Annotated in this window: 48 protein-coding genes, 3 tRNA genes and 1 other RNA gene (1 of these 52 only partly in view); 26 read left to right on the top strand and 26 right to left on the bottom strand. The window is 65.9% G+C overall.

The window, feature by feature from the left end:
- The first annotated feature begins 104 nt into the window (after positions 1-104).
- The 22 genes from AC07NS_RS18105 (at position 105) to AC07NS_RS18210 (ending at position 30,752) form a co-directional block, all read left to right on the top strand.
- A complete protein-coding gene (locus AC07NS_RS18105) occupies positions 105-1,937 on the top strand; it encodes a phage tail tube protein (RefSeq protein WP_494605427.1) in 1,833 nt (610 codons plus the stop codon).
- Between the two features lie 239 nt (positions 1,938-2,176).
- Positions 2,177-2,590, top strand: coding sequence for a phage-derived protein YdaY family protein (locus AC07NS_RS18110; protein WP_494605429.1), 414 nt, complete (start codon positions 2,177-2,179; stop codon positions 2,588-2,590).
- Positions 2,591-2,682: 92 nt separating this feature from the next.
- Positions 2,683-2,985 carry a phage tail assembly chaperone gene (locus AC07NS_RS18115; RefSeq protein ID WP_494605752.1) on the top strand — a complete coding sequence of 101 codons (303 nt, stop codon included), beginning with the start codon at positions 2,683-2,685 and terminating at the stop codon, positions 2,983-2,985.
- Between the two features lie 6 nt (positions 2,986-2,991).
- Complete coding sequence (locus AC07NS_RS18120) at positions 2,992-9,060, top strand: tape measure protein (protein WP_494605431.1); 6,069 nt, start codon at positions 2,992-2,994, stop codon at positions 9,058-9,060.
- A 142-nt stretch (positions 9,061-9,202) separates the two neighbouring features.
- Entirely contained in the window at positions 9,203-9,871 is a 669-nt protein-coding gene (locus AC07NS_RS18125) for a DUF2460 domain-containing protein (protein ID WP_494605433.1), read from the top strand.
- Complete coding sequence (locus AC07NS_RS18130; protein ID WP_494605435.1) at positions 9,868-11,502, top strand: phage/gene transfer agent baseplate hub protein; 1,635 nt, start codon at positions 9,868-9,870, stop codon at positions 11,500-11,502. Before AC07NS_RS18125 ends, AC07NS_RS18130 begins: the two co-directional genes overlap by 4 nt.
- Positions 11,502-11,924, top strand: coding sequence for an NlpC/P60 family protein (locus tag AC07NS_RS18135; protein WP_494605438.1), 423 nt, complete (start codon positions 11,502-11,504; stop codon positions 11,922-11,924). Before AC07NS_RS18130 ends, AC07NS_RS18135 begins: the two co-directional genes overlap by 1 nt.
- Positions 11,925-11,926: 2 nt before the next feature.
- Complete coding sequence (locus AC07NS_RS18140) at positions 11,927-15,538, top strand: phage tail protein (RefSeq protein WP_494605440.1); 3,612 nt, start codon at positions 11,927-11,929, stop codon at positions 15,536-15,538.
- 100 nt (positions 15,539-15,638) lie between these two features.
- Complete coding sequence (locus AC07NS_RS18145; RefSeq protein WP_494605442.1) at positions 15,639-16,466, top strand: hypothetical protein; 828 nt, start codon at positions 15,639-15,641, stop codon at positions 16,464-16,466.
- Positions 16,466-21,820 carry a beta-xylosidase family glycoside hydrolase gene (locus AC07NS_RS18150; protein ID WP_494605444.1) on the top strand — a complete coding sequence of 1,785 codons (5,355 nt, stop codon included), beginning with the start codon at positions 16,466-16,468 and terminating at the stop codon, positions 21,818-21,820. Before AC07NS_RS18145 ends, AC07NS_RS18150 begins: the two co-directional genes overlap by 1 nt.
- Complete coding sequence (locus AC07NS_RS18155; RefSeq protein ID WP_494605446.1) at positions 21,820-22,944, top strand: discoidin domain-containing protein; 1,125 nt, start codon at positions 21,820-21,822, stop codon at positions 22,942-22,944. Before AC07NS_RS18150 ends, AC07NS_RS18155 begins: the two co-directional genes overlap by 1 nt.
- A 6-nt stretch (positions 22,945-22,950) precedes the next feature.
- A complete protein-coding gene (locus AC07NS_RS18160; protein ID WP_494605448.1) occupies positions 22,951-24,453 on the top strand; it encodes a hypothetical protein in 1,503 nt (500 codons plus the stop codon).
- Position 24,454: 1 nt separating this feature from the next.
- A complete protein-coding gene (locus AC07NS_RS18165) occupies positions 24,455-25,126 on the top strand; it encodes a hypothetical protein (protein ID WP_494605450.1) in 672 nt (223 codons plus the stop codon).
- Between the two features lie 32 nt (positions 25,127-25,158).
- Positions 25,159-25,980 (top strand): hypothetical protein, encoded by an 822-nt coding sequence (locus tag AC07NS_RS18170; RefSeq protein ID WP_494605452.1) that lies wholly within the window; start codon positions 25,159-25,161, stop codon positions 25,978-25,980.
- Positions 25,980-26,876 (top strand): hypothetical protein, encoded by an 897-nt coding sequence (locus AC07NS_RS18175; protein WP_494605454.1) that lies wholly within the window; start codon positions 25,980-25,982, stop codon positions 26,874-26,876. Before AC07NS_RS18170 ends, AC07NS_RS18175 begins: the two co-directional genes overlap by 1 nt.
- Positions 26,876-27,661, top strand: coding sequence for a hypothetical protein (locus tag AC07NS_RS18180; RefSeq protein ID WP_494605456.1), 786 nt, complete (start codon positions 26,876-26,878; stop codon positions 27,659-27,661). The genes AC07NS_RS18175 and AC07NS_RS18180 overlap by 1 nt, the downstream gene beginning before the upstream one ends.
- 3 nt (positions 27,662-27,664) lie before the next feature.
- Positions 27,665-28,543, top strand: a complete 879-nt coding sequence (locus AC07NS_RS18185) for a glycosyltransferase family 9 protein (protein ID WP_494605458.1) — start codon at positions 27,665-27,667, stop codon at positions 28,541-28,543.
- A 242-nt stretch (positions 28,544-28,785) separates the two neighbouring features.
- Positions 28,786-29,397 carry a lysozyme gene (locus tag AC07NS_RS18190; RefSeq protein WP_494605460.1) on the top strand — a complete coding sequence of 204 codons (612 nt, stop codon included), beginning with the start codon at positions 28,786-28,788 and terminating at the stop codon, positions 29,395-29,397.
- Between the two features lie 3 nt (positions 29,398-29,400).
- Positions 29,401-29,829 carry a hypothetical protein gene (locus AC07NS_RS18195; protein ID WP_494605462.1) on the top strand — a complete coding sequence of 143 codons (429 nt, stop codon included), beginning with the start codon at positions 29,401-29,403 and terminating at the stop codon, positions 29,827-29,829.
- Positions 29,829-30,287, top strand: coding sequence for a hypothetical protein (locus AC07NS_RS18200; protein WP_494605463.1), 459 nt, complete (start codon positions 29,829-29,831; stop codon positions 30,285-30,287). The genes AC07NS_RS18195 and AC07NS_RS18200 overlap by 1 nt, the downstream gene beginning before the upstream one ends.
- Positions 30,288-30,333: 46 nt before the next feature.
- The gene (locus AC07NS_RS18205) at positions 30,334-30,543 is read left to right on the top strand and encodes a hypothetical protein (protein ID WP_494605465.1); all 210 of its coding nucleotides are present in this window, start codon (positions 30,334-30,336) and stop codon (positions 30,541-30,543) included.
- A gap of 5 nt (positions 30,544-30,548) precedes the next feature.
- Entirely contained in the window at positions 30,549-30,752 is a 204-nt protein-coding gene (locus tag AC07NS_RS18210; RefSeq protein WP_494605466.1) for a hypothetical protein, read from the top strand.
- A gap of 72 nt (positions 30,753-30,824) precedes the next feature.
- Here the strand turns inward: AC07NS_RS18210 and AC07NS_RS18215 are convergent, their stop codons facing one another.
- The 23 genes from AC07NS_RS18215 to AC07NS_RS18325 all read right to left on the bottom strand — a co-directional run bounded on the left by AC07NS_RS18215 (position 30,825) and on the right by AC07NS_RS18325 (position 53,933).
- Positions 30,825-32,231: a TROVE domain-containing protein gene (locus AC07NS_RS18215; protein WP_494605468.1), complete on the bottom strand. Its 1,407-nt coding sequence runs from the start codon at positions 32,229-32,231 to the stop codon at positions 30,825-30,827.
- Between the two features lie 893 nt (positions 32,232-33,124).
- Positions 33,125-33,844: a helix-turn-helix domain-containing protein gene (locus tag AC07NS_RS18220; protein ID WP_494605470.1), complete on the bottom strand. Its 720-nt coding sequence runs from the start codon at positions 33,842-33,844 to the stop codon at positions 33,125-33,127.
- Positions 33,845-33,979: 135 nt separating this feature from the next.
- Positions 33,980-34,597 (bottom strand): dUTP diphosphatase, encoded by a 618-nt coding sequence (gene dut / locus AC07NS_RS18225; RefSeq protein WP_494605472.1) that lies wholly within the window; start codon positions 34,595-34,597, stop codon positions 33,980-33,982.
- Positions 34,594-34,848 carry a glutaredoxin family protein gene (locus tag AC07NS_RS18230; RefSeq protein WP_494605474.1) on the bottom strand — a complete coding sequence of 85 codons (255 nt, stop codon included), beginning with the start codon at positions 34,846-34,848 and terminating at the stop codon, positions 34,594-34,596. Before AC07NS_RS18230 ends, dut begins: the two co-directional genes overlap by 4 nt.
- Positions 34,849-34,854: 6 nt before the next feature.
- A complete protein-coding gene (locus tag AC07NS_RS18235) occupies positions 34,855-36,018 on the bottom strand; it encodes a ribonucleotide-diphosphate reductase subunit beta (protein WP_494605476.1) in 1,164 nt (387 codons plus the stop codon).
- A 71-nt stretch (positions 36,019-36,089) separates the two neighbouring features.
- Positions 36,090-38,972, bottom strand: a complete 2,883-nt coding sequence (locus AC07NS_RS18240) for a ribonucleotide reductase barrel domain-containing protein (protein WP_494605478.1) — start codon at positions 38,970-38,972, stop codon at positions 36,090-36,092.
- 207 nt (positions 38,973-39,179) lie between these two features.
- The gene (locus AC07NS_RS18245; protein WP_494605480.1) at positions 39,180-39,434 is read right to left on the bottom strand and encodes a hypothetical protein; all 255 of its coding nucleotides are present in this window, start codon (positions 39,432-39,434) and stop codon (positions 39,180-39,182) included.
- Positions 39,427-39,873, bottom strand: a complete 447-nt coding sequence (locus AC07NS_RS18250; RefSeq protein WP_494605482.1) for a hypothetical protein — start codon at positions 39,871-39,873, stop codon at positions 39,427-39,429. The genes AC07NS_RS18245 and AC07NS_RS18250 overlap by 8 nt, the downstream gene beginning before the upstream one ends.
- Positions 39,857-40,189 carry a hypothetical protein gene (locus AC07NS_RS18255; RefSeq protein WP_494605484.1) on the bottom strand — a complete coding sequence of 111 codons (333 nt, stop codon included), beginning with the start codon at positions 40,187-40,189 and terminating at the stop codon, positions 39,857-39,859. Before AC07NS_RS18255 ends, AC07NS_RS18250 begins: the two co-directional genes overlap by 17 nt.
- 91 nt (positions 40,190-40,280) lie before the next feature.
- The gene (locus AC07NS_RS18260; RefSeq protein WP_494605486.1) at positions 40,281-40,634 is read right to left on the bottom strand and encodes a hypothetical protein; all 354 of its coding nucleotides are present in this window, start codon (positions 40,632-40,634) and stop codon (positions 40,281-40,283) included.
- Entirely contained in the window at positions 40,634-41,602 is a 969-nt protein-coding gene (locus AC07NS_RS18265; RefSeq protein WP_494605488.1) for a hypothetical protein, read from the bottom strand. The genes AC07NS_RS18260 and AC07NS_RS18265 overlap by 1 nt, the downstream gene beginning before the upstream one ends.
- Before the next feature lie 187 nt (positions 41,603-41,789).
- Positions 41,790-42,386, bottom strand: a complete 597-nt coding sequence (locus AC07NS_RS18270) for a nucleoside/nucleotide kinase family protein (protein WP_494605490.1) — start codon at positions 42,384-42,386, stop codon at positions 41,790-41,792.
- A 13-nt stretch (positions 42,387-42,399) separates the two neighbouring features.
- On the bottom strand, positions 42,400-43,719 hold the full coding sequence (locus AC07NS_RS18275) for an ATP-dependent DNA helicase (RefSeq protein ID WP_494605492.1): 1,320 nt from the start codon (positions 43,717-43,719) through the stop codon (positions 42,400-42,402).
- Between the two features lie 76 nt (positions 43,720-43,795).
- Positions 43,796-44,815, bottom strand: a complete 1,020-nt coding sequence (locus AC07NS_RS18280) for a hypothetical protein (protein ID WP_494605494.1) — start codon at positions 44,813-44,815, stop codon at positions 43,796-43,798.
- A gap of 154 nt (positions 44,816-44,969) precedes the next feature.
- Positions 44,970-46,082: a hypothetical protein gene (locus tag AC07NS_RS18285; RefSeq protein ID WP_494605496.1), complete on the bottom strand. Its 1,113-nt coding sequence runs from the start codon at positions 46,080-46,082 to the stop codon at positions 44,970-44,972.
- Positions 46,082-46,297 (bottom strand): hypothetical protein, encoded by a 216-nt coding sequence (locus AC07NS_RS18290; protein ID WP_494605498.1) that lies wholly within the window; start codon positions 46,295-46,297, stop codon positions 46,082-46,084. The genes AC07NS_RS18285 and AC07NS_RS18290 overlap by 1 nt, the downstream gene beginning before the upstream one ends.
- Positions 46,298-46,405: 108 nt before the next feature.
- Complete coding sequence (locus AC07NS_RS18295) at positions 46,406-47,002, bottom strand: 3'-5' exonuclease (protein ID WP_494605500.1); 597 nt, start codon at positions 47,000-47,002, stop codon at positions 46,406-46,408.
- The gene (locus AC07NS_RS18300) at positions 47,002-47,424 is read right to left on the bottom strand and encodes a hypothetical protein (RefSeq protein WP_494605502.1); all 423 of its coding nucleotides are present in this window, start codon (positions 47,422-47,424) and stop codon (positions 47,002-47,004) included. Before AC07NS_RS18300 ends, AC07NS_RS18295 begins: the two co-directional genes overlap by 1 nt.
- Before the next feature lie 100 nt (positions 47,425-47,524).
- Positions 47,525-49,753: a DNA polymerase gene (locus AC07NS_RS18305; RefSeq protein WP_494605504.1), complete on the bottom strand. Its 2,229-nt coding sequence runs from the start codon at positions 49,751-49,753 to the stop codon at positions 47,525-47,527.
- A gap of 27 nt (positions 49,754-49,780) precedes the next feature.
- Positions 49,781-50,857, bottom strand: coding sequence for a DNA cytosine methyltransferase (locus tag AC07NS_RS18310; protein WP_494605506.1), 1,077 nt, complete (start codon positions 50,855-50,857; stop codon positions 49,781-49,783).
- On the bottom strand, positions 50,841-51,524 hold the full coding sequence (locus AC07NS_RS18315; protein ID WP_494605508.1) for a hypothetical protein: 684 nt from the start codon (positions 51,522-51,524) through the stop codon (positions 50,841-50,843). Before AC07NS_RS18315 ends, AC07NS_RS18310 begins: the two co-directional genes overlap by 17 nt.
- Positions 51,521-53,239 (bottom strand): hypothetical protein, encoded by a 1,719-nt coding sequence (locus AC07NS_RS18320; protein ID WP_494605510.1) that lies wholly within the window; start codon positions 53,237-53,239, stop codon positions 51,521-51,523. Before AC07NS_RS18320 ends, AC07NS_RS18315 begins: the two co-directional genes overlap by 4 nt.
- Positions 53,229-53,933, bottom strand: coding sequence for a hypothetical protein (locus tag AC07NS_RS18325; protein ID WP_494605512.1), 705 nt, complete (start codon positions 53,931-53,933; stop codon positions 53,229-53,231). Before AC07NS_RS18325 ends, AC07NS_RS18320 begins: the two co-directional genes overlap by 11 nt.
- A 582-nt stretch (positions 53,934-54,515) precedes the next feature.
- Here AC07NS_RS18325 and AC07NS_RS18330 point away from each other — a divergent pair.
- Positions 54,516-54,593: transfer RNA gene (locus AC07NS_RS18330), tRNA-Cys, on the top strand.
- Between the two features lie 2 nt (positions 54,594-54,595).
- Here AC07NS_RS18330 and AC07NS_RS18335 read toward each other — a convergent pair.
- On the bottom strand, positions 54,596-54,853 hold the full coding sequence (locus tag AC07NS_RS18335) for a helix-turn-helix domain-containing protein (RefSeq protein WP_494605514.1): 258 nt from the start codon (positions 54,851-54,853) through the stop codon (positions 54,596-54,598).
- 301 nt (positions 54,854-55,154) lie between these two features.
- On the opposite strand from AC07NS_RS18335, the gene ssrA reads away from it, so the two are divergent.
- The 3 genes from ssrA (at position 55,155) to AC07NS_RS18350 (ending at position 56,156) form a co-directional block, all read left to right on the top strand.
- Positions 55,155-55,538, top strand: a transfer-messenger RNA (tmRNA) gene (gene ssrA / locus AC07NS_RS18340).
- A gap of 302 nt (positions 55,539-55,840) precedes the next feature.
- Positions 55,841-55,917, top strand: a tRNA-Met gene (locus tag AC07NS_RS18345).
- Positions 55,918-56,081: 164 nt separating this feature from the next.
- A tRNA-Ile gene (locus AC07NS_RS18350) sits at positions 56,082-56,156 on the top strand.
- Between the two features lie 217 nt (positions 56,157-56,373).
- On the opposite strand, the gene AC07NS_RS18355 is transcribed toward AC07NS_RS18350, so the two are convergent.
- Together AC07NS_RS18355 and AC07NS_RS18360 are read right to left on the bottom strand one after the other, a co-directional pair.
- Entirely contained in the window at positions 56,374-56,556 is a 183-nt protein-coding gene (locus tag AC07NS_RS18355) for a hypothetical protein (RefSeq protein WP_494605516.1), read from the bottom strand.
- Between the two features lie 500 nt (positions 56,557-57,056).
- Positions 57,057-57,671, bottom strand: the 3' portion of a protein-coding gene (locus tag AC07NS_RS18360) for a DEAD/DEAH box helicase (RefSeq protein WP_494605517.1). It continues 1,227 nt past the right edge of the window; only the last 615 of its 1,842 coding nucleotides appear in the window; the start codon falls outside the window, past its right edge; its stop codon occupies positions 57,057-57,059.

Raw genomic sequence — 57,671 nt, forward strand, 5'->3', positions numbered from 1 at the left:
TCACGGCGTTTCGCGATAGTTAATGCTCATCGCGGCGCAGACCGGGTCGGTGCGCCCCACCCCTCCCCATCCCTGTCTGCCTCAAACCGTGGGTGCCCCCTCGCATGTCCATTTTCGCTGACGCTAATCGCGCGCGCCTGCGCTTCATCAAGGAAGCCAACACCGACTGGGGCTCGACCCCGGCGACCGGCCGCACGCGCGAAATCCGCTATACCGGCTCCTCCATCAACGCGAACAAGAACACCGTCACGTCGGACGAAATCCGCGCCGACCGCATGGTGTCCGACCACGTCGAAACCGGCGCGAACTCGGCCGGTGATCTGCAAGTCGAATTCTCGGCCGGCAGCCACGACGACTTCCTGGAAGCCTTCGTCTACGGCGAATGGTCGCGTCCGATGACGTTCGACAGCGTCAAGGGCTCCTACCTTCAGTTCGCCGACGCCGGCACGCTGTACGTGAACGGCCTGGACGTGACGGACTACTTCGTCGCCGGCCGCCGCGTGCGCACCCACGGCTTCGCCACGCCGGCCAACAACAACTACTGGCAGATCGACACGATCTCCTTCAGCGACAACGACAACCGCACCGTCATCACCCTGACGGACGCCACCGCCGTCGCCGAGAAGGGCACCAGCTACAGCTACCTCTTCGACGCCAACGACGTCATCGTCCTGAAGAACACCGCGATCCGCGCGGGCACCTCGGGCGAGAGCGCGTTCGACAGCGCCGGCACCAACGCCTTCGCCGCCGCGATCGCTGCGGGCCAGCTGCTGGTCGGTCAGAAGGTCTTCGTCGAGGGCCTGGGCTTCGAGCAGGGCTCGGTGGATTTCACCGCCCAGCCGGCCGCCGGCTCCAAGGTCTCGGTGAAGGACGGCGACAAGACCGTCACTTTCCAGTTCGGCGGTGAGTACGCCCAGACCGTGACCGGCGTTGACCTGGGCACTGATGAGGGCGCCACGGCCGACAACTTCGCCGCCGCCGTCAACAAGCTGCGCGTCCGTGACGAGCTGTCGGTCTCGGCCACCGTCAGCGGCTCGACCGTCGTTCTGAAGAACCTGAACGTCACCGGCGGCACGCTGAAGAAGACCGTCGACGCCTCGGGCGTCCTGACCGTGACCGGCTTCTCGGGCGGCAACGACAGCCTGCGCGGCGTCTTCACCATCCAGTCGATGACCGACGACAAGCTCGTGGTCAGCCCCCAGCCGGCGACCTTCGCCAACGGTGGCGCCCGCGCTGTCACGATCAAGGGCTCGATGCTGCGCAACCCGGCCGACCCGGACGAGATCACCCCCCAGTCGTTCTCGATCGAGACCGGCTTCGAGGACGTCAGCCAATACTTCCTGGTCGACGGCCTGCGCGTGGGCACCTTCAACTACGACGTGGCGTCCAACGCCATCCTGAAGGGCTCGTTCGGCTTCAACGGCCGCGCCTCGACCCGCTCGGGTGAGACCGTCCTGGGCGCCGATCCCTACACGGTCCTGGACACCACCTCGACCGTCGTGGCCAACGCCACCACCAACGTCGGATACCTGAAGGTCAACGACGAGACCCTCTCGACCGCCGTCCAGTCGATCTCGATCTCGGGCAACAACAGCCTGCGTGACCAGAACGCGGTTGGCTACAAGTACCCCGCCGGCATCGGTGCGGGCCGCTTCGAGCTGACGGGCAACCTCGTTGCCTACTTCGCCGACGGCACGATGTGGGACAAGTTCAACGAGCACAAGACCGTCTCGATCTCGTTCAACATCCAGGACGTCGAGGGTCACCGCTACGAGTGGACCGTGCCGGCCGCCGTCTTTGCGACCGACACCGCCAACCCCTCGGGCGGCAACCAGGACGTGATGGAGAACATGTCCTATCAGGCCAAGCGCGATCCGGTGACGGACTGCCAGCTCCAGATCGACCGCTACTCCAGCGTCCTGCCGACCACGGCCTAAGCGCCGATCCCGCCGGGAGCCACGCTCCCGGCAACTAGGGCCACGCCCTCTCCTCGAATTTCCGCCCTGGCCACGCCGGGCGAAGCCGGCCCCGCCGGAACCTATCGGCCAAGCGCGGCCGACCCCCACGCATCCCCGACACTTCGATCATCGAAGTCTTCAGCGCTGAAGCAGGGCGGCCCGGAGTCGGGGCCGGGCCGCCCACCCCTCCCCCTGACAACTAAAGGCTACCCCGACCCATGAGCGACGCTCTGGACCTGTTCGACCTGTTCTCGACCAACAAGACCAACGAAGAGCAAGGCATCTGGCTGAACCTCAACGAGACCACCGGCTTCAAGATTCGCGCGTTCGGCGCGAAGGCCGTGCTCGATCTCCGCGAACAGCTGATGCAGCCCTACACCGCCCTCCAGAAGGCCGGCGCCAAGGTGCCCGAGGAGAAGACCGAAGAGATCGGTCTGCGCGTCCTGGCCGGCGCCATCATCGCCGACTGGAAGGGCGTGAAGAACGCCGACGGCGAGCTGGTCGACTACTCGGCCAACGAGGCCTACGCCATCATCAAGGCCCTGCCCAAGCTGGGCGCGGCCATCATCCAGTTCTCGATCGAGACCCAGAACTTCAAGGATGAAGCCAAGGAAGCCGCCTCGGGAAACTGACCAGCGCGCTCGAACACGCGCTAGCTCACCCGCCTGACCCCACGCTTCCCTGGAAGAACCAAGTCCGCGCCGAGCAGGGGCTTCCGCTGCTCCTGCCGGCCGGCCCCCCTCCGGTCGAGGTCCTCGACCACCTGAAGTGGGTGATGACGGGCTTCTGGCGCCTGTCGAACGCGCGTCCCATCGGCTTTTCCGGCCCCCAGCGCATCCCCCTCTCTGAGATCGAAGCCTACTGCCGGCTTAAGAGCTTCGATTACCAGCACCGGCAAGACTTCCTCACCTACGTAGAGCGCCTGGACGGCGTCTACATGGACTTCGTCAAGAAGTGCCAGGAGGAAGAGCAACGAAAGCAAGAAATCGCCAACAAGAGAAACGCCGGCGCCGCACGTCGGCGCTAGAGGACAATGGACGTTCAGCCGCTAAAGCTTCAGGTCGACTCCAAGGCGGCGCAGGCTGATCTTAAGGGACTGGCGACCGCGCTGGATCAAGCCGGCGCGGCCGTTGGCCGTATGCAGTCGCAGTTCACGACCGGCATGTCCGGTACGGACGCGGCGCTCACCAAGTCCATGAAGTCCATGCAGGGGTTCGCGGAAATCGCGACCCTGCTGGGCAAGGTGAAGGTCACCGGCGAGCCGGCGGCCCACGTCAAGGCGTTCGCCCAAGCGCTGAGCGCGCTCGCTCGCGTCAAGCCGGTCGATCCGGCCCAAATCGTCAACATCCGTCTTCTGACGACCACCCTGAAGGACCTGCGCGTGCCGGCTGGCGCGGCGCAGCTTTCGGCGTTTCTGCAAGTCGTCGCGACTGCCAAGGCGCCCTCGTCGGCGACGATCGGTCGCCTGAACGACCTGATGAAGGCGCTCAACAACTTCCGCGCCACGCCTGCGACCAAGAACGTCGCCCAGCTCGCCAACCTCTTCAAGACCATCAGCGACATCCGCGCGCCGTCGGAGTCGACGATCAAGCGCATCGGCCAGCTGTTCGACACGCTGGCCCAGGCCAAGGCCGTGCCCGGCTCGGGCAAGATCGCCGCCGATCTGGACCGGATCGCGGGCGCAGCCGCACGCGCCGGCGCCAGCTTCAAGGAAATGCCCTCCCGCCTGACGGCCTTCAGCCCGGCGGCCGAGGGCGCTCGCAAGTCCACCGCCGCCCTGCACTCGGAAATCTCCAAGACGGCAGAACACGCCGAGCGCGCCAAGAAGGGCTACGGGTCCCTGGGCGGCGGCCTGAGCATCCTGGGCGATCGCTTCAAGCTGACCTATCAGGCTGGCACGATCTTCAGCTCGCTGTTCTCGTCGTTCACCGTCGGCCAGTTCCTCAAGGGCATCTACGCCACCGGCATCGAGCTGTCGAAGCTCCAGAAGGCGCTTCTCTTCTCCACCGGCACCATGGATGGCGCCGGCAAGGCCATGCAGCAGTACATCGGCATCGCCCAGGACCTGGGCCTGTCGATCGAGAAGACCTCCGAGAGCTACGGCCGCTTCACCATCTCGGCCAAGGCCGCCGGCATGGACACCGACGCCTCCAACAAGGTGTTCAAGTCCGTCGCCCAGACCCTCCAGATCGTCGGCGCGAACTCCGAGCAGACGGGCTACGCCTTCTACGGCCTGACCCAGATGATCCAGAAGGGCAAGGTCAGCGCCGAAGAGTTCAGCCGCCAGATCGGCGAGCAGATTCCGGGCAACGCCGTCGTCGGCGCTCGCGCGCTTTCCAAGCTCGAAGGCCGGTTCGTCTCGGTCGGTGAGTTCTTCAAGAAGATGAGCAAGGGCGAGATTCTCTCGGCCTCGTTCGTGCCTGCCTATGCCGAAGCGCTGGACGAGCAGTTCGGCGCGCTCAAGCCGCTCCTGGACAAGCGTCCCGACGTCGCGCTGAACCGCCTCGTCAACGCCTTCACCATGTTCAAGATGGCGATCGCCAACAGCGGCTTCATGGCCGCGCTTGGCAAGGAGTTTAAGCGGCTCGCCGACCACATCCTGGAAGGCGAAGGCGCCGCCGCGCACCTGAAGCCCCAGTTCCAGCAGCTGGCCACGACCATGGGCCGGGCGTTCGCCGACGGCATCCACAAGGCCGGCGACGCGCTGATCTACATCATCGACCACATCCCGCAGCTGATCACCCTGCTGAAGGCCCTGGCCGCCACCCTCGTCACCGTCAAGTTCGGCGAGATGGCGCAAGGCGCCTACGGCTTTGGCCGTGACGTCGTTGGCATGTCCGCCAACCTCCTTTCCAAGGCCAAGCCCGCCCAGGCCGCAAGCGCGGCCAAGGTGGCTGACGCCGTGGCTCCGGCCGTTGCTTCGCTGGGCCTGCTGGGCGGCGAGGCCACCCGCGACATCATCGCCCGCCGGCAGGCCGGCGCCTTCGCGACCTCGACGGCGCGAGGCTCGGCCCTGTCGCGCCTGTTCGGCCGCCGTGGCGTGAATGAGGGCGTCGCTTTCGCTTCTGAAGCCCTTGCTCCGGCCGCCGCTGCGCTGCCGACGCGTGGCTACATGGCTCAGGGCCAATTCGGCCGCCGCGATCCTTACAGCTGGACCAAGACCGGCGGCGCTGCGCAGCTGGCCGACTTTGGCCTGCGCAAGCCGGCCGCTGCGATCGAGACGTTCGACGCCACCGCCAGCAAGGCGTCCAAGGGCGGGATCGGGTCGTTCCTGGCTTCGCTGGTGGGCCTGCGCCCGGCGGGCGAGGTTGCAGCGACCGGCGTGGCCAAGGCTGAAGCCGGGGCGGTGAAGGCAGCTTCGGGCCTCTCCAAGGTGGGCGGCGTCATTGGCAAGGTTGTCCCGCTGCTGGGCATGGGCCTTGTAGGCGCCCTCGTGGCCGGCGGCGTTGCGCTCGCGGCCTTCTCCGACAAGACCACGACGGTCGGCGGCAAGACGATGCAGTTCGCCGACATCGTCGGCGGCGGCTTCAAGGTCGTCGCCGAACGCGTTGGCGCGTGGTGGAAGCAGATCGCCGCGCCGACGACGGGCTTTGGCAAGGTCCTGGGCAGCCTGGGCAAGAATGCCGGCGAGATCACCGCCTCGGTGGTCGCCGGCTTCATCACCATGGGCTCGATGATCGCCAACGTCCTGGGCGGCATCACCAAGGGCATCTACGAGCTGATCACCGGCCCGTTCAAGAACCTCGTGACCGTCTTCAACATGCTGCGGCAAGGCGACGTCAAGGGCGCTTTCAAGTTCGCAGTCGATGTCCGAAACATGCCGGCGGTCAAGGCCGCACTCGCCGTGGGCGAGGGTGTCGGCGGCGCGATCCAGGACGTCCGCAACTACGGCGCGACGCGAGATTCGATCATCTCGGCCGGCGCGGCCCAGGCGGCTGCACGCGGCTCCACGGCGGCGGCCGACCTTCATGACCAGTCCATGATGGAGGAAAGCGAAAAGCAGATCGCCAAGACCGCCGACACCCAGAAGGCGCTCGAAGCTGCGGCCGAAATGGCCGACCTGCAACGCCGCATCGCTCTGGGCGACGTCGGCACGCCCACCATCGAGCAGGCGATCAAGTCGTTCGCCGATAGCGCCAAGACCACCGCTGATGCGGCCAAGACCATGGCGGGCGCGGCGACGACCAGCGCGTCGACCATGAAGGTCTCGGGCCTGAAGACCCCGCCGGCCGAGATCGCGGCGGCCTTCAAGACCGCTCAGGCTGCGACCGGCGTGGACGCAAGCCTTCTGCAAGCCATCGCCCAGCGGGAGTCGGGCTACAACCCGAAGGCGGCCAACGGCACGACCAGTGCGCGTGGCCTCTTCCAGTTCACCTATGACACGGCAGTTCGCTACGGCCTGTACGCTGGTCCGCAGCAGCACAAGGGCATGACGCCCGCCGAATGGGCCGCCTGGAATAAGTCCCGCTCGGCCTACATGAAGGAGCCCGGCGAGGCCGGAGACGCCACCTCGTCGGCGATTGCGGCAGGCAAGCTGGCGCGCGACAACGCCGCCGATATCAAGCGCATCACCGGTCGCGACGCCACTGGCGGCGAAATTTACGCTGCCCACTTCCTGGGCTCTGGCGATGCGGGGCGTCTGGCCAAGATGGTCGGGATGAGCCCGGACGCCAGCTTCGCCGAGCACTTCAAGTCGGCGGCGGCGAACAACCCGTTCACGCGCGGCATGACGGTTAAGCAGGCCTACGACAACCTCACCAGCACGGTGAAGGGCGGCACGGCCGCGACCGTCCTGGGGCCGGCTAGCCTGCAAGGTCTGGACGACGTCGAAGGCGATAGCCTCACCAAGAAGTACGCGAACTTCAAGGCGCGGCTGGCCAACGTTGCCTCGGGCGACGATCCGGCTGCCCAGGCCGAGGCTCAGGCCGCAACGTTCGTGAAGGACCTGGAGGCCGTCAGCCAGTTGAACAAGAAGTTCGTCGATGCGGGCTTCAAGGACAGCGCGACGGACGACACGATCAGCAAGCTGATGGCGCGCGCCAAGCGCGAACAGGAGAAGTACCAGGACGCGATCAATCCGCTTGGGAAGGAAAGCCGCCTTTCCGATCAGGACAACGCGGTCGCGGAGCTGCGCCTGCGCGGGATGAGCGAGGAAGCCGACTGGCAGGCCAAGCTCAACGGCCTGCGTGAAAGCGGCTACGACATCACCCGCAAGGAGATCACCGGCTCTCGCGACGCCTGGGAGGCGTCCAAGCGTCGCGCCGAGGGCCTGCAAGCTGAGCTGGACCTGACCGAAGCGCTCAACAACGCTCACGTCGCCAAGCTGGCGCGCGGCGGCAATGCCTACGACAACGAGCTGAACAGCCTGATAAACGGCGCGCGCAAGCAAGGCGAGACGCTGGAGCAGGCCAAGGCCCGCCTCAGCCAAGCCGACAGCAGCGGCAACGTCGTCATGGACACGATGATGCAGACGGCCGGCGTCAATGTTCAGGCGCGCTCGGACGCGGCGGTCTATCAGCGCGACCAGGACCTCGTCGAAGCCCAAGCGCAAGCGGGCCTGTCGGCCAGCGCGTCGTCCTGGCGTAACGACTACAAGGACTACCTGCGCGACGTCACCCAGTCGACCGCGACGGCCCTGAAGGACATCGAGGCTGAAGCCACGCCGGCCATGAAGGCGATGGCCAAGCAGTACGCCGACGCCATGAAGGCGATCGCCAACCCGCCGGGCTTCAAGCGCTGGGCCCAAGCGGTCAAGCCGCTGAAGGAGTCGATGGAGGACATCAAGGCCGCGTTCATGGACGATCTCTCCAGCGGCATCACCGACGCTCTCTCGGGCGACGGGAAGCTGTCGATGCGCGACATCGTCCACAAGGCGTCCAAGTCCGCCCTCAAGGCTCAGGTCGACAACGGCCTGAAGGGCGTCGTCGAGTGGATGACCGGCAAGAAGCAGGTGACGCCCGAGGAGGCCCAGGCCACCGCGACACAGAACCTGTCCAACGCCGGTGTCAGCCTGCAAGGCTCGGCGACGGCGCTGACCAGCGCGGCGGCCTCGATCGAGAAGGCCCTTGGCGGCTCGGGTTCGGCGGCCACGGCAGCGGCGACCGCCGGCGCCTCCGCTGCTCAGACGGCGGCGAACGACAACGGCGCGTCCGCCTCTTCGGCTCTGTCGACCCTGGCCTCGACCGTGAGCCCGACGGCCGCCACGGATGTCTCGGGAGTCGACGTGACCATGCCGACGGCCTCGTCCTCGGCGCTGGCGAGCCTTGCTTCGGCGCAGCCGATCACGACCACCTCGGTCGCCGATAGCGCGCTGCAAGCCATCACGCCTACCGACCCGGGTCAGCTGACCACGCTGGCCGACCTGGGGACGATCTCGATGGACAAGCAAGGCGGCCTGCTCAGCAAGCTGGGCGGCATGGGCAAGAGCCTGCTGCCGCTCGCCCTGTCGCAGCTGACCAAGAAGAAGAAGGCCTCCACGCCGTGGGTGCCCAAGTCGGTGACCGGCGTGATCGGTGAGAGCCGCAACGTCGACGTCTCGGGCACGGCGGTCGCCGGCCATTCCAACATCATCGGCGACCTGCTCTCGATGGGCGTCTCGGCGTTCTCGGGCGGCACCGGCGGCGGCCTTTCGGGCCTGACGGACATCCTGAGTGGCAAGGGGTCGGCCAGCGCCATGGGCGGCCTCAAGAGCCTGATCGGCGGCGGTGGCGGCCTCACCAGTGGAGGCGGCCTCTCCAGTCTGCTGTCGATGTTCGGCGGCTTCTTCCAGGAGGGCGGCTACTCCGATCGGCCGGTCGGCGGCCGGGTGATGAGCGGCCTGTCCTGGCATGACGCGCCGCACTACGCCGAGGGCACGCCCAACACCTCGGGCGGCATCCCGGCGGTGCTGCACCCGAACGAGGCGGTGATCCCGCTGTCGCGCGGCCGTTCGGTTCCGGTGGACCTGGGCGACGCCGTCGGCGGCAACACGACGTCCAACTTCAGCAGCAACATCACGATCGTCGCGCCTGATCCCAACAGCTTCCGCCAGTCGCAAGCTTCGATCACCCGCCAGACGAACCGCGACCTGCGCCGGACCGCCGTGCGCAACCTCGCCGCCTAAGTGCCGAAACCTAGAGAGCCGACACTCGCGAGTGTCGGCTTTTCTTGACACTCAGACGACGCCGTGACAGCTTGCCGGCCATGAAACGACCTGCGGCGCCTTAGCGCGGCGGGGCCCACATCCTCCAAAATCCGAAAATCCTTTGGCGACTTCGACCTTTCACGAGGTCCTGTTCCCGCCTGCCATTTCCTATGGCTCGCAGGGCGGACCCAAGTTCAAGACCTCGATCTTCGAGGCCGACAGCGGCTACGAGCAGCGAAACCAGGACTGGCAGACCACGCGCGCCGAATACGACGTCTCGCACGGCATCAAGAGCCAGGACCAGATGGACGAGCTGACGGCCTTCTTCATGGCCCGACGCGGCCGGGCCTACGGGTTCCGGTTCAAGGACTGGAACGACTACAAGATCAAGCAGCAGATCATCGGCGTCGGCGACGGCTACGAGACCCAGTTCCAGATCATCAAGACCTACACCTCGGCCCAGGACGAGAGCGGCGAGAGCTACTCGTTCTCGCGCACGATCACCAAGATCAACTGGGACACGATCTCCGGCCTGACCGTCGGCGTCGCGACCCTGTCCAGTCCTGGCCAGTACACGGTCGACCACGCCACCGGCGTCATCACCTTCGCCAATCCGCCGGCCGAGGAGGCCGTGATCAAGATCGGCTACGGCGAATTCCACGTGCCGGTGCGCTTCGACACCGACCACCTCGATCCGGCTCACGACTTCTGGAACACCCTGTCCTGGCCGAACATCCCGCTGAAGGAAGTCCGCGACTGGTCGGGCCTTGAGACCGCGATCAGCTCGTGAAGAACATCCCCGCCACCCTGAAGGCGCACCTTCAGCAGGAGGTGACGACCCTCTGCACCTGCATGTCGGTCAAGCGCCGGGACGGCAAGTCCTACCACTTCACCGACCACGACCTTCCCGTCACCTACGACGGCACTCCGCACATCCCCTACAACTCGTTCGCTCGGACCTCGATCTCGACCACCTCGGCGCTGGAGATCGACGAGGTGGAAATCCGAGGCGTGCTCAACAGCGACTACATCGCCCGGGACGATGTCGTCGGCGGCCTCTTCGACTACGCCGAGGTCGACGTCTACATCCTCAACTGGGCCCAGCCTGACATGGGCCGGGTCATCCTGCGCACCGGCTGGCTGGGCGAGGTGACCACGCGCGAGGACGGAACGTTCGACGCCGAGCTGCGCGGGCTCACCCAAGTGCTTTCCACGCGGATCGGCGAGCAGTATTCGCCCGAATGCCCGGCGCAACTGGGCGATGACCGCTGCGGCGTGCCGCTCGATCCGCCGCGCTGGGCCGCGCAGACTAAGTACGCCAAGGGCGACGCGGTCCTGGGCATCGTCGACGCCGCCACCGGCGTCTACAACCTGACCTTCGTCAACGGCTCGTTCGACGTCGACGGCAACATGCTCCAGCGCAATCCCACGGGCTGGACCGGCTACGGCGGCGACGAAGGCCGTTGGCGGACCGCTGCCAGCTTCTATGGGACCTCGGCCAAGAGCGGCGGCTACGCGGCCTTCAACACCGACAACCGCACCAACAACAACGTCAAGACCAACACGGCGATGGGCATGTACCAGGTTCTCGATCTGGTCGCCCAGGGCGTGCCGGAGGAGGACCTCGATACGGGCCTGTGCCGGGCCTACTCCACGCTCTACCGCGCCACGGTCAATTCCAAGGGAACCACGCGCTTTCGCATCTACGCCCTGGACGAAGACGGCGCTCAGGTCGGCGCCTCGGCCATCTACGACAGCGGCTCGTCGGGCGGCAACGAAGACAGCTGGATCAAGACCACCGTCAACAACGTCCTGATCCCGGCGACCACGCGCCAGCTCAAGTTCGACCTCTACGCCACCAAGGTGGCCAAGTACGAGGAAGGCGGCGGTTTCGACACCATCACCGCCGCCGTCAACAGCCCCAACGGCACCGGCGGCAACGTCGATCAATACGGCGGCGTCGTCTTCGTCGCGGCCAATGCCGGCGTCAGCGGTTCTGACGAGCCCGACTGGGACAACTCGGTCGGCGTGACGACCTCGGACGGCACGGTGACGTGGACGGCGGTTACGACCTGGAAGGCCGTCACCACGGTTCAGTCGGTGACCAGCTCCAAGGTGTTCACGCCCACGAGCCTCAATCAGGTCGAGGGCTATTTCGACGGCGGCTACCTGACCTGGGAGACCGGCTCGAACGCCGGCCGCAGCCAAGAGATCAAGACCTGGGCCGACGGCGTGCTCACGCTCTTCCAGCGCCCCTTCTACGCCATCGCGACGGCCGACCGCTTCGTGATCCACCCTGGCTGCGACCGCACGGTCAGCACCTGCCTGTCGAAGTTCAACAACGTCCAGAACTTCCGAGGCCACCCGCACGTGCCGGGCCAGGACACCTACTACGCCACCCCCAACGCCCCCAGCGACTAATGTTCCGCGCCGACATCATCACCGAGGCCCTCACCTACGTCGAAGGCCGCGTGCCCTGGCGCCACATGGGACGCAGCCGGCAGGGGGTCGACTGCATCGGCCTCGTCTGCGGGGTCATGACGCACTTCGGCATCGCCTACGAGGACCAGCCCAACTACCGGCGAACGCCGGACGGCCGGCTGGTCGAGGTCATCAAGCGCCACCTCATCTGGCGCGATCCCCAGACGCTAGGCCACGGCTCGATCGTGGTCCTGCGCGACAAGAACCAGCCTTGCCACGTGGGCTTCATCGCCCAACGCGCCGACGGCCCCAAGCTCATCCACGCCTGCGTCATGAAGCGCCGCGTCGTGGAGGAGGCCTACGACACCTTCTGGAGCAGCAAGTTCCGCTGCGTCCTCGATCTGCCTGGAGTTGAAGACTAGCCATGGCCTTTGCGGCTGCATTCGCCATCTCGACGATCGCCCAGATCGGGATCAGCTACCTGTTCCCGGCCGAGGGCCCTCGCATCAAGGACCTGAAGGTCACCGGGTCCACCTACGGCGCGGCGATCCCGCAGGCCTATGGCCAGTGCCGCGTCGCCGGCAACCTGATCTGGTCCAAGCCGATCGTCGAGCACAAGAAGAAGAAGTCCGGCAAGGGCGGCTACTATAACGAGTACACGTACAGCTGCACCTACGCGATGGCGATCTGCAAGGGTCCCATCGACGTCGTCCGCCGCATCTGGGCCGACGGCAAGCTGATCTACGACGTCACCGGCGAGAGCGAGACCAACAACTCCAAGTACCGCATCCGCCTCTACTACGGCACCGAGACCCAGACGGCCGACAGCTCGATCGCGGCCGACAAGGGCGATGAGGCGCCGGCCTACCGGGGTCTTGCCTACCTCGTGTTCGACACGATGTACCTGACCGACTTCGGCAACCGCATCCCGCAGATCACCGCCGAGGTCTACGTCGGCAATCGCGACACGGGCACCACCACCACCGCCGTCGTGACGGCGATGACGGCGAGCGACGGCGACTTCTCGACCACGATCCAGGCCAGCGAGATGATCGCCGACTTCGAGCGCGGCTACGCCTACATCCGGCAAGGCACCACCGTGCGCCGGGTGATCCTGTCGACGGGCGTGGAAGACCGCCAGATCGCCAATGGCGACTTCGACTTCCCCAAGACCTACTACCTGCTGCTGTCGGGCGACAACCAGACGCTGGCCAAGCTGCTGACCTGCACGTCGGACGGCTCGCTGATCGTTTCCCATTCGACGGGCGACGCCCTCCAGCCGATCGACCGGATCGACCCCTACAGCTACACGGTCACCTCGACCTTCGGCTATGCGGCCTCCTCGGGCACCGAGAACAGCAGCTACGCCTTTGTGCAGCCGACGGCCGCCTGCGTGGCCCTGGACAACGACGACAACGAGTACGTCCTCACCCTGGGCCGGGGCGGGCAAGTCGGGGTGCTGCTGGCCTCCGGCATGACCTACGTGCGCGGCTCGGGCCAGCGCCTGACCGGCGCCGACAGCACGATGAGCTTCTACTGCTGCGGCCGTGACGCCGACACCAGCGGCTATCCGAGCTTCTTCGCGCTCTGGGGCTGCTCGACTTCCAGCACGTCGGCCTACTACCAGAAGATGGTCCTGACCAAGCTGGACGGCGACGGCCAGAGCGTGGCCTTGACGATCAGCGGCGTGAAGTCGATCGGAGCGGTGATCTGGGACAGCTCCACGGCCGGCGTGCTCATGTTCTGGACCGACACCAGCGGGCAGGCCTACATCTCCAAGTACCTGGAGGACACCGGCGCCGAGCAGTTCCGCACGGCGATCGCCGGCTACCCCACGTTCTTCTCCAACCAGTCGCGGGTGCTGACGGGCGAGTTTGCCTGGGTCTACAGCGGCCGGCTCTACATCCTGGACACCACCAGCGGCGGCTTCGTCAATCACGACACCACGACCGACGACAGCGAAGTGGGCGACCCGGACTGGGACGCGTATGTGGCCCTCTACCCCGAGATCGAGACGGCCTATGAGGCCTCGGGCGACGAGATCGCCGACAGCCTCACCGAATACGCCCGCTGGTACTACTACAACTACGGGCAGGCGGCCGGGCAGACCCTGCCCCTGATCTCCGACACCTCGACCGACGGCCTGACGCTGGGCGACGACTACAGCTCGTCGATGGCCGCCATCCAAGCCTACGACAGCGAGCGCGGCCTCGTGGTCTGCTTCAAGGGCTTCAACGCGCTGATCAAGGTCGGCGCGGCGGCCGTTGACACCAACATCGGCAGCCTCGTGGAGGCCCTGCTGATCGAGGGCGGCCTGGAAACCACCCAGTTCGACCTCACCGACATCTACTCGATCGGCCTGACGGGTTACGGCTGGGCATCGGGCACGGACATCAAGTCGGTCCTGGAAGACCTCAAGCGCATCTTCCTCTTCGACCTCGTCGAGAGCGAAGGCGTGCTGACGGCCGTGGTGCGCGGCTCGGGGCCCAACGGCGACGGATCGGTCAACGCGACCATTCCCCAGGCTCTGCTCGGCTCGTCGGGCGAAGGCGCGTCGGATTTCTGGAACGAGACCCGTGTCCAGGAGGCCGAGCTGCCCGCCGCCGTCGCCCTGACCTACATGAACGTCAACGACGACTTCGAGGCCACGGTGGCGCGCAGCTCGCGCATCTCCAATCCGGTGAACACCATGTGGTCGCGCCAGCAGCTGGCGGTCGAAGCCAACGTCGTCATGACGCCGGCAGCCGCCAAGGTCCGCGCGCTGAACATGCTCTACGCCCAGTGGGGCGAGCGCACGAGCCACAAGACCAAGCTGCCCTGGATGTACCTCTACCTGGACCCTGCCGACCTCGTGTCGGTGTCCATGGACGATGGTCGGAGCTTCCTGGAGCGGATCGACAGCACCGAGGTCGGCGCTGACTTCTCCCTGGCGCTGGAGACCTATGGCCAGGACAGCGGCGCCTATGACTGGGACATCACCAAGATCAACGCCGACGGCGGCGGCAACGGATCGAGCCAGACGATCTCGGTGTCCAAGCCCGCCACGCCGATCGTCCTCAACACGCCCCTGCTGCGCGACAGCGACGACACCGGCGGCTCCTTCAGCCGCTACTATGCCGGCGTCGGCAACGGCGCGACCTCGACGTTCGAGGGCGCCTCCTTCCACCGCTCGACCGACAACAGCGAGTTCACACAGCTCTTCAGCAGCTACGAGGACGTCGAATGGGGGACGGTCAAGGGCGTGGTCGCCTCGCCGCGCCACGGACCCTTCGGCCTGGACTGGGAGACCAAGATCACCATCAGCCCGGCGGTCTCCTGGTTCGAGCTGGAATCCATCACCGAAGACCAGCTCTGGGATGGCCAGAACGCCTGCGTAGTCGGCGACGAGGTGATCCAGTTCATGGACTGCGTTGAGAACAGCGACGGCACCTGGACGATCTGGAATCTGCTGCGGGCCCGGCGCGGGACCGAGTACGCCATCTCCAGTCACACGGCCGGCGAGCGGTTCGTCTTCCTCAACAACAACACCATCGAGCTGCTGGGCGACACCCTCGACAGCCGGGCCAAGCCTCGCTTCTTCAAGGCGGTCGGCAGCGGCCGGACGCTTTCGAACTCCTCGGCCCTGTCGGTGACATACGAGCCGCGCGACCTGATGCCCTACGCGCCCGGCGATGTGCGCCGGACGATCTCCTCCTCGGGCGACATCTCCATCACCTGGGCGCGCCGCACGCGCCTGGGCGGCAACATGGAAGACGGCACCGGCGAGGTGACCCTGGGCGAGAGCACCGAGAAGTACGAGGTCTACATCCTCTCCTCGGCCTTCAGCGGCGACGAGTCGCGCGGCGCCGCGCCGGACAGCTACGTCCGTATGAGCACCGTGACCGAGCCAGTGCTGGTATACTCGGCACAGGAGCAGTCGGCGGACTCGTATGCCGGAAATCTTGACACCCTCCACGTGGTCATCTATCAGATCAGTGCAGCTGTCGGACGTGGCTTCCCCGCCGCACGCTCCATCGAATCCTGGCGGACCTTCTAAGGTCCGCCCCCTCCCCATCGACGGTCTCTAAGACGCGCGAGCCTTCGCGCGCTCCCTCGCGCCTTGCCGGCGCGCGGCCGTCGTCGCGTCCCAAGGCTCCATGACCGACACGACCACGATCCTGGGCATCACCCAGGTCTCGGCCTCCCAAAATCAGAAGGAGGCCACGATCAACACGGCGATCGCCGTGCTTGAGGCGGCCATGAACGACAGCGTCACCATCAGCCTCGCCTCCGGCGCGGTGACGCTGACGTCCACGCAGTTCACCCGCTACTTCCTCCACCGCTACAGCGGCCATACCAGCGCGACGGTGGTCACGATCCCGGCGACGGTGCGCCTGTTCGCCGTCCGCAACGAGGGCACGGCCTCGATCACGGTCAAGGTCCTGGGAACGACCACGGGCCTGACGGTCCCTGCGGCCAAGATCGTCCTGTGCATCTCCAACGGGGAGACGGTCCGGGCCCTCAGCTCGACGTCCGCCGACGGCACGGGCATCGCCTACCTCTACGACCTGTCGGACGTTTCGGGCGCCAGCTCGCCGAGCGCGGGCCAGCTGCTGGGCTACAACGCCACGTCCGCGCTCTGGGAACCCGTCGACAGCGTCGCCGACATCAGCGTCTACGCCTCGGCGGTCAGCGCTGGTGCCATCCACCGCCACATTTTCGCGCGCGCCGCGACCTTCTACGGCGACTTTAGCCAGTCGCAGGCGGTCCTCACCGAAGCGCCCGCCTCGGCGCTGGTCTTCACCGTCTACAAGGGCTCCAGCGCGGTAGGCACGATCAGCTTCGCCGCCGGCGCCACCTCTCCCACCTTCGCCACGACCGACAGCGACAGCATCAGCTTTGCTGCCGGCGACGTGCTGCGCATCGACGCCAGCGCCGCCAGCGCCGCCGGCCTCGTGCTGACCCTGAAGGGTCTTTTCGTCTGATGTCCGACACGACCTCTATCCTGGGCATCACCCAGGTCTCGTCCTCCCAAAACCAGAAGGAAGCCACCATCAACACGGCCATCGCCGTGCTTGAGGCGGCGATGAACGACAGCCTGTCGCTGGCGATGGACACGGACGTCACCCTGACGGCCCAGCAGTTCACGCGCTACTTCTACTTCCGGTGCGCTGGCGCCCCTTCGGCGCGCTCGCTGACCGTCCCCTCGACCGTGCGCTGGTTCGCCGTCGAGAACGGAAACACAGCGACCCTCACCGTTTCGATCCTGGGCTCGTCGGGCGCCAGCGTGACCCTGGCCGCAGGCAAGGTCGCCCTAATCGTTTCCGACGGCGCGAGCCTGCGCACCGTGGTTCCTGACGCGGGCGCTGGTCTTGGCGTGCTGCGCGACCTCTCCGATGTGGACGTGTCGGCCGCCGGTTCCAAGATGTTCCTGGGCTACGACACCTCCACGAACAAGTGGACCGCCCAGAAGATCGCGCCGGCCTTCACCGATCTGGCCGACGCGCCCAACAGCTACAGCGGCAAGGCCGGCTACATCCTCCAGGTCAACGAGGACGAGGACGGCCTGGAGCTGGTCATTTCCTCGGCCGCGATCAACGACCTGACCGATCTCGAAGACACGCCCGACAGCTACGCCGACCAGCGCTACAAGGTCCTGCGCGTCAACTACGACCAGGACGGCGTGGAATTCCACACGCCGCAGTTCACCGACCTGGGCGACACGCCCAGCACCTACGGGTCCAACGGCGGCAAGCTCCTGGCGATCAACTCCAGCGCCAACGGCGTGGAGTTCCGATCGGCCAAGATCGCCGACATCTCCGATGGCCCCGGCCTGCCTGGGACGACCAACGCCGGCAAGTTCGTGCGCGCCTCGGCCGATGGCCAAAGCTGGATTTACGCCGACGGCACCACCGGCCGGGACTCGTTCCTGGACCTGATCGACACGCCCGAGACCTTCGCAAACTCGGCCGGCAAGGTGCTGCGCGTGAACACGGCCGGCGACGCCGTGATCTTCGCGGGCCTGACGCTGGGCGAGCTGTCGGACGTCCCGGACACCTACGCCTCGCATGGCGGCCAGTTCCTGGCGATGACCTCGGCGGCGGACGGCTTCGAGTACCGCCTGCCCAAGATCGCTGACCTCAGCGACGGGCCCGGCTCGCCGGATGCGGCGACCGCCGCCCAGGTGGTGCGCGTCAACAGCGGCCGGACCGGACTCGAGTACCACACGCCCGCCCTGGTGGACGCCAGCGACTTCCCGTCGACCTACAAGGGCCAGGGCGGCAAGTACCTGATGGTCAAGGCCGACGCGTCGGGCATCCAGTTCACCACGGCGACCTACACCAGCAACTTCCTGGCCCTCACCGACACGCCCGACAGCTATGAGAGCCAGGGCGGCAAGCTGGTCGCCGTCGACAGCGCCGGAACGGGTCTGGTCTTCCTGGCCCAGCCCTTTATCCCCCACAAGCTCGGCCAACTGGACGACGTGGAAGATGGGACCGGCACGCCGGCCGACGGCGACATCCTGCGCTATCGCAACGGCGTATGGCAGGCCGAGCCGAGCACGGGCCTGGGCGGGTCGGGCAGCGGCGACGCCTCGGCGATCAAGACCTCCTCCTTGGGCGCGCACCTCTACTGGCGCCTGCTCTTCAAGGCGGTCGACGGCGGCTCCTACGTGGCGGTCCGCGAGATCGCAATGCTGGCCAACAACACCGGCAGCGATCTGGCTGAAGGCGGCGGCGTCTACGCTTCGTCGGCTCAGACCATCGCCCAGGCGCCCAACGCTTTCGACAACGGCGACAGTGCCTGGTACTCGGCCGCCAACGACGTGGTCGGCGCCTACATCGGCTACCAGTTCACCCAGGCCACCGAGGTCGGGTACATCAACATCACGGCAGGCTCCACGCCCGCCAACGCGCCGCTATCGTTCGACGTCCAGTACAGCGACGACAAGACTACCTGGACCACCGCATGGAAGGTGCGAGGCCTGTCGACTTGGACGGCCGGCGAGGTGCGCGGCTTTATGCCCGCAGCGCGCCCGGCCTTCACTAGCCTGCTGGACGCTCCCGACGCCTACACTGGCGCGGGCCTCTCCTACGTGCGCGTCAACTCCTCGGCCACGGGTCTTGAGTTCGAGGAATTCCCCGCGATTCCCGAGGCGATCAGCGACCTCTCCGACGTCGATGCGACGGGCGCTTCGGCCAACGACGTCCTGGCCTATGTCGACGGGGAGTGGCAGCCCAAGGCCGTCGCCGACATCTACGCACGCGACTTCGGCGCCCACGCCTACTGGCGCGCCCTCTTCCTCTCCAAGTCCTACCCGGCCTATGGCGTTGGTCTCGCTGCGATCGAATGGATGGCGACCTCCGGCAGCGCCGATCAGGCGACCGGCGGCGAAGCCATTGCCTCGTCGGAGGCCGGCTCGGGCTTCTTCGTCGAGAACCTCTACGACGGCGATCCGCTCTCGAACTGGATCAGCCTGCCGAAGGCTCAGGACGGCGCTGAAGGCGGCGTCGCCTGGGCAGGCTATCACTTCGCCTCGGCGGTGAACGTAGGCGCCGTGCGCATGACCGCGCCCAGCGTCGCTGCGGACGACTATCTGCACAGCCCGTCGTCCTTCCACGTCCAGTACAGCGACGACGGCGCAAACTGGTCGACCGCCTGGAAGCAGGCGTGCTCCTTCGACCCTGGCGAGGCCGTGCTCTTCGAGGCGCCGACGGCGGTGAACAACTTCACCGACCTGACCGATGTGCCCACCGCCTATGGCCAGCCGGGCCAAGTGGTTGCGGTAAACGCCGACCAGGACGGGCTCGAATACTACACCCCCGTCACCTCCCTGGAGATGCTCGACGACGTCGACATGCCCACCGGCGCTGCGGCCGAGGGTCAGGTCCTGACCTTCAAGAACGGCTTCTGGCAGCCGGAGGACCCCGTCGGGGAAGACGAGAGCGTCACCACGCCCCACGCCTTTTGGCGTGTGGTCATGAAGGAGTCCGTGGACGGGACCGGCGACCTCGCCCTTCTGGAAGTCGAGCTGCGTGACGCGGCAGGCGAAAACCTCGTCGGTCAAGGCACCGTCCTGGGCGACAGCACCGCCTCCTACGCCTTCAACGGCTCGACCGAGGTGTCCGGCGGCGTCTACCAGAAGTCCGCCAGCAACGCGAACTCCGGTGTGGTTGGCTATCAGCTGTCGACGGCCCAATCGGTCGCAGAAGTCGTCATCTGGCCCTACACAGTCGCGCGCGCTCCGGCCGCCTTCGACATCCAGTACAGCGATGACGGATCGGGCTGGATCACGATCAACTCCTTCAGCGGCCAGACCGACTGGGTAGCGGGCGCCAGCAAGGCCTTCACGGTCTCGTCCAACAAGAGCTTCCTGTCGTTCACCGACACGCCAAAGAGCTACACAAACCAGGGCGGCAAGTTCCTCAAGGTCAAGACCGACGACACCGGCATCGAGTTCGTCGAGGTCCTGGTTCCCTCGCGTCTTGGCCAGCTGGCGGACGTCGAAGACGGCACCGGCGGGCCCAACGACGGCGACGTCCTAGCCTACAAGAACGGCGCGTGGCAGGCCGAGGCTTTCCCGGATGTAGACCCCACCGAGGTGGTCTACGTCATTGAGCCGGGAAGCTTCGCCCCGCCGACGGCCGCCGACTTCACGGGGGTCGTGCTCAATCCCGACAGCGCCACGATCAGCTTTGCCAATGTCGAGGGCAAGGGCGCGATCTTCCACGGCGGCCAGGGCTCTGGTTCGTCGAGCACCCAGACCGTTCGCGCTTACCTCAAGCCGATCGCGACCACGACCACCTTCGAGGCAGTGGCGCGCCTGAAGCTGACGCTGCGAGGCCTTGCGGCCGAGAGCGCCGGCCTCGTGCTGCGCTATGACCAGAGCGACAAGCTGATCTGCTTTGGTCGTGGCTACACCAGCTCGGGCACGCACACCCTGCGCGTGGCCTACATGACCAACTCCGCGACCCTGTCGTCCACGCCGGTCGAAATTCCGACGACGGCAGACATGGAGTGGTTCAAGGTCACGATGGCAGACGGCGCCATCAGCTTCTACGGCTCGGCCGACGGCGAGGTCTGGACGCTGATCGGATCGGCGACCACAACCGCCTTCCTGACCAAGGCCCCCAACCAGATCGGGTTCTACGTCAACGCCGCCTCGACGGTCATCACCTCCGAGCTGGGCGTCTGCGTCCTCTACTACAAGGATACCGACTACGCCGCACAGAGCCTGGGCGTCTTCACCACCCTGACCCAGTACATCGTCGAGCCGGGCGGCTTTGCGCCGCCTGATCCCGCCGATTTCAACGTGACCGACACGCTGTCGGGCGGCACGACCTTCGCCTCCTATGACCAGGGTACGGTGCTGAACGCGGGCGCGGCCACCAATGGATCGCCGGCCCTGCGAGCGGCCTTGAAGACGGCGCCCACTGGCTCGTCCTGGGAGGTCAAGGCACGCTTGCGTGCAGGGCTTGCCGGCACCGCCGGCGCCATGGCGGGTCTTGTGGTTCGCAATGGCTCCAACAGTCGCTCCCTGACCCTGGGCATGACCACTTCGCCGGACGCCCAGCTGGAGGTGATCCGGCGGACCTCGGACACGGTTATCAGTTCGACGCTCTACTCGACCCCGCACCTGCCGGGCGTGGAATGGTATCGGATCGCGTTCGACGGGTCCTACCTGCGGTTCTCGATCAGCAGCAACGGTGTGACGTGGCTGGAGGTCGGCACAGACCTGCTGACTGACTTCCTGTCGGCTGTCGACACCTGTGGCGTCTTCGTCGATCCGCACGAAAGCAACACATTCGGCGATCACGGCCTGCTGGTGCTCTACTACGAGGATACGACCTACGCTGCTCAAGTCCCCAACGCTACGGCGGCGGACGAGGATGAAGACGCGGTCGAGGCCCTGACCGATCTGTCGGACGTCTCGATCTCCAGCACGCCTAGCAACAAGGACGTGCTGACCTACTCGACGGCATCTGGGAAGTGGATCGCCCAGGCGTCCGAGGCCAGCGGCAAGCTGGGCATCTCCACCCAGGTCGATCACTACACGCTCGCGATCGAGGACGCCGAGAGCGTCCTGATGATGAACACCTCCGCGCTGGCGACGGTGACGGTCCCGACCTACGCCTCGGTCGCGTTCCCGGTCGGCACGCAAGTCAACATCGTCCAATACGGCGCAGGTCAGTTCGCCCTCGCCGGCGCCACTGGCGTCACGCTGATCCTGCCGGCCGACATGAGCGCCAAGTCGCGCGCCCAGTACAGCACCCTCTCGATCGTGAAGCTTTCGCTGAACGTCTGGGTGGTGATGGGCGACACCGAGCCGGTGACCTGATGCGCCTTATCCCTGGCGTTGTGGCCGCCGGTCGTCACTACGAAGTCGACACCACCGCCGAGGCCGACAAGCCGCACCGGTACTGGCGCATCCTGATCGACAGCGTCAACCAGGGCGGCTCTTACGCCGCAGTTGGCCAAATGGAGTTCCTCACGGGCGATCAGACCGCCAACAAGGCCATCGGCGGCGCGGCGATGGAGAGTGAGCACAACAGCAGCTACGTCGCGGCCAACGCGTTTGATGGCTCGCTCACGACCTTCTGGCGCGGGTCCTCCTCCGGCTGGCTGGGCTACGACCTAGGCGCAGGTAACGAAATGGCGCTCAAGGTGGTCACCTTGGGCGCCCCTAACGACAGCACGGCGCTCACCCAAATGCCGTCCGTCTTCCGCGTTCAGTACAGCGACGACGCCGCGACCTGGACGACGCTGTGGACCCAGCAGGACGTGCAGGGCTGGATGATGGGCGAGCACCGCCTCTACTTCCGGCCTGATTTTGCTTGGGAGACGGCCCAGCACAGCCTCTTTGGGCCCCACCTCTACTGGCGCGTCGTCTGGACCGAGGTCCAGACCACGGTCTACAGCATCGCCGAGATCGAGATGCGCCCAACGCCGTCAGGGTCGGACGCGGCGACCGGCGGCACGCCGTTCGCCTCTTCGACGGCCACCAGCTACGGCGTGGCCAACGCCTTCGACAACAGCACGTCCACGGAGTGGCGCTCCAGCGCCTACGCCTGGGGTACGACGATCGGCTACCAGTTCGCCACGGCCACCCAGGTCGCCGAGGTGGTGCTGACCTCGGCCAGCGGTTCGACGTCGGCGGCCTACACATCCCAGTACGGACTCGTCCAGTTCAGCGACGACGCGACCAATTGGACGACGGCTTGGTACTTCAGTTCGCCATCGGCCTATTCCACCTCGACAGCCAAGACGTTCACCGACCCGAACTACTACGATCCGACAAGCGGAGCCGTGGCCGAGACTGCGAACTTCGTCGAAGTGCTCACCAGGACTAAGTCGTCGATCCAAAACTCCACATCATTTGTAGAAGTTATCACACGCGGCGCTGAGCAATGGCGCTTGACCAACTCCTACGCCGAAGTCATCTCCACCTATCAAGGCACTTAAGCGAATATGGCTCTCGTCTTCTGCGACGGTCTGGACATCTACACGCTGGCATCACAGCTCGCATACAAGTGGACGTCCGTAAGCACCAGCACCTCGGCCTACACCTACAACCTCTCAGGCGGCGTGTCTGGGGGAGGCTATCTGGCGCTTTCGAATGATTACACTACGTCGCCAGTCGTAACGTATGCAATGGGTCAACTGTCGAAGTATTATTTCTCCTGCTGGGTCAAGTTCACCGCGTCGACCAACCTGAGCACCACGCGCTTTGTTGGCTTCGGCAATACGGCGCCGACCTCGACTGCGTCCAACATCGGCTCCTATTCGACTAATACCGTCGCGCTGGGCCTCGACGCCAATATGCACGTGACGGCTGTGGTCAACGGCTCGGTAGTGGCGACGGGGACTGCCGTTCTTTCCTCCAACACTTGGTATCACGTCGAAGCGTACATCGAATGGGCAACCTCGGGCGGCGTTTTCAACGTCAGGGTCAATGGCGAGACGGACATCAGCTACACCGGCGCGACTTGGAACGGCTCTGGAGTGTCAGGCGCCACATATCTTCTGCTCGGGTCTCAGGGCACGACGAACGCTGGTCCTTGCTGGGACGACCCGATGCTCTGGACCCCCAGCGGTGATGCGCCCAACAGCTGGCTAGGGCCGTGCATCATCAACACCGTGCTGCCCCAGGCCGACGGCTCGCAGACTGCCGGCGTGGCTACGCCGGAGGTCACAACCGTGACGCCCAGCGCGCACAAGTATTGGCGGCTGTATGTCACCAACTCGAACTACAGCAGCAGCTGTTGGCTTTATGAGCTGCAAATGCGCGAAGTCTCTGGCGGAGACAATGTGATCGCCACGGGTACGATCTCGGGCACCTTTTCGGATAGCGGCAACGTGGGGGATAGCTCCCTCAGCACCTACGCATACGCGTCCACCACTAACAACGTCGTTGGCAAGTACATCCAGGTCGTGTTCAGCACCGCCAAGATTATTTCCGAGGTCGTGCTTTCGATGGGAGCCAACTCTATCTACGCGGGATGGGGACCCAAGGATTGGCAGATCGACTATTCCGACGATGGAACGACGTGGACCACCGCACTCAGCGCCACCACGAGCGACTTTTCTTCCGTCAGCAATATCCGCCGCTTTCTTGTTTGGACCTCGGACGCCCAGCGAGTGAGGACCTGCGACGGGGACACGAGCTACCTCACCCTCAGCACGGCGGGAGACGCTTCGACTTTCGACATGGAGGACCTGACCGACAGCGGCCAGACCATCATCGGCGTGGTTCCCAACGCCGTCGCCCGCGCAACTGGCGCTTCGGTCCGTAAGATCAAGCATGAGGCGATCAGCTCGGGCGTCACCGGACTGTCTTCGTCAGCCAACGTGCAGCCAAGCTCGTCCTATATGACTTCGCAGGGTTGCTTCACAACCGACCCGGCGACTGGCAACGCTTGGACGGTCGCTGGCCTCAACGCCGCCGAGTTCGGCGCCCAGCTCTACCTCTGACGTGAGCTATCACGTCGATCACTGGTGCGTTCCGGCCATGTGGGAGGACGAGACCGTCGCCATTGTCGGCGGCGGTCCTTCCCTGGCGGACGTCGCCCTCTCGGGCCTGGAGGGCGCTGTCCGCGTTATCGCGGTCAACTCCAGTTGGGAGAAGGTTCCGTTCGCCGACCTGCTCTTCTTCGGCGACGCCCAGTGGTGGCGCTGGTACGGCGATCGCGCTGGCAGCCGCTTCCAAGGCCAGATGGCGACGGCTTGCTCGGCGCTGATCCCCGACGGCCGGCTCAAGCGCCTGAAGAGGGCCTACACCGGCCCCTTGGCCCGGGCCCGCCATGAGGTCTTCGGCGCCGACAGCGCCCACATGGCGATGAATCTGGCCCTCCATGCCGGCGCCAGCCGCGTCCTCCTCCTGGGCGTGGACATGCGCTTCTCCGGCGGGCGCGCCCATCACCACGAAGAGCACCCCAAACCCTCTCGCGAGAAGCACTACCTCAAGGACTTTCCCCCGGTGTGGGCCCAAGGGGCGCCAGCCATGAACGCAGCGGGGATCGAGGTCCTGCGCTGCACGCCGTCGGCGCTCGATTTCATTCCTGAGCTTGAGCTGACGGAGGCCCTGGCGCTTCCGCCCCGCCGCAGAGGTCGCCATTCTATGACTCTGTGTGACGCGATTTCTTGACACCGGTGATTCATGGCCCTACCCATTGGGCCATGAGCACGGCATTCGTTCACATCCGAGACACTCCGCACTACCGACGCGACGCTTTCGTCGGCGGCCTGTCGCGGCTGGGCTACACGGTCGTCGCTAACCAGCCCTCAGGCCCGGTGAAGGCTGACGATGTCGTCGTCGTCTGGAACATGACCGCGCGCTCGCGCCGGGCGATCGATTACGCCGAGCAGGCCGGCGCGGCGCTCATCGTCGCCGAGAACGGCTACTACGGCGCCGACGAGTACGGCCGCCAGAACTACGCCTTGGCGCTTGGCGGCCACAACGGCTCGGGTCGTTGGCACGTGGGCGATCGCAGCCGGCTCGACGACCTCGCCATCGACTTCAAGCCCTTCGACCTAAACCGCGACGGCTGGACGCTCGTCGCCGACCAGCGCGGGATCGGTCATCCTCTCATGGCCTCGCCGCCGAGTTTCTCTGCCGACGCGGAGGCTTGGCTCAAGGCGCGCGGGATCATGCCGCGCCTGCGGCCTCATCCTGGCAGGCACCAGCCGGCCCTCAGCCTGACTGAAGAGCTGAAGGGGACCAAGCGCCTCTACGTCTGGTCCTCCAACAGCGCCACCGAGGCGCTGATCGCAGGCATCCCCACCTACTATTTCGCGCCGACCCTGGTCACCGCCGGCGCCGCCCAGCGCGTGGGACACTCCCCATACCTCTTCACCGATGAGCGCCGCGAGGCAGCCTTCATCCGCATGGCCTGGGCCCAGTGGAGCGTCTGGGAGATCAGCAGCGGGCTGGCCTTCCACACCCTCCTACAAGTCCATCGTGGCGAGTTGGCCGGCACCTCGAACCTGGAGCGCCGTTGATGAGCCTTCTCACGCCCGCGCACCTGCGCCATCCGCTGGACCTTCCGCCCCTGGCGATCATCCAGGAGGGCAAGCAGAAGTCTCGCGATCTGGCCGAGGCGATCGTCGAGGGCTTCGGCGGCGGCGCCATCGCCGTCGGCGCCACCCCCGCCGAGGTCAAGCCCAACTACATGCCCTGGTTTGTCGGGCTGCACCCTTCGACCGCGCCGACTCTCCACGCCATGCAGGCCGCCGGCCGGGCCTTCGCCTATGTCGATAACGGCTACTTCCGCCCCTACAAGCAGGGCGGCTACTTCCGCGTGACGATGAACGCCCTCCAGGCGATCGACGAGGAGCCCGACGAGGCCGTGGCGATGAAGCGCTACGCCGCGCTCGATCTGCCGCCCCTGGCCCCGATCGCGCCCGCCGACAAGGACGACGGGCATCTCCTGGTCGTCCTTCAGTCGCGCCCCTGGTACGAGATGGTCCTGGGCGAGAGCCGCGAGTGTTGGCTCGACCGCCAGCTGGCCAAGATCGCCGCCGCCGGCTTTACCCGTGAGGTCCGTATCCGCGACAAGCCGTCCAAGACGGTGACCGTGCCGCGCACCCTTGCGCAGGACCTGGACAACTGCTGGGCCGTGGCCTCCCTTAGCTCCAACGTCATGGTCGAGGCGGCCATGGCCGGCGTGCCGTCCGTCACGCTGGGCCGCTCCGCCGCATGGCACATGGGCTCGGACCTGCTGGCTTCGATCGAGCAAACCCGCCGCCGGGCCTTGATCCATCTCGACATCCAGCGCGAGGACCGGCTGACGGCCCTGGCTGGCTGCCAGTGGACCGCAAACGAATTCGCCAGCGGCCTGATGCGCCGCCAGCTCGCCGCCCATTCCCATCCCGACATCTTCCGTCCCTTGGCCTGATGACCACCCACGTTTTCGTCGGTTACGACACCCGTGAGCACGCCGCATGGCTGGTGTGCCGCGACAGCCTTATCGCTCCCGCTGGCGAACGCCTCGATGTCGAGGTCCACCCGCTGGTCACCCAGCGCCTTCGCCGCTCGGGCCACTTCGACCGGCCCTGGCGCATCGACGGCGGCGGCCAGACCTGGGACGAGCGCGACGGCCGCCCGTTCTCCACCGAGTTCAGCCATAGCCGCTTCCTCGTGCCCCAGCTGGCGCGCGAGATGGGGCTGTCGGGCAAGGTGGTGTTCGTCGACTGCGACTTCATGTTCTTCAGCCCGGTCGCTGATCTGGTGAAGCTGGCCAGCGACGAACACGCCTTCAGCGTCGTCCAGCACGACTTCGGCAAGATCGCCGAGGGCGTGAAGATGGATGGGCGCCTCCAGCAGCGCTACTTCCGCAAGCTCTGGTCCAGCCTGATCGTGTTCAACCTCGATCACCCGCATATCGATGCGTTCCAGACGCGCTACGCCAACGAATGGCCGGGCGCCGACCTTCATGCCTTCAAGGGCTTCGGCTTCGAGGAGATCGGCGCCCTGCCTGAGAGCTGGAACTGGATTCCCAGGCACAGCGATCCGACGACGCCGCCGGACGCGGTCCACTGGTCGTTCGGAGGCCCCTGGATGCCGGATGCGGTGGCGGCTGATCCGTCCAACTACGTCGGCGCATGGCGCAACCGCTACAAGGGGCTCGTCCATGAATTGGCCCGCACCGACCAGCTGGTCGAAACCTTCGCGCTGGTCTGAGCCATGGGATACGGCGACAAGCTGATGGCGATCGGCGACGCCTGGGCGATGCACCAGCGCGATCCGCTCAAGCGCAAGGTGGCGATCGGCGACGAGGAGAACCGGCGCCTGGACCTGACCGACGTGGACCTGCACTACGGCCTGGATCACTTCCTGGCGACGCCGGCCGACCTAGAAGCGGGTGCGTCCTTGACCTGGGTCCGTTCCTGGCCCGGCAACCGTCCGTACATCGACTACGGCTCGATGCGGAAGCGCTTGATCGAGGCCGGCGGCTCGCCGACCCTCAAGCAGCGCAAGCTCGTGTCCCGGCTGGGGCGCTACATCTTCGATCTCTCCTACCGCCCGACGCCGGCGCCGATCGTGCTGACGCCCGAAGAGGAAGCCCTCGCGGTCGAGTGGCGCACGCGCGAGCCCAAACTCATCCTGCTCGAACCCTACATCAAGGCCGACGCGCCTCCGGGCAAGCAGTGGCCAATCGAGCGCTACGAGGAGGTCGCAAAGCGCCTGTCGCCCTGGTTCTCCGTCTACCAGATAGGCGCCCCCGACCGGCCTACGATCGGCGGCCTGCCGCGCATCCGGCCCGAGAGCTTCCGCCAGTCGATGGCCTACCTCAAGGCCGCCAAGCTCTACATCGGTCCCGAGGGCGGGCTGCATCACGCCGCAGCGGCCATGGGAACGCGCGCCGTGGTTCTCTATGGCGGCTTCACCTCGCCGCTGATCACCGGCTATCCGGCGCTGCACACCAATCTGACCGGAGGGTCGCACGGCGCCTGCGGAAGCCGCTACGCCGGCTGCGCCCATTGCGTCGAGGCGATGAACGCCATCACCGTGGACGAGGTCTACCGCCATGCCTGTAACCGCCTCTACGTCCCTAGGACCTGAAGCGAGCGTGCGCGAGGCCGCCCTACCGCCGGCCGTTATCCGAGCGCTGCTTTGGGACCATGGCGAGGACCTCACCATCGGGCGTCTGAAGGCCCTCAGCGATGCCCAGCTGCTCCGATCTCCAGACATCGGCGCCAGAAGCCTGAGGCTCATCCGCGCCCTTGGGTGACGCCATTTCTTGACATCTGCGGTAAATTCACGTAGTCAATGTGGGAATTTCCCCACATTGAGAGCCCTACGCCGTGCGCGTTTCCGCCGCCGGTCTGAAGCTGATTCAGACCGCCGAGAGCCTTAAGCTCGCCCCCTATACCTGCGACGCCAATATTTGGACGGTCGGCTGGGGCCATGCCCTGACCACCCCCGCAGGACAAGTCATCGACGAAGACGTCTTCGGTGTCGCCAAGGCCAAGGCCCTGGCGGCTGAAGCCATGCAGCGCCTGTATGGTGCCCAGACCATCACCCGGGCCCAGGCCGACAAGCAGCTGGCCGCCGATTGCGCGCGCTTCGAGGCCGCCGTCAACAAGATCGTCGACGCCAAGACCGCCCAGTGCGAGTTCGACGCCATGGTCTCCTTCGCCTTCAACGTGGGCGAGGCCGCCTTCGCCACCTCGGCGATCGCGCGCCTGCACAAGGCCGGCGCCCGCAAGGTCGGCGACATCTCCCTGTCGGGTCTGGCGGCCAAGTCCAAGGCCAAGGCCGACCCCGTCAACATCCAGATCGCGTTCGCGCGCTGGTCCAACGTCAGCGGCGTTTGGACCAAGGGCCTCTTCCGCCGCCGCGCGGCCGAGCTGATGGTCTATGGCGGCTGGGACGCCGATGCGGCCATCAAGACGGCCTGGGCTTTCAACGGCTAGCCGATGTTCAGCTCGTTCAAGGAGCGCCTGCTCCAGTTCTTCCGCTGGGTCCGCGACACGCTCGACACCCTCTGCGACCGGCCCGATCATCTCCAGCGCCTCGCCGTCATCGGCGCGGGCTTCGTGCTTTATCCGACCCTGTGGGCCGTAATCCTGATCGCCTGGAAGGGCTACCCTTCGGAGCTGGCGTCTCAGAGCCTGGAGATCATCGGCTGGGCCCTCCTGGGCGTCCTGACGCTCTTTGGCCTCGTGATCATCGCGCTCCTGGGGATCATCAAGGGCGTCCATGTCCAGGCGCCCGGCGGCGTCGAGATCGACATCCAGACCACCTCGGCCTCGCCGGCCGAAGCGCCCTCTCCCTCCACGGCCGTCTCCGCGCCCGCAGCCAAGACCGTCGCGCTCGGCAAGACCCCGCCGAAGGTGTCCGACTGATGCTCAAGATCATCCTGGCGCTCCTGCTGAGCCCGTGGACCATCGGCGTCGCCGTGATCCTGGCCCTGGCCGCCTTGCTGGTCTGGCGCTTCCTGGGCGCTGCGAAGCTCGTGGCGATCTTCGGCAGCTGGCGTCTCTGGGCCGCCATCGCAGCAGCCTGCCTCGTCCTGGCCTTCGCCCATGGCGAGGAGCGCCAGACCAACCTCGAAGCTCAGGTCGCCACGGCCGCCCAACAGCACGTGGCTGATACCGACGCCACCGCCACCACCCAACTGCGCGTCGATCAGAAGACCGCACGCGCGGCCCAGTCCGCCCACTACGCCGATGTCATCTCCAATGCCCAACCCGACCAAGCGCAAGACGCTCTCCTGGATGCGATCGCTGCTGATTACGCTCGCAATCATCCCGGCGATGGCGCTGACCAGCTGCTCGACGACAGCGGGCCTGCCAACCCCTGACAGCCTGTATCCCCAGGCGATCCGCAGCTGCTCCGCCGAACCGGCCGTGCCCGCGCGCCCGGCGCCCGGCGTAGCCCGCCCTGACGAGACCAAGGCCGACTACACCAAGGCGCTGCACGACTGGGGCGCGGACTGCTCCGACACCGTCGCGGCGACCAACACCCGCGCGGTCGCCTACGAGGCCCAGTTCAAGGCCGCCAACACGCCGGCCTGGAAGAAGGCCCTGGCCAAGCTCACCCCCTCCAAGAAGGACTGACCGCGATGCTCCCCGAAGTCGCCGACGCCATCCGATCCGAGATCGCCGCCGCCAAGGCCGATCTGGCGGCCCTGCAAGCCATGAAGCCGCCGCCACCGGCAAAGCCCGCCCAAGCCGTTCCCGCCGGCTTCCAGGAGGTCGTGACGCAGAACGGGTTCTTCACCACCCTGGTCCCGCTGGCTGCCGGCGGCGTCACCGTGGCGCGCTAGGCTGCTGAGCCGCCAAACGAAAAGGCCCAGGACCTCGCGGTCCTGGGCCTTTCTTTTTGCCTGTCAGCCGGATCAGACGCGGTTGTCGTCCAGGGCCACGCCCAGGCCGGCACGCTCCAGCTCCTGGATGTAGCGAATGGTGTTCTCGCTGAAGCCGTCGATGTGGACCCACTTGTCGTAGCCGATGCCGTTCTTGGCGCTGGCGACGTTGAGCATGTAGTTGCGGGCGCCGAACGGGGTGACCTTGCGCGGATTGCCGCGCGAGCTGTCCTGCTCGTCGGTGATGACGATGATCCGATCGGCCGTCTTCTCGGCGTTGCGGACGGCCGCCATGGCCTGCTCCAGGAAGATGCCGCCGTAGCCCAGCTTCTCGTTGCCCTTCTTGAGGGCGTCGATCAGGGCAAAGCCCCGTCGGGCGGTCGGGATCAGACCCGTGGCGTGGAGACGGCGGCCGTCGCAGCCGGCCGTGGCGTAGACCACAGCCTGCTCGCATTGCTCGCGCAGCAGCGCGGTCATGGCGCAGGCGGCGTCGAGGCGCTGCATCTCGGACTTGGTCGCGAGGGGCTGCTGCATCGAGCCGGAGATGTCGACGATGACCACGGTCTTGCCCGGCAGCTTGGCGCCGCCCTCCAGCTGGGCCAGCAGGGCCGCCTCCAGGGCGTCCTCCAGGCGCGGCGCGTACTTTGCGGCGGTCAGGAAGCGGAACGGCAGGACCTTGCTGGCGCCCTTGCGGTCCAGGATCGCGGTACGGACCAAGGCTTCGTCGACGCCGGCCTCACGCATGCCGCGCAGGTTCCGCAGCAGGGCCATGTAGCCGAGCTTGCCCTCACGCAGGAGCCGCTCGAACTCGACGCGCTTGTCGCCGCCGGCCGAGAGCGCCACTTCCCAGGTGTCGGGGGCGGTCAGCGTCTGGTTGGTCAGGTCGGCGAAGAGCGCGGCTTGCTCGTCGTTGGCGGGCTTGGCGTGCGAGAGGAAAAGCACGTCGCGCAGGCGCACGGCGCGGGCGCGGTCGTACTTGGACAGCTGATAGCGGTCGAACTTGTTGAAGGCGCGCGCCAGCCCCTTCTTGAGCTGGCCCGAGAGCGGCGCGCCGGGCCCGTTGGCCTTCCAGTACAGGGCGACCAGCTCGCTCAGCTCGTCGGCGCGCGAGATCACGCGCTCGATGGTGTCGCTGACGAGCGAGGTGCCCGCGCCGGTCTTGCAGAGGGTGACCAGGAGCCAGAGCGGCACGTGGCGCAGCTTGCCTTGCTCGCGGGCCTCAATGGCCAGGGCGGCGAGGTCCTGGGGCGAGACCTGCGCCGCCAGGGCGCTGATGCGCGTGGCGATCGTCTGGCCGCTCTCGTAGAATTCGTCCTCCCACAGGAAGCAGGACATGACGCTGCGGCGCAGGGCCTGGAGCGTGCTCATGCGCGCTGCGGCCGAACCGCCGTGGGTGACTTCGTTGAAGGTGTGCTTGGTGGCGGCGTTGACGCTGGCCATGGATCGTTCCTGAGATCGAAAGCCGCAAGGCCGCAGGGGAATGGACGAGGACGGGACGCTAAGCGCTCTACCAGCTGAGCTACCGGGCCCTTTTGACTGCGCCCAGGCGGGACTCGAACCCGCGACCACTCGTTCCCAAAACGAAGGAACCGTCCTCTACGCCACCTGCGGCCTTGCGGCCGGGTCTGATCCGGCGCGTTGGGAGACGAACGGGGGAACCGGCGCCAACGGAGAGAGGCATCGAAGCCCCGAGGTACGGGCGCAACGCCCGCACGCTTTCATCCGCGAAGTAACCGTCGGCTTTCGCCACCCGCTCGTCTTCCGACGCGCCGGACTTCCAGACCTGGAACATTGGGGACCCGAGGGGATAATTCGGCGAGACCTTTTCAGTCTAACGCTCTATCCACTGAGCTACGCCCTCCGAGGAAGACGGCGGGACTTGAACCCGCGACCTTCAGATGTGCGAACGAAGTAAGTCTCGCCTACGCCACCCCGGGTCTCCGATGTTCCAGGCCGTCATTGACGACCTGACAGAGTAGTGGCGGTGGGGGAACGATCGTCCTCGACAGAGGCCTCCACGACGCAATGGCGCGAGTGCCGGTCTAGGCTTGGTTCTGATGGTAAGCGATGTAGTCGAAGACTGCACCACCCACCGCCTATAGCTCTGTGTCAGGGATTAAGCCGACGCGGGGGTTTGGTTCGAGTTATGCGTTCGATGAACCCGCGCCGTGTCGCCACTGACGATGAGAGGTGTAGCGGGGCACCTAGCGAGTGTCAACATATGGCGACACAAAAAATCGTGTATGACGCCATTTTTCTACATCCGTTAGGCCCAGGAATCAGAAAAGCCCCGGCATGCCGAGGCTTTCGGATCGAGCTGAGAGGGGCCCGGGCTACTTTACGGAGGTCACTTGGCCGATGACGCGCCCCAGGAAGGACAGGTCTTCGACGGGGACCTCGGAGAAGCTCTGCTGGTCGTTGGCGTAGACGCGGTAGAGGTTGGACTTGGAGGGACGCACCACCTGCTGCACCTCAGCGCGCTTTTCCTTGTCGGCGAAGACGTAGACGCCGCCGGCAGGACCAGGGAGGTCGCCGCGTTTGATGATCAGCACCGAACCGGGCGTGAAGCCGGCGGAGAAGTCGATCGCCTCGAACAGCACCATCTCGGCGCACGAGACGCCCAGGTGAACCGAGCACCATTCAGGGCTCATCGTCCAGAAGTTCTCGGACGCGAAGACGCCATCGCTGGTGTCGAAGATCACCTGCTCGACCACGTCGGGCGAGCCGATGCCGAAGGCGAGCCACTCGGGGGTGCAGTGCAGGATTTTGGCGAGCTGCTCGATCTTGGTCAGATCGGGGATGTTGGTGCCCAGCTCGTATTCGCCGTAGGTCTGACGAGAAAGCGGGCCGAACTTCTGCGCCTTCTCGCGGTAGATCAGGACCTTCTTGGCGACATCGTCCTGCTTGAGGCGCAGATCGAGACGGCGTTGCGCCAGTCGTTCACCGAAGGTCTTGGGTTGCTCGACTTTATACAGTTGCGAACCCACGCGGCGCTGGCCGACATTAGTACGCCGAGGAGCGGTATTGACGCTCCCTTCGTTCTCCTTCGTCATGCTGAGTCTCCTTTTTCCGACGCTGACCGTCCCTGGGTTGAGGAAATCCGGCGCCACCGGCATTCAGATATGCCAGTGTCGCCAAATCCGCAACCCGAAAACTTCACTAGACCTCAAATTGAGCAGACTTTGGGTTTATGCGCCGGTCGACCCAAACCCCTGATTGCCGCGTGCGGTCGCAGCAAGTTCAGCAATTTCCACGGGTTGCGCGGGGATGTACCTCTCGAAGATGAGCTGAGCGATCCGGTCCCCGGGGTAGATTTGCCTGGAGGCCTCCTCCGCGCCCAGATAGCAGAGCAGAACCTGGACCTCGCCGGTGAAATCAGCGTCGACGACACCGGCGTTGACGAAAAATCCCTTGGTAGACAAGCCGCTGCGAGGAGCGATGCGCGCGTAGGAGCCCTCCGGGCACCGCAGCGACCACCCCGTCGGGATCAGTCGGCTCTCGCCCGTAGCCAGGGCAATTGGCGCCTCCAGGCAAGCATAGAGGTCGAGCCCGGCTGCCCCGGAAGACCCAGACGAGGGCAAAATTGCATCCGCCCGCCGCCGGACGAACCCGACCTGTTGCCGCGCCTCCAGGCCCGCCGCTATCGAGCGGGCGTCTTCCCAGGAAATCGCCCGTCCCTCTACTTCAACGCGCGGCCGGCTGTCGTATTGGACGGTGGTCTCGCAGGCCCGGCGAGCGAATCGATCGGCCAAGTGATGGGCGGCCTCAATGTCGGCCGCCCTGGCGTAATAGACGACGACCTTCACCGCGCGTCCTGGTCGAGCGATTGCTTCAGGTTGTCGAAGCCGCCGACGAACTTGACCGGTCGGTATTCTTCGGTCGTCTCGAAGATGACCGGGAAGGTTCGCCAGCCATTCAAGGACGCCAACAGCTTCAGGCGCTCGTCCGGGTCTTCGATCAGGATAGCCTTGTAGGGGATGCCCTTCACGTCGAGCAGCGTCTTGGCCTTCGTGCAGTTGTCGCAGCGAGGCATGGTGTAGATGAGGTATTGGGGCATGTCGGCCTAGTGGAGAGCGGTGAGCGCCAGAGCATCGGCAATGGCCGGCGCGAGGAACGGGGCCGGCGCGGTGCTGGCCGAAAGCGGCGAGCGCTGGCCATTGGTGGCGTAAGGCAGGAAGTCCCAGGCCTGATCCCAGCCCTGCACGCCACCCTTGCCGTACTCGGTCGCGCGCTGCTCGAAGAAGTTGGTGTGGGTCGGGGCGTTCATGATCCAGTCGAGCCACGGGAACGGGTTCTCGGTGACCCCGTAGTTGGCCTTGAGGCCCAGCTGGAGCAGGCGCCGGTCGCAGATGTAGCGGATGTAGAGCTTGGCCTCCTCGGCCGTGACGCCTTCGATCTGCAACGCCTTGAAGGCGGCGCTGCGGCGCTCGGCGCGGTTCTCGGGCTGGGGCTTGGCCTTGTCCATGTCGACGCCGACGGTGAAGGCTTGGTCGATGAAGGCGTCCTCCAGATCAACCATCGCCCGGGCGGTATCGTAGAGGCGCAGCTTGGTCTTGTCGTTCCAGGCGCGCGGGTGCTCGCGCACCAGGGCGTGGAAGAGCTTGATCATGCTCTCGACGTGGTGGGTTTCGTCGCGGATCGACCACTCGACGATGGTGGTCATGCCCTTCATCAGGCCGCGACGCTGGAAGCTCATCAGCAGGGCGAACGAGCTGAAGAGCTGCATGCCCTCGCCGAAGGCGCTGAACACGCCGATGTCGACGATCAGGTCGGCGATGCTGTCGCCGGTCTCGCGCTCGAACATGTAGGCGTGCTTGGCCGACATGGCCTCGTACTGCTGGAAGGCCTTGTACTCGGCCTCGGGGATGCCCAGCGTGTCGATCAGCAGGCTGTAGGAGTGAATGTGGTTGGCTTCGGCCGCGCCGAATGCCAGCAGCATCATGCGCAGCTCGGGGTGCGGGAAGCGCGGCAGATACTTCTCGACGTAGCCGCGAGCGACGTCGACGTCGGCCTGGGTGAAGAAGCGGAAGAGCTGGGTCAGCAGCTCGCGCTCGGCGGCGCTGAGGCGGGTGTTCCAGTCCTTGACGTCGTCGGCCAGCACCACCTCGTGAGGCAGCCAGTGCATGGCCTGCATCTTTTCGTAGGCTTCGAAGGCGAAGGGATAGGCGAAGGGCTTGTAGTAGTCGCGCGGCTTCAGCAGCGACATGGTGGTGTCGTTGTGGGACATCGGGTCCGTGATCAGAGGGTCAGGAAGAAACGGGGCGCCCCGTTGGAGCGCCCCGCAAAGAGGACCGGGCGTCAGCCCTGGCAGTTGAAGCAGACCTCGTCCTCGATCGGCATGGCCGCAGCGGCCAGGGCCGCCAAATCGAGGATATCGAGACCGCCCAGCACGTCGTCGCTGGGGCCTTGGGCCTGGAGATCGACGGTCGCACGCTCGACGACGTCGTTGGTGTTCTCCGCCCGCTTGGGGGTGGTCGAGCGCAGGTAGTAGAGGCTCTTGATCCCCATCGCCCACGCCAGCCAGTGGACCTCGTTGACGTATTCAGCCGAGGCGTCGTGCGGGATGAAGACGTTGACCGACTGGGCCTGACAGATGTCGTCGGTGCGGTCGGCCGCCAGCTGGATGACCCAACGCTGGTCCACTTCCATCGCGGTCTTGAAGACCGCCATGACCAGTTCCCAGTGCTCGGCGGTGACCGTCACGCCCAGGACGTCGTAGGTCAGGCCGTCCTCGGACTTGACGCCCTGGGTCTGGATCGAGCCCTCGGCCGCGACGATCGCCTTCCAGACCTCCTCGGTGTCCAGGCCCAGGAAGGCCAGCTCACGCTTCAGGTACGGGTTCTTGACCGGGAAGGAGCCCGACAGGGTCTTGTGCAGGTAGGCGTTGGAACGCCACAGCTCTGTGGAGGGGCTGGTGTTGCGGCACAGGATCGAGCTGGAGGCGTTGGGCGCCAGGGCCAGCTTGTGAGCAAAGCGCTCGCCGGTGCCCTCCATGTCCGGCGCTTCGCCCCGCTCGGCGCCCAGCAGGAGGCTGGCCGCGTCGGCTTGGCTGCGCAGGTGGCGGAACAGCTGCTTGTTGATCGCCCGAGCCTCTTCGGACTCGAACGGGATCATGTTCTGCTGGAGGTAGGCGTGGAAGCCCAGCAGGCCCAGGCCCACGGAACGCTCGCGCATGGCGCTGTAGACCGCGTGCGCCAGCTCAGGCCCGGCCTTGGCGATGAAGTCGCTCAGGCAGTTGTCCAGCATCCGCATCAGGTCTTCGATGAAGTGCGGGTGGTCGCGCCATTCCAGGTACGTCTCGGCGTTAACCGACGACAGGCAGCAGACGGCGGTGCGCTTCATGCCCTCGTTGTCGATGCCCGTGGCCAGGGTGATCTCGGTGCAGTTGCCCGTGAGCACGCCGTTGAAGACCGCGCGTTCTCGGCCCGGCACGTGGAAGCAGAAGGTGGCGCTGGTCCAGGGCAGCTCATGGACGTCGGCGACGACCGGGCAGTAGAGGTGGGGCCAGCTTTCGGTGTGCTGGTCGCACGTCGGGACCGCCACCAGCAGATAGCCGTCCTTGGCCAGCAGATTGGCGTCGTCGACGCTCAGCATGAAGACGCTGCCGGCGTCGGTGATGCGGATCACCGGCTTGAGACCGGCCTCCAGCGCGACGCGGCGCATGTCCTGGATCAGGCCCACGTCCTCGGAGACGAGCGCCAGGGCGTCGCCATAGGCTTCGACCTTGGTCCAGGAGCCGGCCACATCGAGGGCGCCGCCGAGCCATGCGAGCTTGGAGCCGCGCGTCCAACCGTGCGGAGCATGGCCCGCCGGAATGGTCTTGGGCTCGTAGCGGATGAACATCCCGCCTTCGAGCGGATCGTCTTCGCCTTCCTGGGTGTGCGCCGAGGCGTCGACCGATTGGACCAGCAGGCGCTTGGTGGCCTCATTGCCGGCCGGCGTGGGCGCGAACACCGTCAGCCGGTTGGCGTCGGTGACGCCGCCGAAGGTGGCCCAGCCGGCGGTATAGGCTACCGACACCTGCGTCGGGCCGCAGGTGGTCTTCTCAATCAGCGGGTGGGACGGCGCCTCCAGCCGCTCGCCCGGCTTCAGCTCGCCGGCCCGGACCATCACGCCGTGGTTGGTGTAGAACTTGTGGTGCGGCGTGCAGTCGATGTGCGAGCCGTCCTCGAACCAGACCCGAACCAGGGCGGCGTCCTCGGCGGTCTTGCGCACCTGGGTGAACTGGAACTGCGTGCCGTCCCAGACATCGACAAAGGCTTCCTCGCCGCGCGCGGCGGCGGCGTCGAACAGGCCGCCGATCTGCTGATAGCCAGCCTTGGTCAGGATTTCGGTGTCGGGCGAAACGCAGAGGTTCGACTGATGGACCTTCAGGCCCATCTTGCGCTGGTTCTCCGGCAGGGCGCGGTTGGCCGCATCAACGAAGAACAGGTAGGGCTCGCCAGTTTGCAGGCGGGTGTCCAGGATCAGGCGCCACAGCTCACGGGCCTGGACCGTCTCGGTGACGGCGCCGGTCTTGGGATCGACCAGATCGAACGGCAGGTCGTGGGTGACCGCGACCATAAACGCGTCGCTGATCGAGATGGCGTTGTGGAGGTTGGTGCCCTTGCGGTTGGCGTCGCCACCAGTGGGCTTGCGCATCGTGATGAACTCACGAATTTCCGGGTGGCTGATGTCCAGATAGGCCGCGTAGCTGCCCCGGCGCGTGCCGCCCTGGCTGACGGCCAGGATCAGGCGGTCGACCACCGCCACGAACGGGATCACTCCCGTCGAGCTGGAGCCGCGCGATGTCTTGGCGCCATTGGAGCGCACATTGCCCCAGTAGCCGCCGACGCCGCCGCCGACGCTGGAGAGCCAGCCGGTCTCGACCCAGTGGTCGAAGATGCCAGAGCGGCTGTCCTCGGCGGTGGAAAGGAAGCAGGAGATGGGAAGGCCGCGATCGGTCCCGCCGTTGCTGAGCAGCGGCGTGGCGAACATGAACCAGCTCTTGGAGACGTAGTCGTAGAGACGCTGTGCGTGGGCTTCATCATCGGCAAAAGCCGCAGCCGCGCGAGCCAAGGCCTCCTGCGGGGAGGTCTCGGTGGGGAGCATGTAGCGCTCCTCCAGGGTCTGTAGGGCAAAGGTCTCGAAGGCGGCGTCGCGGGAGTAGTCGATAGAGATAGAGGAAGCGTCGACGCTCATGCGGTGTCCGAGAAAAAAGCCCCGCTGGAGCGAGGCTTTGGGGTCTGTGGGGAGTGCAGACACGAGGGGTCGAACGCGCGCCGTGGTAGGGCGCGCGTCGAACTGAAGTCCCTGTAAAATCAGGTACTTAGGCGTGTCAGAAGGGTGGGCAATATAGCCCGAAAACGGGCTGAATGTCAAGAATTCCCGACACTCAGCCGGGCGCGCTCAGTTCTCGTCGCGGAACTTCAGGCCGGCGACTGCCAGGATGTCCTTGATATTGCGGACCCTTCCGTCGAGCGTGAAGCCGTCGCGGGTCTCGCCCAGACGGGGACCCAGGATGAGCTTGGCCTGCTCCATCAGCGGCGGCCGGTCCAGGAACGGCACGATGATGGCGCCGTTTTCGCGGGGAAGTCGGTTGGACAGGTTGGGGTTGCCGGCTTCTTCGCCGTCGGCGTCGGCTTGGGGCTTGCGCTTAGCCAACGCCGTCTTCAGCCTCGATCTCGGCGGCTTCCAGGGCGGAGTCGACGTCCAGGCCGGCTTCGCCATAGGCCTTGGCGTAGTCTTCCACCGACGGCGCGCCGCCGTGGATGTCTTGCGAGGTTTCCATGCCCACCGCCATGGCGTCTTCGCCAGCGTCGATGCGGGCGGCGCCCTCGGTCAGGGTGCGGCTGATCATGGTGAAGGTCGCGCGCAGTTCTGGCGGCTGGCGGCGCAGGATGTTGGCCAGGGCCATGGCGACGCGGTCGACCAGGGCCTCGGGGGCGTCGGCTTGACCCTCGGCGGCCATGCGCATCGAGTGCAGGCCCAGGGCGACGGTGAAGCCCGGCGAGCCGCCGTCGGGGTTGGGAACTTCGACCAGCTGGATGATCGCGGTCGGGGTGATGGCGCCGGCGGGCGCGGCTTCAGGCAGGTCGGTCATTGGCGTCCGGTTGGAGAAGAAAGGTGATGCGGTTGACGGCGTCGATCTCGTTGACGGCGCCCTGAGCGAGCAGGGCGTCGACGGTGGCCTGGATCACGCCCTGCTGGTCGAGGGTCAGGATCGCGAGGCCGTAGAGGAGAGCCAGGGAGGCGGGCCGGCGAATGTCCGGCATGGGGGGCGTCCCGATCAGGAGTTCGAGATCGCCTTCACCATCGTCGAAGACGGTGAGCGTAAAGGCCGGCGTGAGCGGCGGGTCGTCGTCTTCAGGGGAGGAGCTGACCGCCGCCTCCGTATACGCGAGGCTTGGGGTGTTCATTTTCGGGGGTACTGGTTGTGCCGGGGTGGCAAAAGGTGAATGCCATCTGAGTCGCCATTCGTCAACATCAAATGACGCCTTTTGGCGACACTCAATAATCGAAGCCGTCCAACTCGCGGTAGACTTCGGTCGCGCGTAGCGGCGGCGCCTCCGGGCCCAGGACCTTCTTGCCCAGGATGCGGGCCCAGGCGATTTCCCGGCGGGTGGATTCGCCGATGTAGCGCGTGCCCTCGGGCGTGAAGCCGACCACGAAGATGGCGTCGGAGTTGGCGATCTTCGCCAGATGGACGAGGTCCAGGGTCTCCTTCTCCTGCGGCGTCAGCGGGTCTCCCGAGTGGCCGTAGGCGGCCACCGAGTAGACGACGTTGCCGGCCTTGGAGAGGGCCTGGTTCCAGGCCTCGAAGTCGGCCTTGAAGCGGGTCGAGCCGCAGAGGGTGATCTTCATCACAGGCACTCGTTCGGCAGGAACTTCCGGAACTGGGCGAAGCCGCGCAGGTTGCCTTGGCGCTCGTCGAGGTCGAAGAGGGTCAGAGGCCGCCCCTGATGCTCCAGTGGGCTGGCGTGCTTGGGATCGCCGCCGGCCAGGGAGAGGTAGCGGGTCATGTCGTCGGGCAGCGACGGCCGCGCCCCGTCGTGGCGCGAGTAGCTCACGCGGCAGCTGCGGGCGGCCGAGATCGCCAGCAGCACCATATAGCCGGGACTGGCGTCGAACTTGGCGGCCATCAGCTGGGTCAGCACCTCCTCGACTTCACGGGGCATGCCGCCGCCCTTGAGCGCACGGACGGTGTCGATGACGTCCTGGTCGGTGACATAGGGCAGGTGCCAGTGCCCGTGACTGAGCACGCGCGGCGTGGTGGCGTCCTGGGCCTTGCCGATCGCCTGGGCCAGGAACTGGATTTCGTCCTGGGCCTCGTGGTGGTCGCGCAGGGCCATGAAGTTGGACCACTGGGTCGAGGTGATCAGCACGTCGATGTAGCCGAACCACTCCAGAGGCCGGTTGACCCACTGCTTGTGGACGTTGAGGCCGTCCTTGGCAGCCAGCTTGGCCGCGCCCTCGCGGCAGACGCGGGCCATCTCAAGCCAGATCAGCGCGGCCTCGCCCTGGTCCTCGGGGCTGAGCAGCGCGCCGGGGCTCATGCCCGGCTGATTGTGCTTGAAGGCCGGCACATAGGGGTTGGCGTCGCGGATCGTCAGCGAGGCGTTGGGAATGGCGCGGCTGGAGCTGCCGTTCCGGCTGAAGACGCGGTGCGTCATCAGGTCGGCGTGGACCATGCGCGGATAGCGCGCCTGGATCGTGTCGATCCGCTGGCCGCTGTCTTCGGAGATCGAGCTGGCGATGACGCGGGCGGAGGCAGGCCCCACCGTGAAGATGGGACCGGCCGGCGGCAAGTGGCCGGTGAACAGGAGACTCATTGGGAGCTTTCAGCGTCGCGGGCCACAAGGTCTTCCGCGAATAGTTCGGCCTCGGAGCAATCGCCGTCGGCCAGGACAGGGCAATCAAGACCGCACCCGCCGCTGATGCCGACGACCATGCAGTCGCTCATCATCGCGGGATTGAGGCCTCGATCGAAGTGGGTGAGAGGCGACCAGATGGACGCCATCAGGGCAGCGCCACGATTTCGTCGGCGACGAGCATGAGGGCGGCCTGCTCCAGGTCGTGGACGCCGCGATCGTTCGTGACGGACCAGTGGGCCTGGATGAGGTCGATCTCGCGCTCGCTGGCGTGTTGGGCGGCGGCGTCCTGGCGATTGATGCGCGGGTTTTCGATCCCGACGATCAGGCCGCCCAGGGCGCGAACGACCTCAGCCTCGTTGAGGAAGCGGCAATCCGAGCAGACCACGCCCGGCGCCGCGCCCAGGTGCTCGACCCCATCAATGACGACGGCGCGCTTGGGATCGAGGGCGGCCAGCACCCTGCCCTTCCAGTTCTCCAGCCACGTCTCGGGGATGTAGTCCCGGAACATGTCGGTGCCGACCTTCTGGAGAATCTCGCGCGGCGAGCGGTAGGGCCAGCGCTGGAGCGGCAGCTCCTTGAGCACCGGGTCCAGCATCTCCTCGTAGGTGAGGCCGTAGACGATGTGGGCGACTTCGCGTAGCGGGTCGGCGAAGTTGAGATGGACGAACCCGTGGGTCCGCACGAGGGCTTCGGCGGCCGTGGACTTGCCATGGCCGCGCTTGCCCTTGAACGCGATCAGCATTCTGGGGTGCTTTCTAGATGAGGACGGTGATGGTCTCGGCCGCGCGCGTCAGGCCGGTGTAGAGGTGGTTGTCGGCGTCCTCGCGGAACGAGGCGCTCTCATCGACCAGGACGACGTGATCGGCCTGGGAGCCCTGGAAGTTGTGGACCGTCAGGGCGTATGCCCAGTCCAGGTGGATCGACTTCTGCTTGGCCAGATAGGCCGCGCGGCTGTCGCTGCTGAACTGGTTCTTCTTGCCGCTGTAGTGCTCTTCGAACAGGCCCTGGAACACGGCCTTCTCGACGTAGGAGGCCTGATCCTCGTCCTCGAACGACATGGTGGTGGTGACCGACCCGGGGGTCAGGTCGACCTCCTTGGTCAGGCAGCGCGCCAGGGCGCCGTTGACGAGGTTGGGATGCTCGCGGCTGTTCTTACGGACGATCAGGGGCTCGCCTTCGACCGGCCCGCGCGGCAGCCCTTCACGGAAATTGCGCGTGATGCGCCAGCGGGTGCGGTTGGTGCCGCACAGGACCTGCGGGCCCTCCATGCCGGCGGCGTAGATGTGCTCGGCGTCGTAGTCTTCGCGAGCCACGACGGTCGCGCGAACACGTCCCGATCCGTCCTTATGCTCGCCCATGGGCAAGCTGCGGCCCTGGCGCGCCAGCGTGGCCAGACGGATGATCGGGTTGTCGGCCGCCTGTCGATGGATTTCGGTGAGGAAGAAGTCGGGCTCGCCGGCCGTAAGGCCCGGCTTGTCGCCGACGGGCTTCAGCTGTCCAGGATCGCCCATGGCGATGACCGGGACCTTGAAGGACATCAGGTGGTCGGCCATTTGCCGGCCGACCATTGAGGCCTCGTCGACGACGATGACGCTGGCGTTGGCGATCGGGCTGGCGTCGTTCAGCTGGAAGCTGATCCGGTCCTCGACGTAGGCGTTGTCGAGGTTGGCCATCAGCTGGTCGACCTTGCGCTTGAGATCGCGCACGTCGTCGAAGGCCCGCTCCTCGATCCGCCGCTGGAGCAGCTCGCGCGTGCCGGCCAGTTCGGTCTCCAGCTGCCCGATCGGGGCGGGCTTTGCCCGGTAGATGGCGCCGTGGATGGTGCCGGCGTTGGCGTTGGGGTAGCGCTGGGCCTTGAGCTTGTTGCGCATGACCTTGGCCGCCTTGCCCGTGGGCGCGACGAAGGCGATTGAGAGCGGGTCGTAGCCCAGCTCTTCGAGGATGAACGGCAGGATGGTCGACTTGCCGGTGCCCGCGTAACCGCCGATGAAGGTCAGCATCTCGGGATAGGCGCCGCGCAGGCGGGAGACGACCGTTCGCACGGCGTCGCCCTGGTGCGCGCTCAGGGTGGTCATGAAGCTGTCCGGGATAGGCAGGAAAAGACGCCCCCGGCGCTCCGTGCGCCGGGGGCGTTGACTTCAGGCCGAGGGCCTAGAGGCGACGGCCGCGCGGGGCGGCGCGGTCACGGCCGCCTTCGGGGGCCGCGCGCCGGGCCGGAGCGGGCTCTTCGGCCGGCTCCTCACGGCGGGCACGGCCGCCTCGGGCCGGGGCCGGCTCCTGGGCCGGCTCCTCGCGGCGAACACGGCCGCCACGGGCCGGAGCGGGCTCGTCGGCCGGCTCCTCACGGCGGGTACGACCGCCGCGCGCGGGGGCCTGCTCCTCCACCGGCTCTTCGCGGCGGGCGCGCCCACCACGGGCCGGAGCCGGAGCCGCTTCAGGCTCATCGTCGTAGCCGCCCTGGTCGTCGGCGCCGGCGTCAGCGGCCGTGTCCTCGTAGCCATCGGCATCGGCCTCGTAGTCGGCCGGGGCGCCCTCGGTCAGAGCCTCGAACTCCTCGCGCGACATCCACTCGACGATGGCCAGATCGGGGGCGTACTTCTTGACCTTGCGACCGCCGTCCTTCGGCGTGGTCTCGAACGAGCGGGCGTTCAGGCTGATGATCGGCACGGCGCCCGGGTCCTGCGACTTGTACTTGCGGGCCCACTCCTTCACGATCCCTTCGAGGGAGCGCATCTTGGAGCCGTTGTTGGCCTGGAAGAGCAGCTTCAGGGCCTCGGCGTCATCGACGGTGACGAGTTCGATCGTCTTCTGCTCTTGCCAGCCGTCGTCCTTGCCGTAGGGCCCGTGATCGGTCAGCTGGTGCTTCTGCGGCGGGAGGCCCTGCTCGACGGTGAGCATGACCTCGTCTTCGACCTGACCGTCGACCCAGCAAATCCAGCCGCGCTTCAGCGTGGCAACGTCCATGGCCACGCGAGTGCCGTGGTCCAGGTCGATGTTGTCCGAGCCGTAGGTGTAGTAGCCGTCGTTGCCGTTGAACTTCAGGAAGGCGACGCCTTGGCCGCCGCCCTTGTATCCCTCGGCCTCGCCAGCGATGCTGGCGGCGAGATTGGCGTAGAAGTCAGCCGTGTTGGCGACATAGGTATTCTGACGAACAGCGAGTTCGTTGGGCATATTATCTCTTTGGGAACAGGGAGGAGTTTCCCGGCGAGGACCCCCCGCCGGAAACATCTAGGCCTTCGTCTAGGTCTAGTGACTGCGACTGCTGTCTAAGCGACTGTCGCTATTGCTTTTTCTATTGGTCTAAGTGCTGTTGCTAGCGCTGTGACTATTGGTAGACGTCGTCGATCCTCGGACCGCTTTCGCTGATCGCGAGACGACTGTGTCCGTCGCCCTCCTTGGCGAACTGCTCGACATCAATGCCGGCAGCCATGAGGGCGAACTTCATCCCCTCCACATCGTAGGACTTGCGTCCCTTGATCCAGGAGATGCTTGCCTTGGCCACGCCCGGAACCTCCGCGCGTCGGACCCCGACATCGGCGAACCACTGCTTCAGCCTCTCCGAGGCCTCCTTGTGGTTCTTCTCCACCGACTTCTTGGCGGCCGAGGCAGTGCGCTCGGCGACCACGAGTTCGGCGAACTCATTCATCAGCTTGGTGCTGGTGTTGGCGTTGGTGGCCTCGCCCGCGTCCGGTACGGCCGAGCCGCTGACCAGGGCGCAGGTCGACTTGAAGGGGCAATAGTCGCAGCCGCCTTCGTACTTGCCCTCCGGCGTGATCGTGGCCGGGTTCTTGATCTTGTAGACCTCGCGGGCCCGGGTCTTGGCCGCCTCGAACTCGCGCTCGCTGAACGGCACGACGAAGACTTCGATGTCGTCGAAGAAGCTGGCGTCGATGTAGACGATGACCGCGTAGTTGGGTCGGTACTCGGTGTTCTCGCGGGTAAGGCCCATCTGGATGATGGTCTGCCCCCGGTGGATCGCCTTTTCCTCCTTGAGGTTGACGCGCGGGTCGATCGACTTGATCTCGAAGTTGAAGCAGCTGGTGCCGCCTAGGCTCGGGATGCCGTAGCCCGCCAGGGCGTCGTCATCGGCGTCGATCACCAGACCGTCGGGCGTAGCCGACAGCGGCGCATCCTTGGCCATGAGGGTCTGCTGATTGGCGCCGCCCCAGATCAGGCGAGCGTCGTTGAACTCAGTGCGCAGGAACCACTCGACCGCCGGCTCGACGAAGTGCTGCTCGATCAGGTCCCCGCGCTGGAGGGCGCCCCAGCTTTCCTTATAGTCGGGGTCCTTGGCGGTGCCGTTCTTGGAGAACCAGACCTTGCGCATGCAGCCGAAGGCCTCGGATGCGCCTACGGTCTTGGAGCGGTCGTGGGCCCATGTCTTCTGGTGACCCTTCACGAAGGTGTCGAAGGCCTCGAAGAAGTTGATCTCGGCCATCAGTCGAAGCCGCCCAGGTCGATGGAGCCGATGATCTCGCCGGCCGCCTCGGCGAGATCGCCGATGGCGTCCAGGATCAGGAGATCGGGCAGGTAGCTGGCGGCGTGGCGGCGGCGCTCGTTGCGGGCGTGCAGCGCCCAGGCGGCCAGGATGATGAACAGGGCCAGGACAACGACGCAGAGCGTCGGTCCCGCCCAAGCAGGCAGGTTGGTCATGTCGGTCTTTGGGAGGGGTCGGCTAGCGGGCGGAGGGCGGCAGAGCGGCCCAGACGATGCCCGTCACGGTGATGAGAAGAAGCGCGGCGGCGGTAGGCAGGTCGGGCATCAAGCCGCCTGGGCGCCGGCCACGAGGTCCTGGCAGTAGTAGAAGAGGTCGCGGGTATCGATCACGTCGCCGATGGCGGTGTGAGCAGCGGTAGGCGGCCGACCCAACAGGAGCGGCACGGCCTTTTCTAGCTTCGGCCAGCCGTAGCCGCCGCCCGGGAAGTTGGGCGGGAACTTACAGATCGGCGTGGTCGCCTTCATGGTGTCGAAGCAGTTCTTGCCGGCGAAGATGTCTATGGAAGGGTCTCCTTCCAGCAGGCGCACGGCGTTGTTGATGACCTTGGCGTCGAACTCGACGTTGTGTCCGATGTAGGTGTCACAGACCGAGAGCATGTCCTGGAAGAGGTCCAGGGCCGAGCCCTCATTCACGCCGGTCGCCTGCGAGATTTCCGTGGTCGTGCCGTGGATGTCCGAAGAGGCGGTCGGGATCGGATCGGTCCGGTAGATCACCAGATCGACCCTCTGGAGGTCGATGCGGCGGATCGGGTCGATCATGATGAAGCCCAGCTGCGTGATCTTGGGCTGGTCGGGGTGGCCGCCGGGCAGCTTCTTGTTCCACAGCCCGGTTGTTTCGGTGTCGAGAACCAGGGCGTACATCAGGCGTCGGAACTCTCGGTGTCCGACGACGGCCGGCGCATCGGCGTGACGTTGTCCTCGGCGAACCGGAGGGTCGCCTTGTTGTCGCGCGTCAGCTCGGTGAAGAGGTCGTCCTGCTCGTCCGCGTTCAGCAGCTGGTCGATGGCGTGCGCCGCCGAGGCCGCGCTAAGCGAGGCGTGGGCCGACAGCCAGTGGTCGATCAGGCCATGTGCGGCTTCCTGCGTCAGGAAGACCATCAGGACCGCGCCGACCAGCAGCGCGAAGAAGCCCGAGGCGGGCGCCAGGACGCCCAGCGCGGCCAGCAGCGAGTAGATGAGGAGGATGACGACGAGAAAGGCCGTCACCAAACCCAGGAAGAACCGCACGCCAACGGCGCGCAGGTAGGCTTCTTGGATTGTCGGGGAGAAGGAAGTCGAGGACATCGGGTCCGTTTCGTTGATGAGGAAGTGTTAACTTTTACCGGATCAGGTGTCAAGAAATGGCGACATGCAATGACGCCATTTAGAACCACACCGGCTCGCCCTAGTGGGTCTCAGCCCAGGTCCGCCCGGTCTGCACATCGACGTCGACCGGCAGCGCAAAGCCCAGCTGCACGCCCGCGTCGTAGGCGGCGTCGATCAGGTTGCGGCGCACGATCTCGATGGTGCGCGGGTCGTCGCGGACGGCGATCTGAAGTTCGTCGTGGACCCAAGCCAGGATCGCGAAGTCGCCGTCCCAGCCGTGGACGAGGCCGTCCTCCAGGCAGTAGTCCTCGAAGTTGACGCACCACTGCTTGGCGATGGTGGCTCCACAGCCCTGGAGCAGGGTGTTGAGGGCGGCGTGCTGGGCGCGCACGAACAGCTGGCGGCCGTCCAGGGCCGAGAGCATGCCGCGCTTGGCTTCCCGCTGAATCTTCTTCACCAGGGCCCCGAGCGCGGGAATCCGCGTCATCAGGCGCCGGCGCATTTCCTTCCCGAGGTTCTTGGCCTCTTGCTCGCGCAGGATCAGCGCAGGGTTGACGACGGTGCCGAGCTTGAAGTCCTGGGCGCCGTAGATGAGCGCGTAGATGAAGGTCTTGGCGGTGTCGCGGCTGGCCAGTTCGAGGACCTGCGTATGCAGGTCGTGGGGGTCGCTTTCGACGCAGAGGCGGCCGTACACCCCCTGGTCGAATTCGGCCATGTAGTGGCCGAGCGCCCGCAGCTCGATCCCCTTCTGGTCGGCGCCCATGAGCACCCAGCCCTCGGGCACATAGAAGAGGTTGCGGCAGTCCCATCCGTGGTCGCCGTCGCGGCCCTTGCGGATGACCTTCTTCTTCTTGAACTGGACCTCGCCCTTGTCGTCGAGGATCGGCTGACCGTCGTCGCCGATGACGATGATCGGGTCACCCTTGTCATCCAGGACATTGACCTTGCGGGTCTTGACCTTGGGGACCTGGGCGATGTTGGGGTTGGCGTGCGTGGCGCGGTTGGTGACGGCGCCGCCGACGTTGATGGTCGGGTGAATCTTGCCGTCGCCCCATTCCTGGGACTTGCCGATCCAACCGTTGACCCCGTCGACCAGCTGGCCGAGGCGCTTGTTGTAGTAGAAGAGTTCGGCCAGCTCCTCGCAGATCGGGATTTGCGTCGCCAGATCGCGGAGGATTTCATCGTTGACCGCCCAGGCGCCGGACTCGGTCTTCTCGGTCGGCTCCCAGTCGTGGACCGTGATCAGGCGATCGACAATCTGCACGCGGCTGTTGGGGTTGAACTCCTTCAGCTCGACGGGGCAGTACGGGCAGCCTTCGATCTTGTCCCCGCCCTTGGCGAGCGGGTCCTTCCAGTTGGTCGAGCGCTTGGGGACGACAACCTCGCCCCAGTGGCCTCGCGAATTGTCCTCGCCGAATTCCTGGCGGGGCGCGAAGATCAGCTTCTGCTTGACCAGCTTGCCGTCGTCGTTGCGCGCGGGCTTGCCGTCGTCGCCGAGGACCTCGACGGCGTACTCCTTGCCGACCTTCTTCCACTTGCTGGGCACCCACCAGGAGCCGAAGTGGTCGATGGCGATGCGGGTCTTCTCGTCGAAGACCGCGCGCAGCTCGTCCTCCAGCTCGCGGGCGCCCTCGACGTCGAACGGGAAACCGTTGTTCTTGACCCGGATCATCAGGTCGTGGACCCGGTGCTCCAGGCGGATCGCCGTCTCGGCGTGGCGGTGATCGGACTCCATCCGCCGCCACAGGACTTCGTTCACGTTCAAGTCCTGAACGCAGTAGTCCTCCATCGGCTGGTTCCACTCTGCCCAGACGAGGCGGGTGATCGCCTTCTTGTCGAGGTGGGGGTGCTGGGCCTTAAGCTCAGCGGCGCGAGACTTGGCGTAGTCGCCCTTGTGAACGCCGAAGCGCTGGCCCCAGGCCTCAAGGCCGTGGCGGCCGATCTGCTCGCCATCCAGCTCGCCACGAGCGTGCCGGCGGTAGTCACGCTCCTTCTCGTCCGCGTAGTAGATGCGGCTGAGGACCATGGTGTCGCGGATGAGGCAGTTGGCCTCGTCCAGGCAGCCGGGATAGACCTTCTCCAGCGCCTGGATGTCGAATTCGAGCAGGTTGTGGCCGACCCACAGCTCGGCCTCCAACAGCATGGCGATGCCGCGCTTGATCGAGTCCTGGCGCTTGTTGCGCCGGAACACGAAGGTCTGGCCGGTGTCGAGGTCGCGGATCGCGAGGATGTGGACGCGCGTCAGCTCTTGCAGCAGGCCATCGGTTTCGATGTCCCACAGCAGCTTGCGCCCCGGAGGGAGCTTCATCTTGGTCTCGGAAGGGGAATGAGCGCGCTAGGCGGCGCGCTTGAGGTCTCTGGCCGCGAAGGCGGCCTTGATGCGCTGGCCGATGAAGGCGGCCACGGGAACGGCGACGGAGTTGCCGATCGCCTTGAGGCGGGTGGACTTGGTCATGCCTCTCACGGCGGTGTGGCCGTCGGGCATGCCCATGAGGCGCTCGGCTTCGAGGGGAGTGTTCTCGCGGGCGCGCCAGCCCTGCGCCGTCTTGACCAGGACGAAGGCCTTGTCGGACCCGCCCTGGGAGGCGCGGAGGCAGTTCTGGATGACGCCGCCTTGCTCGATCTGGCTGACGTTCTTGCCGTTCAGCTTGCGGCCACGGATGGCTAGGGCGTAGGCGGGGTCCAGATCAGCGCCGCCATCAGCTCCGGCGACAGCATCCGATTGGCCGCCTGGGCATTGGCCAGGAGCGAGGCCCGCCGCGAGCTGCTCAAAAAGGATGTCGCGGGGATCGATTCCGGAGCTTCGAGAACACGCGACAACGATGACCCGCGCCCGAAATTGGGGCAGGCCGAAGCGTTCAGCGTCGAGGATTCGCCAAGCGATGCTGCGGAGGGGTCCACGCACATAACCAGCGTCCGTCCACCGACCCCCTGGTGCGAGGAGTGGCTGACGCTCGCCAGCAAGGTGTCCCAGGAATTGCCCAAAGGCGTTGTCCTTCTTGGTGTTGCTCAGCAGGCCGGGAACGTTCTCGAAGACGAAGACGGGCGGGTCGATCTCGTCGACCACGCGCAGCCCGGCGATGGTGAGGAAGCCGTTCTTCCCTTCGAGGCCGGCGCCGTTGCCGGCCTCGCTGAAGTCTTGGCAGGGGAAAGAAGCCCACAGGGCGTCGACTTGGCCGCGATAGGCCATGCCGTCGATGTCGAGGAGGTTTCCAAGGTTGGGGACGTGCGGCCAGCGCGCCGCAAGGACCCGGCTCGGGGCCGGTGCGATCTCAGAGAAAAACAGGGGGAGGAAGCCCAGCGGCTCCCAGGCCAGAGAGATCGCCTCGACCCCCGAACAGAGGGTTGAGAAGCGAAGGTTCATGCGATCTGTGTTAACTATTTCGGCGCGCGTGTCAACGAGTGTCGCCATTTTCCGACACTCGTGCCCATCCCGGCCACGTTTTGTCGGCGAGGATCAGAAGGGTCGCGGCGAGCTTCTTCTTGGCCTCGCCCTGGACGAGGCGGGCCATCGAGTTGGGAAAGTGCGGCGACAGGCCCAGGAAGAACAGCGGGCGTTCTTCGGTCACCAGCCCCGTCAGGAACGAGCCCAGTTCAAGGCGCCCGATCGCGTAGCAGTAGGTGCCGAAGACCCTGCGCTGGGCCTCGTCCAGATGGCCCATCCCCATCCTGATCTTCTGGATCGCGTGGTCGTAGGCCATCCACACGAAGCGTCCGTCGCCCAGATCGTGGCTTACGACATCCCAGTCCATGGGGTGCCCAAAGGCCTCGATCTGCGCCCGCTCGACGCTCTCGGCGAAAGCCAGCACGACGTCCCCGGTGAGGACGGTGTCGTCCATCAACGGCTCCAGCTTGCCCGGCTTGGTCTCCAGCGTCTTTGAGCGGCGCAGCTGCGCCACGTACTCGCCGACCTCCACCTCGTGGAGCCGGCCGCCGTCGATGTGGCTCAGCTGGAGCTTGTTGGCGGTCTCGTGCCCGATCCCCAGCTGAAGGCAGTTGGCCTTCTCGAAGTGCAGCACGTAGAGGAAGAGGCCCCCGCTGAGCGGGGTCCTCTCATAGGCGTCGATCGGCGTGTTCAATGGCGCCAGCGTCCGTTCTGGATGGTGATGATCTGACGCTTGCCGTTCGGGAGGGTCGCCACCAAGCTGTGGGACCAGGACGACAAGCCCTTGTTGTAGCCCATGTCGAGCAGCGAGAAGGTGCCGGCGGTGTAGATGCCGTCGGTGATACCGCAGCTGTGGGTGTGGCCCGTCGTGGCCTTGGGCCCCATCTTCGTGAAGGCGTTGGGCGAACCGCGCGCGCCGTTGGCGCCCAAGTGCCCGTGCATGCCCTTCTCGATGTCGAGAACCAGGAAGCTTTCGTCCTCGCGCAGGAAGCGCACGCCTTGGCACTTCCAGGCGGGGAAGTGGTTGGTCAGGACGTGCTCGAAGACCGACCAGTCGTGCCGCTTCTCGCGGATCGCCTGATAGGACTGGCGCTGACACTCCAGGAAGAACTCCGCGTTGCGCGGGTCCTCGCGGTAGTCGGCGTGCTTGAGCCACTTGCGCAGCGCCAGATCGTGGTTGCTCTCGACCACGACCGTTTCGCACCAATCGCGGGTCGTCAGCGAGACGAACATCGCCACTTCCCGCAGCTCTTCCTCGACGCTGTCGACCCCCTCAACGAAGAGGCGGTACATCAGGTGCGGGTCGTGCAGATTGTGGTGGTTGCGGCTCTGGAAGTCGGCCACGTCGTGGAAGAACTGGCGCTTGGGTCGCAGGACGTCGAGGATCGTGGGCGCCTGGAAGCGTTGCCAGATGCGACCGCCCTCGCCCCGCTGCTTGGTGGGCGCGATGCCGAACGCCAGGGCCGACACCACCGGGTCGATCTGGGCGACGTGCAGATCGCCCCAGTTGACGGCCTCGATCCGGTGCCCTTCGGTGACCACACCACCGCTCACACGCCGGTCCAGGTCGTAGAAGGAGCCGTCGTCCTCGGCCAGGAGGTGACGTGCGAAGAAGGTCCCGTCGCTGGCGATCTCGACGAGGACGGCGCCGCAGGTGTGATGGAAGCTGGCCTTGATGCCGGCGCGCTTGGGCACGTAGTTGGGCTTGGTGACCGCGCCCGTGGTCATGATGATCTTGGCCGGGCTGTTCTTCATCGTGGGGATGGAGCGCAGCTGGACCTTGGCGTGGGGGAAGATGCCCCAGCGCTCACGGGTGTAGGTCTCGAAGCCCGACAGCGGCGTGGTCGCCGTCGGCAGGGTGTTCATCTCGCCGCAGAAGTCGATGCGGTCGCCCAGGCGGATGCGCTCATGCACCCGGTAGGGCTCGACGCGTTCGTGCCAGTACGGCGCCTTCTGCGGGTCGTGGTCCTCAAAGAGGCGCTTGTTATATGTCCCGCCCGCGATCAGGATTTCGCAGGGACCGTCCCCCTTGAGCCAGTCGCAGTAGGCTTCGAGCTGGTCGAGGAAGCCCTCGTGGACGTCGGTTTCGTCCTGGGCGTAGGAGAGGAGGAACCGGCGCGTGCCGGCGGCGACGTTCTCGATCCGCGCGGACGGCGCGGGACGGTGGTTGAAGAGGGCGCGCGTGATCTGGCTGAGGCGCAGTTGAAGGGTGGACCTGGGCACGCCGTAGCGCTTGCAGAAGGCCCGCTGGCCCCCGACCTTCTTGACGATTTCGTCCAGTTGCTCGGGGGTGACGCTGTCGAGATCGAAGCTGCCGGGCCGCTTGTGCTTGGGCCCGGCGCCGGGGATCATGCCCCGGTGGTAGTCTTGCGTGGAGGCGTCGGCGTGGTCGGCGACCTCAGCCGACATACCGGATCACCGCGCTTTCGTAGGGCGCCGAAAGCGCCTTGGCCCAGTCCCAGATGTACCAAGCATAGTAGTGGCGAGGGCTGCCCTTGCTGTCCTTGATCCAGCGGGGCCGCTTGCGCAGCACGATCTTGGTGATGAACGCCGGGTGCTCGGTGAGGTCCTTGTGCTTCTGGGCGGCGTCCCACTCGTTGCGCAGGAGCATCGCCACCAGCCCCTTCTCGGGCTGCATCAGCCGCAGCGCGTGGCGAACGGACTTAGCGGCGGTGATGCCGCTGGCCTTGTCGTCGTAGGGCGGGTTGGTGATGATCGCGTCGGGGCTGAAGCCCTTGAGACCGGCGACCGTCTCGAACGAGATCGGCTCGGCCTCTTCGAACGCCGCCTGGGCCTGGATCGCGGCGTCACGCCGCTCCTTCCAGGCGCTGTGGGCTTCCTCGAACTCGGCCGTGGGCACGATCGCGAAGAAGTCGATCAGCGCGTCGGCGTCGAAGCCTTCATAGGCCTTGATGTCGGTCGACACATAGGCCCGGCACAGGTCGTTGATCTGGTTGGAGATGGCCCCGTCGCCGCAGAACGGCTCCCAGCCTTGGAGGGCTTCCAGGTCATCTTCGATGACGCTGATCAGGTCCTGGATGGGTTGTTGGGGGGTGGGATAGAAGTCGAGGGCGTTGCGCGGATAGCTGACGACCCCGAGCATGGAAGGGTCCTTGTGACCCGCTTCGGAGAGCTGCATGGCATGGTGAATCTCATCAGCGGCGTTAAGTGTCAAGAAATGGCGACATTGACGGACGACGTGAGACGCGCTATGGCGGCACTAGGCGTGCTTTCGGGCGGCCGGCAATGGGCGTTTCCGCCGCGCCGGTAAGCCGAGTGAGGTTCCGCATGACACCCCCTGACGCGTTTGTTCAGGGAGCTTTCGGGACGGTTTCGTCGGAGAGACTCACGTGTTCCGACGCTGTTGCTGGCCCCGGATATGACCAGCTGACGCGAACGCGGGCCGAGAATCGGAGACCATGCGTGACGGCGGGAGAGCACCGCGAGTGTCGCCTTTTCTTGACACTCCAGGCGTGCTGGTGTAGCCACCGAAGTCTGGAGCGCAGGAGGACACGCGACATGGCGGGCAACCGCCTCGGGTCGATCGGGTCGCAGCTCAACGGACACCGAACCTGCTAGGTGTCCAAGGCTTGCCAGAAGCCGGGGCTCTGCCCCTCTGGCTGACGCAGCGCCGGCCGAAAACGATACGACGGCGACGACCTGGAGTTTTCGGCTCCAGGTCTAAGAGACGGTAGTGGAAGAGGTCTAACCCACGGGACTGCAAATCCCGGTTTCGCCGGTTCGAACCCGGCCCGTCTCTCCAATCTAGCTCTCGATGATCCGCCCCAGCGCCAAGGCCTCACGCCTGATCGCCGGGAGCGCGATCATCGGGTCGCCCCTCTCGACAGCAAGCGTCAGGCTGACGCGCTCAAGGAGCGCGATGTGGCGCTCGGTCACCGCCGCGCCAGACTTGCCGCGTTCCAGGTCGCCGTATTGGCGCAGGGACAAGCCTAGCATTGCCCCAAGCTCTGCTTGGTCTAGTTTCTGCGCAAGGCGCCAAGCCTTCAGGTCTTCACGGTCCATTGTAATCGTCCCTGGCTGCCGCTATCTTCACCTCAGGGCCGCGATCGAGCTGCTAACTCGACCACGGCCCCTTCGGCTATCGGACCCGCATCTTCAAGAAGAGGCGGACACCGAAACCCCGAAGAAACAGGATGAACTCGAAGCGTTTCATCTTGGCTCCTTTCAGGACCGGGTGGCCCATCCACCCGGTATGGAAGCTATAGGCGGAAACTGCACATTTGCCTAGCGCAAAGTGCGGTTTCCGCCTTTTTATTTTGTCGAGAGACGGACTGGGCAGCACCCAGAATTTTTTATGTCGCCATTTCTTGACATCCAAATCGCCTCCGCCTATAACGCCTCCATCGTCGTAATACGAACGACGGGATCGGCGGCAAGACAGGGGTGCGATTCCCCTCGCCTCCACCAAAGCCTCTCCGGCCGGCGCGTCAGCGCCGTCACCCGCCTCAGCGACGGGTGGTTCTGAACGGTGCGGAGGGGCTCTTCGGGGGGCGATCAGTTTCGATTGGCGCAGTGAACGGAAGGCGCGACGTTGGGTGACCTCCAGGCGAGGACTTCGGTCTAAGCGATTGGGTCAGTTTAATTAAATGTCAACGACAACGAGCCGGCGACGGCTGAACTTCGTTTCGCGGCCTAACACGCCGTAAGCGGGCGCCCGAGGGGAGCGTAGCAACAGAATCCCCTCACCTGCCGCCTGCGGTGGGTCCCTGGAAGCTTGGAGCACCGAGGCGGTCGATCGCCGCCCCCTCCCAGTCCGACAGGGCCCTCCCCCAGGTGGCGGGCCTCTTCATCTTCCCCAGGCGGGGCGGGTCTCGTGCCGGCGTATACTGTCGGAAGTTCCCGTCACTCGGGCCCGCCCCGTCTTGGAAAGGTGAACTGGGAGAGATCGCATCCCTGTCACGCTCGTCTGCGGACGCGCAGCAGCTGGGGATGCAGAAGACCTTCCAGGGCGCAAAGTAAGGCCTGCAAGCCCGAAGCGCGCCCGAACATCGCGGGGTGGAGCAGTCCGGTAGCTCGTCAGGCTCATAACCTGAAGGTCAGGGGTTCAAATCCCCTCCCCGCACCCAAACTCTGGCCGCCGGTTCGAGCCCGGTATGGTGACGCCCCTGGCGTCATGCGCGGCATGGCGCCCGCCAGAGGACCTCGGGAAGGTCGGTTCGAGTCCGACAGCCGCCGCGCGCACAGTCGCCGCCGCCGCCGCGTGTATGGCAGCACGCCCGATAGCCATTTTGGAGCGATAGCTCAGCGGTAGAGCAGAGGCCTCATAAGCCTCCCGTCGCAGGTTCGAATCCTGCTTGCTCCTCCAAGATGCAACACCACCGCCACCTGGACGACTTCTTGGCCCAGACCAGGACTCCTGGCCGTGTGAGCATGTCACGTCGGCCGACGTTAAAGCCGTGGACAGCGGGAAAGACTGCGCGAGCGCTATGGGCCTGCCCCGGACTCGCAAGGATAGAGCCTCGGTATCGCCGAGGGTCCCGTAGCAGAAAGGCCCGCTGGAGCGATCCGGCGGGCCTTTTCTGTTACGAGAGCAGCGACTGGGCGGTCGAGCGTAGATGCCTTGACGCCAGGAGGTGCGGCAGGCCCTCGGCCTCGATCGCGACGCCCCGGGCGGCGTGGGTGTAGGAGTTGAGCGCGGCGGTGAGGTCCAGGCCCTCGTCCTTGCAGACCTCGGCGACGCCCTTGGCGGCCAGGACCCCGATCACCAGCGCGGTGGGCTTGTCGCCGCCAAAGCCTTCGGCCGGAGGGTTCAGTTCTATCCGATGCGCGGCAGAATTTAGAATTCTAATGAGCGTAGTCGGGTCTAGGTGCAACGTGGTTTCCCTCCTGTGAATGTCAGATTTGCTCCCATTAGGAGGGGCCAAGTGCCGCGTCAACCGTCAAAAGCGGCACCCGGAACCCCGAATGCCGCCTTTTCTTGACGCTCACGCATGCTGAGTGGCCGAAGTCGCGCTCTCAGATCAGTTGTAAATCAACGACTTGCACTCTTGGAATGGTACGCCGATCGCAATCAAGGCTCGGCGTATCTGGGCATAAGAATTTAGAGCAGCGCGGCGGTCCGAGGTCGAGACGGGCGTCATGATTGTAGCAGTCTTGTCGCCATACCTGACCCGCAGTTTGCAATGCTTGCTCTGTCTTACCTCGTACTGTAGCCCGTGAGCATCGAGGATGCGCTGGGCCATCTCGTAGATCGAGCCCCCAGCCATCAGGCGCCCAGCGCCTCGCCGATGTGGTCTTCCTTGGCCTTGGCGGCCTGGGCGATCCGCGAATCCAGAGACCCGTTGGCCACCAGGAAGTACGACATGATCTGCTCGGCCGTCTGACCGATCCGGCAGGCGCGATCTTCGCACTGCTCGATGTTGGCCGGCACCCAATCGCCCTCGGCGAAAGCCACGTCATGGGCCCGGGTCATGGTGAACCCGACGCCGGCCGCCTGGATGTTGCCGATGAAGACGCGGCAGTTCTCGTCGTTCTGGAGGCGGTCGACCTCGGGCTGGCGCTTCTTGACGGGCGTGCCGCCGAAGATCACCGCCGGGTCCCAACGGGCCAGCCGGCCCGCCAGCTCCTTGACCACGTCGGAGTGGTAGGCAAAGACCAGGAGCTTCTCGCCGCCCTCCAGGAAGTTGTCGATCCAGGGGGTGACCGCGCTCAGCTTGGCCATGCCCAGCTCGCGGCGCACAGAGGCCATTTCCTCGAACAGGATCGCCACGGCCGGCGGCTCCAGGCCCAGGACCGCTGATGCGTAGTCGAGCTTCAGCTGGCGGCTGCTGGGGCGGTCAGGATCGACGTCGCCGAAGCCGAAGGCATGGGCCGCGCCCGT

Source organism: Caulobacter sp. GW821-FHT10A10, from assembly GCF_059415745.1.

Bases quoted from the DNA above. Each gene is read 5' to 3' on its own strand.
- AC07NS_RS18200 (WP_494605463.1), top strand. From the start codon at position 29,829: ATGCTCAAGATCATCCTGGCGCTCCTGCTGAGCCCGTGGACCATCGGC.
- AC07NS_RS18235 (WP_494605476.1), bottom strand. From the start codon at position 36,018: ATGTCCCACAACGACACCACCATGTCGCTGCTGAAGCCGCGCGACTAC.
- AC07NS_RS18240 (WP_494605478.1), bottom strand. From the start codon at position 38,972: ATGAGCGTCGACGCTTCCTCTATCTCTATCGACTACTCCCGCGACGCC.
- AC07NS_RS18270 (WP_494605490.1), bottom strand. From the start codon at position 42,386: ATGCTGATCGCGTTCAAGGGCAAGCGCGGCCATGGCAAGTCCACGGCC.
- AC07NS_RS18135 (WP_494605438.1), top strand. From the start codon at position 11,502: ATGTTCCGCGCCGACATCATCACCGAGGCCCTCACCTACGTCGAAGGC.
- AC07NS_RS18280 (WP_494605494.1), bottom strand. From the start codon at position 44,815: ATGCCCAACGAACTCGCTGTTCGTCAGAATACCTATGTCGCCAACACG.
- AC07NS_RS18250 (WP_494605482.1), bottom strand. From the start codon at position 39,873: ATGACCGACCTGCCTGAAGCCGCGCCCGCCGGCGCCATCACCCCGACC.
- AC07NS_RS18155 (WP_494605446.1), top strand. From the start codon at position 21,820: ATGCGCCTTATCCCTGGCGTTGTGGCCGCCGGTCGTCACTACGAAGTC.
- AC07NS_RS18290 (WP_494605498.1), bottom strand. From the start codon at position 46,297: ATGACCAACCTGCCTGCTTGGGCGGGACCGACGCTCTGCGTCGTTGTC.
- AC07NS_RS18160 (WP_494605448.1), top strand. From the start codon at position 22,951: ATGGCTCTCGTCTTCTGCGACGGTCTGGACATCTACACGCTGGCATCA.
- AC07NS_RS18140 (WP_494605440.1), top strand. From the start codon at position 11,927: ATGGCCTTTGCGGCTGCATTCGCCATCTCGACGATCGCCCAGATCGGG.
- AC07NS_RS18120 (WP_494605431.1), top strand. From the start codon at position 2,992: ATGGACGTTCAGCCGCTAAAGCTTCAGGTCGACTCCAAGGCGGCGCAG.
- AC07NS_RS18275 (WP_494605492.1), bottom strand. From the start codon at position 43,719: ATGACCACCCTGAGCGCGCACCAGGGCGACGCCGTGCGAACGGTCGTC.
- AC07NS_RS18180 (WP_494605456.1), top strand. From the start codon at position 26,876: ATGACCACCCACGTTTTCGTCGGTTACGACACCCGTGAGCACGCCGCA.
- AC07NS_RS18175 (WP_494605454.1), top strand. From the start codon at position 25,980: ATGAGCCTTCTCACGCCCGCGCACCTGCGCCATCCGCTGGACCTTCCG.
- AC07NS_RS18265 (WP_494605488.1), bottom strand. From the start codon at position 41,602: ATGAGTCTCCTGTTCACCGGCCACTTGCCGCCGGCCGGTCCCATCTTC.
- AC07NS_RS18215 (WP_494605468.1), bottom strand. From the start codon at position 32,231: ATGGCCAGCGTCAACGCCGCCACCAAGCACACCTTCAACGAAGTCACC.
- AC07NS_RS18195 (WP_494605462.1), top strand. From the start codon at position 29,401: ATGTTCAGCTCGTTCAAGGAGCGCCTGCTCCAGTTCTTCCGCTGGGTC.
- AC07NS_RS18300 (WP_494605502.1), bottom strand. From the start codon at position 47,424: ATGTCCTCGACTTCCTTCTCCCCGACAATCCAAGAAGCCTACCTGCGC.
- AC07NS_RS18255 (WP_494605484.1), bottom strand. From the start codon at position 40,189: ATGAACACCCCAAGCCTCGCGTATACGGAGGCGGCGGTCAGCTCCTCC.
- AC07NS_RS18310 (WP_494605506.1), bottom strand. From the start codon at position 50,857: ATGGCGACACTCGTTGACACGCGCGCCGAAATAGTTAACACAGATCGC.
- AC07NS_RS18260 (WP_494605486.1), bottom strand. From the start codon at position 40,634: ATGAAGATCACCCTCTGCGGCTCGACCCGCTTCAAGGCCGACTTCGAG.
- AC07NS_RS18220 (WP_494605470.1), bottom strand. From the start codon at position 33,844: ATGACGAAGGAGAACGAAGGGAGCGTCAATACCGCTCCTCGGCGTACT.
- AC07NS_RS18110 (WP_494605429.1), top strand. From the start codon at position 2,177: ATGAGCGACGCTCTGGACCTGTTCGACCTGTTCTCGACCAACAAGACC.
- AC07NS_RS18105 (WP_494605427.1), top strand. From the start codon at position 105: ATGTCCATTTTCGCTGACGCTAATCGCGCGCGCCTGCGCTTCATCAAG.
- AC07NS_RS18150 (WP_494605444.1), top strand. From the start codon at position 16,466: ATGTCCGACACGACCTCTATCCTGGGCATCACCCAGGTCTCGTCCTCC.
- AC07NS_RS18230 (WP_494605474.1), bottom strand. From the start codon at position 34,848: ATGCCCCAATACCTCATCTACACCATGCCTCGCTGCGACAACTGCACG.
- AC07NS_RS18285 (WP_494605496.1), bottom strand. From the start codon at position 46,082: ATGGCCGAGATCAACTTCTTCGAGGCCTTCGACACCTTCGTGAAGGGT.
- AC07NS_RS18185 (WP_494605458.1), top strand. From the start codon at position 27,665: ATGGGATACGGCGACAAGCTGATGGCGATCGGCGACGCCTGGGCGATG.
- AC07NS_RS18320 (WP_494605510.1), bottom strand. From the start codon at position 53,239: ATGTCGGCTGAGGTCGCCGACCACGCCGACGCCTCCACGCAAGACTAC.
- AC07NS_RS18305 (WP_494605504.1), bottom strand. From the start codon at position 49,753: ATGAAGCTCCCTCCGGGGCGCAAGCTGCTGTGGGACATCGAAACCGAT.
- AC07NS_RS18335 (WP_494605514.1), bottom strand. From the start codon at position 54,853: ATGGACCGTGAAGACCTGAAGGCTTGGCGCCTTGCGCAGAAACTAGAC.
- AC07NS_RS18295 (WP_494605500.1), bottom strand. From the start codon at position 47,002: ATGTACGCCCTGGTTCTCGACACCGAAACAACCGGGCTGTGGAACAAG.
- AC07NS_RS18210 (WP_494605466.1), top strand. From the start codon at position 30,549: ATGCTCCCCGAAGTCGCCGACGCCATCCGATCCGAGATCGCCGCCGCC.
- AC07NS_RS18145 (WP_494605442.1), top strand. From the start codon at position 15,639: ATGACCGACACGACCACGATCCTGGGCATCACCCAGGTCTCGGCCTCC.
- AC07NS_RS18325 (WP_494605512.1), bottom strand. From the start codon at position 53,933: ATGCTCGGGGTCGTCAGCTATCCGCGCAACGCCCTCGACTTCTATCCC.
- AC07NS_RS18170 (WP_494605452.1), top strand. From the start codon at position 25,159: ATGAGCACGGCATTCGTTCACATCCGAGACACTCCGCACTACCGACGC.